Source organism: Ruegeria sp. D4 (assembly GCF_056534475.1).
In genome coordinates this window covers 1-57428 of sequence record NZ_JBQFPJ010000015.1, presented here as the reverse complement: position 1 = coordinate 57428, position 57428 = coordinate 1, and the positions used below count along the sequence as shown (strand labels likewise).

At 58.2% G+C, this 57428-nt stretch carries 55 protein-coding genes and 1 tRNA gene (1 of these 56 running past the window's edge); 39 read left to right on the top strand and 17 right to left on the bottom strand.

Going from position 1 to position 57428, the window contains the following annotated elements:
* The 3 genes in view from ACR0MI_RS17970 to ACR0MI_RS17960 are tightly spaced (at most 44 nt apart) and all read left to right on the top strand, a layout consistent with a single transcriptional unit that may run on beyond the window.
* Positions 1-701, top strand: partial view of a YcaO-like family protein gene (locus ACR0MI_RS17970; protein WP_480441512.1) — the 3' portion only. Its footprint begins 493 nt before the window's first position; 701 of the gene's 1194 nt are visible here — the last part of the coding sequence; its start codon lies beyond the left edge, outside the window; its stop codon occupies positions 699-701.
* A gap of 44 nt (positions 702-745) precedes the next feature.
* Positions 746-1417 carry a TfuA-like protein gene (locus tag ACR0MI_RS17965; protein WP_170611698.1) on the top strand — a complete coding sequence of 224 codons (672 nt, stop codon included), beginning with the start codon at positions 746-748 and terminating at the stop codon, positions 1415-1417.
* On the top strand, positions 1414-2304 hold the full coding sequence (locus ACR0MI_RS17960) for a DMT family transporter (RefSeq protein WP_170817096.1): 891 nt from the start codon (positions 1414-1416) through the stop codon (positions 2302-2304). Before ACR0MI_RS17965 ends, ACR0MI_RS17960 begins: the two co-directional genes overlap by 4 nt.
* A gap of 207 nt (positions 2305-2511) precedes the next feature.
* On the opposite strand, the gene ACR0MI_RS17955 is transcribed toward ACR0MI_RS17960, so the two are convergent.
* From ACR0MI_RS17955 to ACR0MI_RS17935, 5 genes are all read right to left on the bottom strand, one after another.
* Positions 2512-4956 carry an FAD-dependent oxidoreductase gene (locus ACR0MI_RS17955; protein ID WP_170611702.1) on the bottom strand — a complete coding sequence of 815 codons (2445 nt, stop codon included), beginning with the start codon at positions 4954-4956 and terminating at the stop codon, positions 2512-2514.
* A gap of 8 nt (positions 4957-4964) precedes the next feature.
* Entirely contained in the window at positions 4965-5846 is an 882-nt protein-coding gene (locus ACR0MI_RS17950; RefSeq protein WP_480441515.1) for a phosphotransferase, read from the bottom strand.
* Between the two features lies 1 nt (position 5847).
* Complete coding sequence (locus ACR0MI_RS17945; protein ID WP_170619626.1) at positions 5848-7839, bottom strand: ABC transporter permease subunit; 1992 nt, start codon at positions 7837-7839, stop codon at positions 5848-5850.
* Complete coding sequence (locus tag ACR0MI_RS17940) at positions 7836-8858, bottom strand: betaine/proline/choline family ABC transporter ATP-binding protein (protein WP_170611706.1); 1023 nt, start codon at positions 8856-8858, stop codon at positions 7836-7838. Before ACR0MI_RS17940 ends, ACR0MI_RS17945 begins: the two co-directional genes overlap by 4 nt.
* 78 nt (positions 8859-8936) lie before the next feature.
* Complete coding sequence (locus ACR0MI_RS17935; RefSeq protein ID WP_170611708.1) at positions 8937-9881, bottom strand: ABC transporter substrate-binding protein; 945 nt, start codon at positions 9879-9881, stop codon at positions 8937-8939.
* 181 nt (positions 9882-10062) lie between these two features.
* Here ACR0MI_RS17935 and ACR0MI_RS17930 point away from each other — a divergent pair, with 181 nt between their 5' ends.
* Complete coding sequence (locus ACR0MI_RS17930; protein ID WP_480536255.1) at positions 10063-10872, top strand: DeoR/GlpR family DNA-binding transcription regulator; 810 nt, start codon at positions 10063-10065, stop codon at positions 10870-10872.
* Positions 10873-10893: 21 nt separating this feature from the next.
* Here the strand turns inward: ACR0MI_RS17930 and ACR0MI_RS17925 are convergent, their stop codons facing one another.
* On the bottom strand, positions 10894-11559 hold the full coding sequence (locus tag ACR0MI_RS17925; protein WP_170611710.1) for a GntR family transcriptional regulator: 666 nt from the start codon (positions 11557-11559) through the stop codon (positions 10894-10896).
* A gap of 128 nt (positions 11560-11687) precedes the next feature.
* Here ACR0MI_RS17925 and ACR0MI_RS17920 point away from each other — a divergent pair, with 128 nt between their 5' ends.
* The 5 genes from ACR0MI_RS17920 to ACR0MI_RS17900 all read left to right on the top strand — a co-directional run bounded on the left by ACR0MI_RS17920 (position 11688) and on the right by ACR0MI_RS17900 (position 15887).
* On the top strand, positions 11688-12632 hold the full coding sequence (locus ACR0MI_RS17920) for a class II glutamine amidotransferase domain-containing protein (protein WP_170611712.1): 945 nt from the start codon (positions 11688-11690) through the stop codon (positions 12630-12632).
* Entirely contained in the window at positions 12629-13342 is a 714-nt protein-coding gene (locus tag ACR0MI_RS17915) for a GltB/FmdC/FwdC-like GXGXG domain-containing protein (RefSeq protein WP_170611714.1), read from the top strand. The genes ACR0MI_RS17920 and ACR0MI_RS17915 overlap by 4 nt, the downstream gene beginning before the upstream one ends.
* The gene (locus tag ACR0MI_RS17910; RefSeq protein WP_170817095.1) at positions 13327-14751 is read left to right on the top strand and encodes an FMN-binding glutamate synthase family protein; all 1425 of its coding nucleotides are present in this window, start codon (positions 13327-13329) and stop codon (positions 14749-14751) included. The genes ACR0MI_RS17915 and ACR0MI_RS17910 overlap by 16 nt, the downstream gene beginning before the upstream one ends.
* Positions 14748-15452, top strand: coding sequence for a type 1 glutamine amidotransferase (locus ACR0MI_RS17905; protein WP_170619625.1), 705 nt, complete (start codon positions 14748-14750; stop codon positions 15450-15452). Before ACR0MI_RS17910 ends, ACR0MI_RS17905 begins: the two co-directional genes overlap by 4 nt.
* Positions 15453-15536: 84 nt before the next feature.
* The gene (locus ACR0MI_RS17900; protein ID WP_170611719.1) at positions 15537-15887 is read left to right on the top strand and encodes a hypothetical protein; all 351 of its coding nucleotides are present in this window, start codon (positions 15537-15539) and stop codon (positions 15885-15887) included.
* On the opposite strand, the gene ACR0MI_RS17895 is transcribed toward ACR0MI_RS17900, so the two are convergent.
* Positions 15884-17023 (bottom strand): FAD-dependent oxidoreductase, encoded by a 1140-nt coding sequence (locus ACR0MI_RS17895; RefSeq protein ID WP_170611721.1) that lies wholly within the window; start codon positions 17021-17023, stop codon positions 15884-15886. The two genes, ACR0MI_RS17900 and ACR0MI_RS17895, sit on opposite strands and share 4 nt — an antisense overlap.
* A gap of 92 nt (positions 17024-17115) precedes the next feature.
* Between ACR0MI_RS17895 and ACR0MI_RS17890 the strand changes: the two genes are divergently transcribed.
* The 14 genes from ACR0MI_RS17890 to ACR0MI_RS17825 all read left to right on the top strand — a co-directional run bounded on the left by ACR0MI_RS17890 (position 17116) and on the right by ACR0MI_RS17825 (position 29507).
* Complete coding sequence (locus tag ACR0MI_RS17890; RefSeq protein ID WP_170611723.1) at positions 17116-18408, top strand: glutamine synthetase family protein; 1293 nt, start codon at positions 17116-17118, stop codon at positions 18406-18408.
* Positions 18408-18674 carry a EutN/CcmL family microcompartment protein gene (locus tag ACR0MI_RS17885; RefSeq protein WP_170611725.1) on the top strand — a complete coding sequence of 89 codons (267 nt, stop codon included), beginning with the start codon at positions 18408-18410 and terminating at the stop codon, positions 18672-18674. The genes ACR0MI_RS17890 and ACR0MI_RS17885 overlap by 1 nt, the downstream gene beginning before the upstream one ends.
* 41 nt (positions 18675-18715) lie before the next feature.
* The gene (locus ACR0MI_RS17880) at positions 18716-19024 is read left to right on the top strand and encodes a BMC domain-containing protein (protein WP_117869464.1); all 309 of its coding nucleotides are present in this window, start codon (positions 18716-18718) and stop codon (positions 19022-19024) included.
* A gap of 23 nt (positions 19025-19047) precedes the next feature.
* Positions 19048-20232 carry a hypothetical protein gene (locus ACR0MI_RS17875; RefSeq protein ID WP_170611727.1) on the top strand — a complete coding sequence of 395 codons (1185 nt, stop codon included), beginning with the start codon at positions 19048-19050 and terminating at the stop codon, positions 20230-20232.
* Positions 20232-21611: an aldehyde dehydrogenase family protein gene (locus tag ACR0MI_RS17870; RefSeq protein WP_170611729.1), complete on the top strand. Its 1380-nt coding sequence runs from the start codon at positions 20232-20234 to the stop codon at positions 21609-21611. The genes ACR0MI_RS17875 and ACR0MI_RS17870 overlap by 1 nt, the downstream gene beginning before the upstream one ends.
* Positions 21608-22231 carry a BMC domain-containing protein gene (locus tag ACR0MI_RS17865; protein WP_170611731.1) on the top strand — a complete coding sequence of 208 codons (624 nt, stop codon included), beginning with the start codon at positions 21608-21610 and terminating at the stop codon, positions 22229-22231. Before ACR0MI_RS17870 ends, ACR0MI_RS17865 begins: the two co-directional genes overlap by 4 nt.
* The gene (locus ACR0MI_RS17860) at positions 22231-23412 is read left to right on the top strand and encodes a malate dehydrogenase (protein ID WP_170611733.1); all 1182 of its coding nucleotides are present in this window, start codon (positions 22231-22233) and stop codon (positions 23410-23412) included. Before ACR0MI_RS17865 ends, ACR0MI_RS17860 begins: the two co-directional genes overlap by 1 nt.
* Positions 23409-23819: a Rid family hydrolase gene (locus ACR0MI_RS17855; protein WP_170611735.1), complete on the top strand. Its 411-nt coding sequence runs from the start codon at positions 23409-23411 to the stop codon at positions 23817-23819. Before ACR0MI_RS17860 ends, ACR0MI_RS17855 begins: the two co-directional genes overlap by 4 nt.
* A 96-nt stretch (positions 23820-23915) precedes the next feature.
* Positions 23916-25196, top strand: a complete 1281-nt coding sequence (locus ACR0MI_RS17850) for an ABC transporter substrate-binding protein (RefSeq protein ID WP_170611737.1) — start codon at positions 23916-23918, stop codon at positions 25194-25196.
* Positions 25197-25261: 65 nt separating this feature from the next.
* On the top strand, positions 25262-26113 hold the full coding sequence (locus ACR0MI_RS17845) for a branched-chain amino acid ABC transporter permease (protein ID WP_170611739.1): 852 nt from the start codon (positions 25262-25264) through the stop codon (positions 26111-26113).
* A 2-nt stretch (positions 26114-26115) separates the two neighbouring features.
* Complete coding sequence (locus ACR0MI_RS17840) at positions 26116-27063, top strand: branched-chain amino acid ABC transporter permease (RefSeq protein ID WP_170611741.1); 948 nt, start codon at positions 26116-26118, stop codon at positions 27061-27063.
* Positions 27060-27791, top strand: a complete 732-nt coding sequence (locus ACR0MI_RS17835) for an ATP-binding cassette domain-containing protein (RefSeq protein WP_170611743.1) — start codon at positions 27060-27062, stop codon at positions 27789-27791. Before ACR0MI_RS17840 ends, ACR0MI_RS17835 begins: the two co-directional genes overlap by 4 nt.
* Positions 27791-28498 carry an ABC transporter ATP-binding protein gene (locus ACR0MI_RS17830; protein ID WP_170611745.1) on the top strand — a complete coding sequence of 236 codons (708 nt, stop codon included), beginning with the start codon at positions 27791-27793 and terminating at the stop codon, positions 28496-28498. The genes ACR0MI_RS17835 and ACR0MI_RS17830 overlap by 1 nt, the downstream gene beginning before the upstream one ends.
* A 175-nt stretch (positions 28499-28673) precedes the next feature.
* Positions 28674-29507 carry a hypothetical protein gene (locus ACR0MI_RS17825; protein ID WP_170611747.1) on the top strand — a complete coding sequence of 278 codons (834 nt, stop codon included), beginning with the start codon at positions 28674-28676 and terminating at the stop codon, positions 29505-29507.
* Between the two features lie 41 nt (positions 29508-29548).
* On the opposite strand, the gene ACR0MI_RS17820 is transcribed toward ACR0MI_RS17825, so the two are convergent.
* Positions 29549-31405 carry an SLC13 family permease gene (locus ACR0MI_RS17820; protein WP_170611855.1) on the bottom strand — a complete coding sequence of 619 codons (1857 nt, stop codon included), beginning with the start codon at positions 31403-31405 and terminating at the stop codon, positions 29549-29551.
* Between the two features lie 269 nt (positions 31406-31674).
* On the bottom strand, positions 31675-32547 hold the full coding sequence (locus ACR0MI_RS17815) for a LysR family transcriptional regulator (RefSeq protein WP_170611749.1): 873 nt from the start codon (positions 32545-32547) through the stop codon (positions 31675-31677).
* Between the two features lie 202 nt (positions 32548-32749).
* On the opposite strand from ACR0MI_RS17815, the gene ACR0MI_RS17810 reads away from it, so the two are divergent.
* The 4 genes from ACR0MI_RS17810 to ACR0MI_RS17795 all read left to right on the top strand — a co-directional run bounded on the left by ACR0MI_RS17810 (position 32750) and on the right by ACR0MI_RS17795 (position 36245).
* Entirely contained in the window at positions 32750-33766 is a 1017-nt protein-coding gene (locus tag ACR0MI_RS17810) for a TRAP transporter substrate-binding protein (protein ID WP_170611752.1), read from the top strand.
* A 62-nt stretch (positions 33767-33828) separates the two neighbouring features.
* Entirely contained in the window at positions 33829-34392 is a 564-nt protein-coding gene (locus ACR0MI_RS17805) for a TRAP transporter small permease (protein WP_170817093.1), read from the top strand.
* Positions 34392-35732, top strand: coding sequence for a TRAP transporter large permease (locus ACR0MI_RS17800; protein WP_170611756.1), 1341 nt, complete (start codon positions 34392-34394; stop codon positions 35730-35732). The genes ACR0MI_RS17805 and ACR0MI_RS17800 overlap by 1 nt, the downstream gene beginning before the upstream one ends.
* A gap of 24 nt (positions 35733-35756) precedes the next feature.
* Positions 35757-36245, top strand: coding sequence for a universal stress protein (locus tag ACR0MI_RS17795; protein WP_170611758.1), 489 nt, complete (start codon positions 35757-35759; stop codon positions 36243-36245).
* Between the two features lie 113 nt (positions 36246-36358).
* Here ACR0MI_RS17795 and ACR0MI_RS17790 read toward each other — a convergent pair whose 3' ends face one another.
* Positions 36359-37873, bottom strand: coding sequence for a malonate--CoA ligase (locus ACR0MI_RS17790; RefSeq protein WP_480855065.1), 1515 nt, complete (start codon positions 37871-37873; stop codon positions 36359-36361).
* Positions 37874-38162: 289 nt separating this feature from the next.
* On the opposite strand from ACR0MI_RS17790, the gene ACR0MI_RS17785 reads away from it, so the two are divergent.
* The 8 genes from ACR0MI_RS17785 to ACR0MI_RS17750 all read left to right on the top strand — a co-directional run bounded on the left by ACR0MI_RS17785 (position 38163) and on the right by ACR0MI_RS17750 (position 46147).
* Positions 38163-38420, top strand: coding sequence for a metal-sensing transcriptional repressor (locus tag ACR0MI_RS17785; RefSeq protein ID WP_170611769.1), 258 nt, complete (start codon positions 38163-38165; stop codon positions 38418-38420).
* A 4-nt stretch (positions 38421-38424) separates the two neighbouring features.
* A complete protein-coding gene (locus ACR0MI_RS17780) occupies positions 38425-39762 on the top strand; it encodes an MFS transporter (RefSeq protein ID WP_170817091.1) in 1338 nt (445 codons plus the stop codon).
* A 137-nt stretch (positions 39763-39899) separates the two neighbouring features.
* The gene (locus tag ACR0MI_RS17775) at positions 39900-40952 is read left to right on the top strand and encodes a dipeptidase (protein ID WP_480855062.1); all 1053 of its coding nucleotides are present in this window, start codon (positions 39900-39902) and stop codon (positions 40950-40952) included.
* Positions 40953-40982: 30 nt separating this feature from the next.
* Entirely contained in the window at positions 40983-42578 is a 1596-nt protein-coding gene (locus ACR0MI_RS17770) for an ABC transporter substrate-binding protein (RefSeq protein WP_170611775.1), read from the top strand.
* Positions 42578-43633 (top strand): ABC transporter permease, encoded by a 1056-nt coding sequence (locus ACR0MI_RS17765; RefSeq protein WP_170611777.1) that lies wholly within the window; start codon positions 42578-42580, stop codon positions 43631-43633. Before ACR0MI_RS17770 ends, ACR0MI_RS17765 begins: the two co-directional genes overlap by 1 nt.
* The gene (locus tag ACR0MI_RS17760) at positions 43630-44544 is read left to right on the top strand and encodes an ABC transporter permease (protein ID WP_170611779.1); all 915 of its coding nucleotides are present in this window, start codon (positions 43630-43632) and stop codon (positions 44542-44544) included. Before ACR0MI_RS17765 ends, ACR0MI_RS17760 begins: the two co-directional genes overlap by 4 nt.
* Positions 44541-45407, top strand: coding sequence for an ABC transporter ATP-binding protein (locus ACR0MI_RS17755; protein WP_170611781.1), 867 nt, complete (start codon positions 44541-44543; stop codon positions 45405-45407). The genes ACR0MI_RS17760 and ACR0MI_RS17755 overlap by 4 nt, the downstream gene beginning before the upstream one ends.
* Entirely contained in the window at positions 45404-46147 is a 744-nt protein-coding gene (locus tag ACR0MI_RS17750) for an ABC transporter ATP-binding protein (protein WP_170611783.1), read from the top strand. The genes ACR0MI_RS17755 and ACR0MI_RS17750 overlap by 4 nt, the downstream gene beginning before the upstream one ends.
* A 36-nt stretch (positions 46148-46183) precedes the next feature.
* On the opposite strand, the gene ACR0MI_RS17745 is transcribed toward ACR0MI_RS17750, so the two are convergent.
* From ACR0MI_RS17745 to ACR0MI_RS17715, 7 genes are all read right to left on the bottom strand, one after another.
* Complete coding sequence (locus tag ACR0MI_RS17745; protein ID WP_170611785.1) at positions 46184-46942, bottom strand: methyltransferase domain-containing protein; 759 nt, start codon at positions 46940-46942, stop codon at positions 46184-46186.
* Positions 46939-47559, bottom strand: coding sequence for a pimeloyl-ACP methyl esterase BioG family protein (locus ACR0MI_RS17740; RefSeq protein ID WP_170611787.1), 621 nt, complete (start codon positions 47557-47559; stop codon positions 46939-46941). Before ACR0MI_RS17740 ends, ACR0MI_RS17745 begins: the two co-directional genes overlap by 4 nt.
* Positions 47559-48842 (bottom strand): adenosylmethionine--8-amino-7-oxononanoate transaminase, encoded by a 1284-nt coding sequence (gene bioA, locus ACR0MI_RS17735; protein ID WP_170817088.1) that lies wholly within the window; start codon positions 48840-48842, stop codon positions 47559-47561. Before bioA ends, ACR0MI_RS17740 begins: the two co-directional genes overlap by 1 nt.
* Positions 48839-49459 (bottom strand): dethiobiotin synthase, encoded by a 621-nt coding sequence (gene bioD, locus ACR0MI_RS17730; protein WP_170611791.1) that lies wholly within the window; start codon positions 49457-49459, stop codon positions 48839-48841. Before bioD ends, bioA begins: the two co-directional genes overlap by 4 nt.
* Positions 49456-50589 carry an 8-amino-7-oxononanoate synthase gene (locus ACR0MI_RS17725; protein ID WP_170611793.1) on the bottom strand — a complete coding sequence of 378 codons (1134 nt, stop codon included), beginning with the start codon at positions 50587-50589 and terminating at the stop codon, positions 49456-49458. The genes bioD and ACR0MI_RS17725 overlap by 4 nt, the downstream gene beginning before the upstream one ends.
* Entirely contained in the window at positions 50586-51566 is a 981-nt protein-coding gene (gene bioB, locus ACR0MI_RS17720; RefSeq protein WP_170611795.1) for a biotin synthase BioB, read from the bottom strand. Before bioB ends, ACR0MI_RS17725 begins: the two co-directional genes overlap by 4 nt.
* A gap of 188 nt (positions 51567-51754) precedes the next feature.
* Complete coding sequence (locus ACR0MI_RS17715; protein ID WP_170611797.1) at positions 51755-53281, bottom strand: ABC-F family ATP-binding cassette domain-containing protein; 1527 nt, start codon at positions 53279-53281, stop codon at positions 51755-51757.
* A 332-nt stretch (positions 53282-53613) separates the two neighbouring features.
* Here ACR0MI_RS17715 and nadA point away from each other — a divergent pair, with 332 nt between their 5' ends.
* The 4 genes from nadA to ACR0MI_RS17695 all read left to right on the top strand — a co-directional run bounded on the left by nadA (position 53614) and on the right by ACR0MI_RS17695 (position 57344).
* Complete coding sequence (gene nadA, locus ACR0MI_RS17710; RefSeq protein ID WP_170611799.1) at positions 53614-54666, top strand: quinolinate synthase NadA; 1053 nt, start codon at positions 53614-53616, stop codon at positions 54664-54666.
* Positions 54667-54674: 8 nt separating this feature from the next.
* Positions 54675-56240 carry an L-aspartate oxidase gene (locus ACR0MI_RS17705; protein ID WP_170611801.1) on the top strand — a complete coding sequence of 522 codons (1566 nt, stop codon included), beginning with the start codon at positions 54675-54677 and terminating at the stop codon, positions 56238-56240.
* Entirely contained in the window at positions 56237-57085 is an 849-nt protein-coding gene (gene nadC, locus ACR0MI_RS17700) for a carboxylating nicotinate-nucleotide diphosphorylase (RefSeq protein ID WP_170611803.1), read from the top strand. The genes ACR0MI_RS17705 and nadC overlap by 4 nt, the downstream gene beginning before the upstream one ends.
* 183 nt (positions 57086-57268) lie before the next feature.
* Positions 57269-57344 (top strand) — tRNA-Thr (locus ACR0MI_RS17695).
* The last annotated feature ends 84 nt before the right edge of the window (positions 57345-57428 follow it).

Below are 57428 nucleotides of genomic sequence, written 5' to 3'. Positions count from 1 at the left end.
CCAACGGCTTGGCGTCAGGAAACACCTTTGCCGAAGCCGCCTGCCACGCCTTGTGCGAAGTCATTGAACGCGACGCCATAGCGCTATGGTCGCAATTGCCCTGGACAGATCGTGACGCGCGACGCATCGACCAAGATACGATTTGCGACGGCTCACTTCTTGCGATTCTGAAAAAATTCCAAGACGCGGATATTGATGTGGCGATCTGGGACGTCACTTCGGACATTGGTGTGCCTGCATATCTGGTCTGGACATGCGAGAAAGGAAACCTGCCGGTTTTGCTGCCGCGGCCCTCGGTCGGTGCGGGGTGTCACCCTTGCCGCGAAATCGCATTGTCCCGCGCGCTGACAGAAGCCGCACAGGAACGGCTGACGCTGATCACCGGTTCCCGCGATGACCTTTCAAAAGAGTTCTATCGCGAAATGGAATTTCACGTGACAATCGCAAGGCCTGGAAAGCTTGAGTTCGGGTCAAGAAAATCGCAGGACACAGCAACCCCGGATGGTGATCTGGATCAGATATTAGCGGGCTTGCAGAATGCTGGACTTCACGACGCATACATCATCGACATAACCGCGGACTATGTGGCCAAATATATTTCGGTGGTCCGTGTGCTTGTTCCGGGACTGGAAGGTCCAAGCGACGACCCGCGCTATGCTAAGGGGGTGCGGGCGCAAAGACAGCTGGAACCGGCCCAATGACCATATTTGTGTTTTGCGGCCCCACGATCCGGAAAAGTGAAGCATTGAGTATTCTTGACGCTGAATACCTGCCACCTGCTGCACAGGGGGATGTCATGGCCGTGATAGCGCGCAACCCCCATGCCATCGGTATCATTGACGGGTACTTTCAGCTGACACCTTCGGTCTTGCACAAGGAAATACTTTGGGCGCTTGACCAAGGCGTTCACGTTTTCGGCAGCGCCAGCATGGGAGCGCTAAGAGCCGCCGAGCTTTGCGATTTCGGCATGAAGGGGATCGGGCGCGTTTTCGAGGATTACCGCGCCGGCCGGATTACACGGGACGACGAAGTCGCCCTGAACCACGGGCCCGCCGAACTGGGGTATCCCGCATTGTCTGAACCATTGGTGAACATCAAGGCCACGCTGGCGGCTGCGTTGGAAAACGGGGTTATTTCACAAGAAACCGCAGCAGCTTTTGAAGCGCATATGAGCCGGACATATTTCTCACACCGTTCCTATTGCAACATGATCGTATACGGTCGTCAAAAAGGGTTTGATCTAAAGGAACTCGCCCGTTTTGAAGACTGGCTGGACCATGGGAAAGTCGATGTAAAGAAAGCTGATGCGGTCGAAATGCTAACCTTCATGAAGGACTTCCTGAAGCAGAATCCGGGCAGGTTTTCGTCGCAGTTTTATCTGGAACGCACTTCGGTTTTCGACCGGGTCGGCCAATGAGCGCCATGCTTCGTCAGTTTCAAGGGAGCGCGCGCGGGATAATCTTGTTTGCGCTGGGCGTGTTTTTCATGTCCGCGCTGGATGCGGTCGCAAAAATGCTGGCCCAGACATATTCTGAGCTTCAGGTCATATTCTTCGAAAGCGTGTTCGGGCTGCTGTTTTTCTTCGGGATCATCGCCCCGTCGACCTGGCGTTCGATGGTATCGCCACGGTGGCCGCTGATGATTGGCCGAGGCTTGCTGACCTTGGGAACGATGTATTTTTTCATTGCAGGTCTGAAGGTACTGCCTCTGGCTGAGGTGACGATCATCTTCATGGTTTCCCCGATCATTTCAATGTGTCTGTCTTCCCTGTTCTTTCGGGAACACGCGAGCGTCCTGCAGGTCTTAGCGGTGGTTGCCGGAGCTTTGAGTGCATGTCTCATTATTCGCCCGCCGGGCGTCGGCATGAACATGGCCGCTTTGCTGCCGCTGGCCGCGGCTTTTTGCAGTGCTTTCGGTCTTGCGGCGGCGCGCGCCCTGTCCCGCCGCGACACGCCAGAAGCAATCACGGGCTATGAATATCTGACGATTTTTCTGGTCGCTGTCCTTCTGGTTCCGGCTGGGGACCACCTGCCCGAGACGCCGGATTTGTGGCTTGTTGTTCTACTCGGGCTGTTCGGCGCCTTATGCGTGTATTGTCGAACGAAAGCGTGCTCGGTTTCGCCGCTCAGCTTGATGGCACCGGTAGAGTACTCCGGGATGATCTGGGCCATCATCTTTGGCTATGCGATCTGGAACAACCTGCCGGATTTCTGGGGATGGGTCGGGGCAGGGCTGATCGCAATTGGCGGCTTGCTGCCAGCGCTTCCAATTGGTCAGTCCGCCAGGAAGGAGAACCGACTCTGATGCAAAACTTGTCGCCTGTCTTTCCGGTTCGGACGGGTATCGGTTTTTCGGTTTTGGTCGCTCAGCAACCTCGAAAGTTCAGTATGAAGTTCCGGCGTCGCGGCGGAAGTTACTCCGCCGTCTGAAGCCAGTATCGGCGCTTGGCCGTTCCCTTCTGTTGTTACGTTACCGGTACCACAAGGTCTTAACCTTCCGGTATCGTCGCTTTTATGCTTTGACACGTTCCATTTTCGGATCGTACAGCGGCTGCAAAGTGACTTCGCAGGGAACGCGTTGGGTAGCGACCTCCAGCTCGTACCTGCCGGATGTTACAAATCCCGGGTCGACCCCCTCGGGGTTGCGGACATAGCCGTAACCGATGGATTTGCCCACGGTGAAGCCATGGCCACCCGAGGTCAGCCAGCCGACGCGCTTGCCGTCGCGATAGATCGTCTCGCGGCCCAGCAGAATAACATCCGGGTCGACGGTGAAACAGGCCAGCATCTTTTTGACGCCTTCGGCCCTTTGTTTTTCCGACGCAGACCGGCCTTTGAAGTCGACGTTCTTGCGCAGCTTCACCGCCCAGCCCAGCCCGCTTTCGAATGGCGTGTGGTCAGGGCCGATTTCCGCACCCCAGGCGCGATACCCTTTTTCGAGCCGCAGCGATTCAATCGCCCGATAGCCTGCGTTCACCAGACCGTGCGGCTGGCCCGCAGCCATCAGGGCGGAATAAACCGTCTGGGCATATTCCACCGGCAGGTGCAGTTCCCAGCCAAGCTCGCCTACATAGGTCACGCGCAGTGCCTTGACCGGGCACCCGGCGATGCCGATTGTGCGGATCGTGCCGAACTTGAAGCGGTCGTTCGAAACGTCATCGCGCGTGACCTTCGCCAGAATATCGCGCGCTTTCGGGCCCATCAGCGACAGCACGGCATTGGATGAGGTGATATCAAAAAGCTGACAGTTGAGACCTTCGGGGATATTGCGGCTGATCCAGTCGAAATCATGGGTGGCAAAGCCGGTGCCGGTGACGATGTAAAACTCATCATGCGCGACGCGGCCCACGGTCAGGTCGCACTCGATCCCGCCCTTGTCGTTCAACATCTGCGTATAGGTCAGCGCGCCCACGGGCTTGTCCACGTCATTGGCGCAGATCCAGTTCATAGCGACCAGCGCATCCGGACCCTTAAGGGCGAATTTGGCGAAAGAGGTCTGGTCGAACAGCACTGCCGCCTCGCGCGCGGCTTTGTGTTCGCGGCCCACGGCACTGAACCAGTTCTGACGGCCGAAGCTGTACTCATCTTTGGCTGTTTCACCCAGCGAGGCATCGGCGTACCAGTTCGGGCGTTCCCAGCCCAGTTTCTCACCAAAGCACGCGCCCTGATCTTTTAGCGTTTCATAGAGCGGAGATTTGCGGCAGGGCCGCCCCGAGTCGTGTTCTTCATGCGGCCAGCCCATCGTGTAGTGCTTGCCGTATGCCTCGACCGTGCGGGTGCGCACCCAGTCGGTGTCGAAATGCGGGCGGCCAAAGCGGCGGATGTCGGCGGACCACAAATCGAAAGGCGGCTCGCCCTTGTGGACCCATTCGGCCAGCGCCATGCCCGCCCCACCACCAGCTGCGATGCCGAAGGCGTTGAAACCCGCACCGACGAAGAAGTTGCGCAACTCTGGCGCTTCACCGATGATGAAATTGCCGTCGGGCGTGAAGCTTTCAGGCCCGTTGGTCAGCGTTTTGACACCCGCATTCTCCAAAGCGGGAACACGGCCAAGGGCCAGCTCCATCAGTTGTTCGAAATGATCGAAGTTGCTGTCGAGCAGCGTGTAGTGGAAGCCCTGCGGGATGCCTTTGGTTGCCCAGGGGATCGGGTTTGGCTCGTACCCTCCCATGACCAGCCCGCCGACCTCTTCCTTGTAGTATGTCAGTCGGTCCGGGTCGCGCAGGGTCGGCAGGTTGGAAGGCACGTCAAAGGGTTCCGTCACCATATATTGATGCTCCATCGGCACCAGGGGCACGTTGACGCCAAAACGTCCCGAAAATGTACGGGTCCACTGACCGGCACAGCAGATCACCTTTTCGCATTCGATCCGGCCATGTTCGGTGATCACCGCGCGGATCTTGCCATCTTCGAATTCGATATCGGTGACCTTGGTGTCCTCGAATATCTTCGCTCCGGCCATGCGTGCGCCCTTGGCCAGCGCCTGAGTGATGTCTGACGGGTTCGCCTGACCATCCGTCGGCAGATACGCCGCGCCGATCACGTCAGAGACGTCCATCAGCGGCCACAGGTCCTGCGCTTCGGAAGGAGTCAAAAGCTGCATGTCCAGACCGAAGGAATGCGCCGTTGTGGCCTGGCGTTTAACCTCGGTCCAACGTTCTTCGTTACAGGCCAGCCGCAGGCCACCGTTCATCTTCCAACCGGTGCCGAGCCCGGTTTCCTCTTCGATCTTGTTGTACAGATCGACCGAGTAGCCCAGCAACTGCGTGATATTGGCGTTCGATCGAAGCTGGCCCACCAATCCCGCCGCGTGAAATGTCGTACCCGAGGTCAGTTTCTTGCGCTCCAGCAGTACCGTATCTGTCCAGCCCAGCTTGGCCAGGTGATACGCGGTCGAGCAGCCGATGATCCCGCCGCCGATGATGACGGCTTTGGCTGTTTTCGGAAGGTCGGTCATGTCTGTCCTCAGGTGTTTTTGAAGTCTGTCAGAGCCGCGCGGAACCGCGCGAGGTTTTCGGCTGTGTAAGCTGCGTAGTCGAAGTCGATATCCGAAGTGATTTCGGACACCATGCTCCACATCGTTTCGCGCAGCAGCGAGGCGCATTTCATGGCCGTGTAGCGATGGCGCAGATCGCCAGTGACGGGGGTTTCAAAATATGTCTCCAGCACCCAGTCTTCCTTTTCGGGCGAAAGGCCGTTGTTCGAAGCCAGCCCGCCCAAGTCAAAGAGCGGCGAGTTAAACCCGGCATAGTCGAAATCGATCAACCAGAGGCGGGCACCGTCGTCCAGAAAGTTGCCGCAGAGCAGATCGTTGTGGCCAAAAACCATGTCATATGGTCCCGCCTCGGCTTCGAGGCCATCACTGATTTCCACCAGATCAGGGAGCAAAGCCGAATGGGTGCTTCCTCGTTCCTTGAGTGTAGCGGCGTAGTCGCGGATGACGTGGAAGACCCAGAACACCAGCGACGGGCCGCGCAGATGCTTGGGGACCTCGATATGGCAGGCTTTCACCAGGTCCAGAACGCGCGGCAGCGTGTCGGGGTGGCGAATGTCCTCTTCGGACAAGGTGCGGCTTTCGACGAACTCCAATACCGTCAGATCGCCCGAGGCGTGAACCACGGCAGGCGAAAGCCCAGCCGCATGGGCCGCCCTGTTGGCCGCCAGTTCATTGAAGCGCATCACCTGATGCAGGGGGATATCGTCTCCGACACGCACCACGTAGGAACCGCTGTCGTCGGTGATCTTGTAGTTTATGTTGGTGATGCCGCCGGTCAGAGGCGTTGCCTCAATATTTCCTTGCCAGATCGGCAGATCGCGGATGCGGGTCATCAGATCGGAATGGCTCATGTTAGCTCTCCAGTCCAAAGCGGATACGGGCCTGCCGGGCACCTGCATTGATCAGCCTGTCCGCAATGATGGCGATGAAGGCAATCGACAGACCAGCCACCAGACCCCGACCGGTGTCGGCCTTGGTCAGTGCGATATAGACCTCTTGCCCCAGATCGCGGGTACCGACGAGCGCGGTGATGACCAGCATCGACAGGGCCAGCATGATCGTCTGGTTGATGCCCAGCAGAATTTCGGGCAGGGCCATCGGCAGGCGGATATGGCGCAGCAGTTGCGTGCGGGTACAGCCAGAAACCAGCCCGGCCTCGATCAGGTCTTCGCTGACCGAACGCACCCCGTGCGCGGCATAGCGCACCGCTGGGGCCAATGCGTAAAGCACGATGGCGATTAGTGCGGTGAAGTCGCCGACCCGAAACAGCATGACCACCGGGATCAGATAGACAAAGCTGGGCAGAGTTTGCAGCGTGTCGATCAGCAGATTGATCACCGTTCCGGCGCGTTTGTTCAGGGCCGCCAGCACGCCCAGAGGCACTCCGATCAGGGTTGCCAGAATGACCGATGCCCCGCAGAGGTAAACCGTCACCATTGCCTTCGACCACAGGCCCGAGACAAGGATCAGCGAGGCCATACCGCCGCACAGCAGCGCCAATCGCCAGCCGCCAGCGTGCCAGCCCAGCAACGTCAGCATGGCAATTGCCCAGGGCCATGGGATGCCCAGCAGAACCGTCTTGATCGGGATCATGAACCAGGTCAGGAAAAAGACCTTGATCGCCTCGAACGTGTCGAAATAGTTGACGTTCAGGTATTCGACAGTGTTGTCCCAGAAGGCACCCGTGGTGATCGTCTGGCTTTCGGGATATTCCAGCAGCAGGGGTGAAAACTGGCCCAGAACCCATGTAACGACCAGCAGGATCAGCACGAGAACTGTCCGCCGATGGCGGGCGACCCACGAGCCCGGCGCCTCATGATGCACCTGCCCCATCCGTTCGGCAAAAGCCTGGCTCAGCCGGTCCACCGCGATGGCCAAAACAACGATGGCGATGCCAGCTTCGAACCCTGCGCCTATGTCCAGACGGCGCAGCGCGGCGAGGACGTCGAACCCCAGCCCTCCGGCCCCGATCATCGAGGCGATGATGACCATGTTCAGCGTCAGCATGATCACCTGATTGACGCCCACCATCAGGCTGTGACTGGCCGAGGGCACCAGAACGCGCCACATCAGTTGCCGCTGTGTCGTGCCTGCCATGCGGCCAAAGTCCTGAATCTCGGGGTCAACGGCTTTCAGTGCCAGCGTCGTGATCCGAACCATCGGAGGCGTGGCGTAGATGATCGTCGCGACCAGAGCCGAGATCGGGCCAAAGCCGAACATGAACAGGATCGGCACCAGATAGGCGAAGATCGGGATTGTCTGCATCAGATCCAGAATGGGCGAGATGATGCGTTCGAAGGTCGGGTTGCGATAGGCGATGATGCCGGTCAGCAACCCTCCGCCCGCGCCGATCGGAACTGCAATCAGAACCGAAGCCAATGTGACCATTGCGCTGTCCCATTGGCCAAAGACCGCAAGGTAGATGAAACAGCTACCAACCAACGCGGCCAGTGCCCAGTCGCGGCAATACTGGCCCAACGCGATCACTGCGGTGATCACCACGATCCAGCTGATGGCGGGCAGAATGACCTGAGCGTCATTGCCCAAACCGCTGACGAACCCATTGGCAAGCAGCGCCAGAACAAAGTTGTAAGGCTGTTCAATCAGCCAGGCGATGGCACGTGTGATATCGGTGAACGAAACCGGCCCGATGGCCGCGTCCTCGATCAGCCAAGTCATGGCAGAGGAAATGTAGGTTTTGAACGGGATCACCCATGCCGAAGGAAATTTCGTCAACCAGCGGGCATCCATCACCTTGCCCAGATCGCGTCCGAACCAACCCAGCAGGATCGTTACCAGAACAAGCGTCAGGATGACAATCTGGCTTCGGTTCAGGCGGATCATGCCGCATCTCCGCCGCCGAACAGCACACGCGCCACGGCCTTGCGATCTATCGCGCCAACAATCTGGCCGTTTTCATCCGAAATCGGGATTGGGGTGTCCGATGCAATGATCCGTTCTGCCACGTCTGACACACGGGTTGATTGCGGTATGGGATCGCCATCGCCACTGGCCCCCGCGATCATGACGCCGCCGACGGTCAGCACTTTTGAGCGGGGAATATGGCGGGTGAATTCGGCCACGTAGTCGGTGGCGGGATGCATCACCAGCTCTTCCGGGGTGGCGATCTGGATCACTTGGCCATCTTTCATGATGGCGATGCGGTCGGCCAGGCGGACGGCTTCTTCGAAATCGTGCGTGATAAAGACGATGGTCTTGTGCAGACGTTCCTGCAAGCGCAGGAATTCGTCCTGCATCTCGCGCCGGATCAACGGATCCAGGGCCGAGAAGGGCTCGTCCAGAAACCACAGGTCGGGTTCCGTCACCAGCGAGCGGGCGATTCCGACGCGCTGTTGCTGTCCGCCAGAAAGTTCGCGCGGGTAGTAATCCTCGCGTCCTTTCAGACCCACCAGTTCCACCACATCGCGCGCCTTGGCCTCTGCCTCGGCTTTTGGTTTAGCCTGAATGGTCAATGGGAACATGACGTTTTGCAGAACGGTCAGATGCGGCAACAGGGCAAAGTGCTGGAATACCATGCCCATCTTGTGGCGGCGGATTTCTATCAGCTCTTTCTCGTTGGCGCGCAGCAGATCGGTGTCATCGAACAGAACTTCTCCGCCCGTTGGTTCGATCAGCCTTGACAGGCAACGCACCAAAGTCGACTTGCCCGATCCGGACAGACCCATGATGACGAAAATCTCTCCCTCGGTGATTTCGATATTGGCGTTGCGCACCGCCCCGATGACGCCTGCGTTGCGAATCTCATCCGCCGATGGGTTCGGGTTTTGCCGCAGCAGCGATTCCGCATTTGGACCGTACAGTTTCCATACATTACGGCAGGACAGTTTTGTCTTGGGGGTCATCTGGTGTGTCCAGTCAGAGAATGGAAAAGGCCGGAACGGGTGGGGAGAGGGAGCTTGCCCGTTCCGGCAAAAGGCAGATTACTTGGAGATCCAGCCGGACCAGCGGTCCTTGTTGGCGCCCATCCAATCCGCAACAACCGTATCGATTTCCACGCCTTCCAGATCGGCCTTTCCGACCATCGCGCTCATTTCATCGTTGTTGATATTGTAGGCCTCGATGATGTCATAAGCCCCGGGCCATTTTTCCTGCAAACCGGACCAGGCCGCTTTCCAGATCGGACCGCGCGGCTTGCCGCAGTCGTAGGCTAGGTTCGGGTTCACACCGACCGACGGATCGCTGTAGCATTCGGCCGAGAAAGGCGGGAACTCCACGAACTCGCCGTCATATTTCGCGGGCGCCCAATGGGGTACGTAAACCCACAGCATGATCGGGTCTTCCCGCTGATAGGCGGATTCCAGTTCTGCAAACAAGGCCGCATCGGTTCCAGCATGGACAACTTCAAACTCAAGCTCCAGCGCCTCGACACGCTCTTCGTCAAATCCGCCCCAGGTTACAGGGCCGCCAACGTAGCGCCCGTTTGGTGAAGTCTCGGCCGTTGCGAATTCTTCGGCACAGTCTTTCAGCGCTTCCCAGTTGGGCAGACCCGGGCAGCGGTCTTTCATGTAGGACGGATACCACCATTCCTCGATCGCCATCAGGCCGGTTTCGCCGACATTGACGACATTGCCGGTGGCGGTCGCCTCGTCCAGAGCCTCGCGTCCGGTGGTTTCCCAGATTTCCATCGCCAGATGCAGGTCGCCCGTCTTCAGGCCTGCGAATTGTGCGATGTAGTCCGCCTGAACGTATTCGACGTTGTATCCCGCCTCTTGCAGGATCGAGCCCATGATCTTGGTGTTGATTAGCTGACCGGACCAGTCGTGCAGTGTCAGTTTTATCGGGTCGGTCGACTCTGCGGCCCATGCCGCCGAGGTCACGCCGGCAGCTACCAAGGCAAGTGCACAGAGTCCCAGATTGCGTTTCATCATACCATCTCCCTGTCGTGGTTTTTTCTGGTGAATCGGTGGTATTCTCTCTAGACGACCATATCGTGGGGTTTTGTGTCAATAAAAACCACGTAAAGCCACATAAATACTCAAATCACGCCGCTCAAACCGTTGATTTTTCGTGTAGCGTTGCTTTCTGTGGGTGTTGTGATATGCCTGAATGCCACCTCAAGATCGATATCCAATGCCCGAGAACATGAACCTAAAGACGACCAATCAACGCGAAGAAGAGATCCTGCGAGAGCTGTTTCAAGCCGGCGGATCGTGCCGGGTAAGCTTTCTGGCCAATCAACTGGGCGTCACGTTGGAAACCATCAGACGCAATGTTCGCAATCTGGAAGAGCGCAGTATCGTGCGAAAGGTCCATGGCGGTGTTCATCTGGTCGAAGACATCCTGGAACCAACGCTGGAAAGCCGTCTGGACAAAAAGGTCGACGCCAAGGAAAAACTGGCCAAGGCCGTTGCGAAGATCATCAGCGATGGGGATTCCGTGTTTCTTGATATCGGATCGACCACAGCCTATGTCGCAAGGGCTCTCAGGGATCATAAGGGTCTGTTTATCGTCACCAATTCCGTTTTCGTCGCCAATGAACTGGCCTCAAGAAACAACAACAGGGTTTTCATGGCCGGTGGCGAGTTGCGCCCCCACGATGGCGGCGCGTTTGGTGTGGAGGCTCAGGACCTGATCAAGCGGCTGAACGTCAGGTTTGCGGTACTGTCGGCAGGTGCGGTCAACGCGGATCTGGGCTTTATGCTGCACGATCTGCAAGAGGCCAACCTGGCCCGTATTGCGATTGACCGGGCACAAGTTCGCGTGGTGGTGGCAGATGGAGAGAAACTGGGCAAACGCGCACCGGTCACTTTGGAAGCATCAGGCAAAATCGATCTGTTCTTCACAGACACCCAGCCGTCACAGGAGATTCGTTCAATGCTCGCGCTGAACGAAATTGATCTTGTCGTTCCCGATTAAGCTTGTGCCCGTGACGCAGCCCTATTTGGCTTCCTTCAGGCCCTCGATCTGCAGATCGAAGCCGGCCTGAATATGCGCGGTGAATGTCTCGAGCGCTTCGGTTGCATCGCCCGTTGCGATGGCATCGACAAGCGTCAGATGGTCCCCCAGCGATTTCGAAATATCCACGTTTTCAATCGCGGAAAACAGGTGAAAGGCCATTGCCTTGCCCCAGATCATGTCGAACATATCCAGCAGGAATTTGTTGCCCGCTTCAATCATGAAGGCACGGTGAATCCGCCGGTTTGCAATGAAGTAGTCCCGGGTCGAGCCGTTGATCAAATCCTCTTCGCGGCGAATCAATTCTCGTAGCCGGTCCAGTACTTCGGGTTCCGCGTGAACCGCCAGAATGCGCGCTGCTTGCCCTTCGATGGCTGCACGCGCCTGATACAACTGCCTGACTTCGGCCTGATCCATGCGCGCCAGACGGAAGCCGCCGCTGGCGGCAACTTCCAATACCCCTTCGGTTTCCAGCCGCATTAATGCTTCACGGACCGGTGTACGGCTGATATTCAGTTCGGTCGCCAGCTTTTCTTGCACCAGCCGGTCTTCTGCTGAAATCTCGCGGCTCATGATGGCCTCGACCAGCTGATCGTAAACCTCGTCAGCCAGTCTTCTGCGTTGAGTTTTAATTTCTTTCAGAGCCACTCGGAGCCTCTCTTTCCGCATTTTGTGAATTCTGTATTCAAAAAAGCAACCGGTGCCAAGGCGATTGGGCTTGCTATTGTTCGTGTACTGTATACAGTATACAGACGCGAATGAACAGGGAGCTCTTCATGTGTGGAATCGCTGGAAGGATTCTGGCCGCGCCCGGTAAGGTCGGGGCGGACCTGGTAGACCTGATGGACGCGCAGGAACATCGCGGCGCGGACAGCACCGGGTTTGCAATCTATGGACCGCCACGGGAAGCCGGATACGTTCTGCGGGGCATGGGGTTCAAAAAATCCCGGCAAAGTTCGGATCTGGATGCGTTTGAGGCGGTATTGAAAGAACACGGCTCGGGGTTCCTATCCGACCCAAAAATTCTGACGGATGAAAATCAGCACTATTGCTTTCGGATGGAAATCTCGGACCCTGCGGATTTGCAGGCTTGGGTCCTTGATGCGGATGAATTGACCGACCGTATCGAAATTCAGTCCTGCGGACGCAGCCTCGAGATCATCAAGGATATCGGCGGAGCAGAGGCCGTGTCCGAGAAACACGGTGTGCGCGACATGGTCGGGACCCATGGTCTGGGGCATGCGCGGCTGGCCACCGAAAGTTCGGTTCTGCCGAACGCTTCGCACCCGTTCTGGGCACGGCCTTTCTCGGATGTGGCGATTGTCCACAACGGGCAGATCACGGACTATTTCACGTGGCGCGACAGGCTGACCCGGATGGGCTATCGCTTTCTGACCGAAAATGACAGCGAACTGATTGCGGTCTGGGTCAGTGACCAGATGAAGGCAGGCCTGACGATGGAGCAGGCGCTGAAGAAGTCGATCACCTCGATCGACGGGGTTTTCACATATATGATCGCAACGCCGAACGGGATTGGCTTTGCCAAGGATCGCTTCGCCATGAAGCCGCTGGTCGTCGTCAACCGCAACGGCGATCTTGCCGCCGCGACCGAGGAGCAGGCGGTGCGTCGGGTGATGACCGAGGAATGCGACGTGATCAATTACGACGGCCCGTCGCTGACAGGTATCTGGGGTGTCGGAAACCGGAGCCTGGCGGCATGAGCGAGGTAGCAAGGCAGATGGATGAGATCGTCATCGAAGTCGGGAAACGGCATATTCGCGAAGTGAATCAGGACATCATGGCAGCGTGTGCCACAGGGCGTCCCATCCGGGTGGTCGATACGTTGTCGCGGCATAATCTGGGTGTAGGTTTGCCGGACAATGTGGACATCACGTTCGAAGGGTCCGTTGGCTATTACTGCGGTGGATTGAACACCGGAGCAAACATCACGATCGAACGCAACTGCGGCTGGGCCGTGGGCGAGGGAATGGCCAAGGGCCACATAACCGTTGGCGGCTATGCGGGCATGTCCTGTGGGGCCGCAATGATTGGCGGCACGATCCATGTCAAAGGGGACGCCGGGCCCCGCGTCGGCGTTGCCATGAAGGGCGGAAATATCGTGGTCGAAGGCAAAATCGGGTATCAATCCGGTTTCATGGCGCATTCCGGGCGGATCATTGCCTTGGGCGGAGCGGGCGAGTCCTGTGCCGATGCCCTGTGGCAAGGAGAGGTTTGGGTGGCGGGCGAGGTCGATAGCCTTGGCGTCGATGTCGATGTACTTGAACCGACGGCCGAGGAAGTCGCCGAGGTCGACGCCATTCTTGACCCGCTCGGGCTTGTCGACAGTTCACGGAACTGGAGAAAAATGGTGTCCGGTCAACGTCTTTGGTATTTTGAAAGCAGGGATGCAAGCGCATGGCTCATGATCTGAGTAAACCCTATGATTATCCGTTCGAGGTCGCCTCAGAGGAAGAAATCCGGTTCCGCGACGCAGGCGCGATCGAGGGTCGCCCGGCAGGCGTGCCGTCCTCGTATGATGAAGGCGGATCGACCCGTTGGACACCCGAAGCGATTTCCGAGGTTCACGCGCTGGCGCAGCTGGGGCGCTATCAGGTTCGCGGTTACAACACGTTCAACAAGCGGATGCCGACCTTTGATGATCTGACATTCGTCCCGGCGACCATGACCCGTCTGCCGTTGGAAGGGTATCGTGAGAGCTGCGACACCACGACAGTTCTGGGCGGTGGGCGCGGCCTGGTCGAACGCCCGCTGGAACTCAAGATTCCGATCTACATTGCATCCATGTCGTTCGGCGCGCTGTCGGCGTCAGCCAAGGCATCGCTGGGCTATGGGGCCTCGAAAGTGGGCACCATGACCTGCACGGGCGAAGGCGGCATGCTGGAGGAGGAGCGCGAAGCCTCCCAACGCCTTCTCTACCAGATGTCGCCCGCCCGCTATGGTGTGGATCTGGATCACCTGCGCCGCGCGGATGCGCTGGAAATCGTCGTGGGGCAGGGGGCCAAGCCCGGAACCGGCGGCCTGCTGCTGGGCATGAAGGTCAGCCCGCGGGTCAGCCAGATGCGGACACTGCCCGAAGGGGTGGATCAGCGTTCGACCATCCGCCACCCGGATTTCCTCGGAGCTGACGATTTGGCGGTGAAGATCGAGGAATTGCGGATCGCGACCAATTATCAGGTGCCGATTTTCATCAAAATGGGCGCGACCCGTCCCAGGTTCGACGTGGCGGTTGCGGCCAAGGCAGGCGCCGATGTCGTGGTTGTTGACGGGGCAGAGGGCGGTACCGGGGCATCCCCCGAATTGCTGCTGAATCACACCGGCATTCCGACCATGAGCGCCATTCGCGCCGCACGCGAGGCTCTGGACGATTGTGGTATGACCGGCAAGGTCTCACTTGTGGCAGCCGGGGGTATCCGCTCGGGAGTGGATGCAGCCAAGTGTCTGGCATTGGGTGCCGATGCGGTGATGATTGGCAACGCAGCGATGGTCGCGCTTGGGTGCAACAGCCCCAGGTATCTCGACGACTACACCGCTTTGGGGACATCGCCCGGTGCATGCCATCATTGCCATACAGGCCGGTGTCCGGTCGGCGTCGCAACGCAGGACCCTGAACTTGAGGCGCGCATGAACCCCCATGCCGGTGCGGAACGTATCGCCCGGTACCTGACGGCCATGACGATGGAGATCACGGCGCTGGCCAAGGCTTGCGGCAAGTCCTCGGTCCACAATCTGGAAACCGAAGACCTGCGCGCACTCAGCTTTCAGGCGTCGGCCTTCACCGGGGTCAAGATGGCGGGCATAGACCGGGCTTTCGACTGGTGAGGATCGCCCTGCTTGAGATGACCAGCCACCCGCTGCCGCTGCTGGAGGGTTTGCCGCGAACCGCGCAGCAGATCCGCGAGTGGATCGAACCGCATTTGCCGGAAGCAGAGTTCTTTGTGGCGAATGTCGTGGATGGTGTCGCTCTTCCTGCGTTGTCCGATTTTGAAGGGGTCATAGTCGGAGGTTCCGAGTTCGGCGTTTACGACGACACGGAGTGGATGCAGCCCCTGCGCTTGTTCCTGCAAGACTGTCGGGACCAGAGCAAACCTGTCTTCGGAATTTGCTTCGGCCATCAGATCATGGCCGATGTCTATGGCGGAAAGGCGGAAAAGGCGGTGATCGGCAACATTGTTGGCTGTCGCGCCTTTGACTACGGAGGCGGCAATCCCGACGCTTATGTCTGGCATCAGGATCAGGTGACCAAGGTGCCTCCGACGGCTCGGGTTACGGGTTCGGCTGATCACTGTCCTGTCGGGGCGCTCGATTACGAGTTTCCTGCCCGGTCGGTTCAGTTTCATCCCGAATACACGGCGGAACATTTGCGCGACCTGTTCATTCGGGGTCGCGACATCATTGTGACGCCAGAGGATGCGGATGCCGGCCTGGCAGCGCTCAGGACAGCGAATGTTCCGGGCGATCTGGCCGCGTCGCAGGCTGCAGCCTTGTTTCGGGGAACATATCGGACTCAGCAGCGCGAATAGCCGCCAGCACCATTTGATCCTGATCAATTCTCCCGTGAGCTTGTCATGTATACTGAATACAAGGCAGGGCAAAGGAGGTGTCAGATGTCCGGTTACTCAGATTTCTTTCAGTCCATTGCGCGGATCGTTGGCGCGCCCCGCACGGAACATGTGGATGATCGCGAGTTGTCAGATCTGGGGCTTTCCCGCGCGGATTTGGCGATGCTGCGCTCGGGTGCGCCACAGGCACGCGAGCGCATACTGGCGATGGCTCGGCAGTTCGGGTTGACGGAAGATGACCTGAACGCGCACACCAACCTTGGCCTGGAGCTTGCCGAAAAGTGCGGTCATTGCCTGCAGGCGGAAACATGCCGCGACGCCATTCGGGCCGGAGCCCGGCTGCCGCAGGAAAAATGTCCCAATGCTGGCTTGTACCGCGCCTTGTCCGAAGTTTAGCGGCCGCTTGGGCTTTCTTTTGGGCTGAGTTTTCTGCGTCCGGCGACCCTGAACCGGTCAGCCGTGCCAAAATCTTTCATGCCGACACCTGCAGCGAATTCAGCAAACACAGGAGCATGCTTGAACAGATGCCCTGAGCATCCCCCGGCAAATAACACGTTGTCATGTTCCGGGTGCCAGTCAACGATGAAGTGAGTGTCCGGTGTCAGTATGATCTGGTTGAACTTCGAATCCACGACACGCTCGCCTTCCAGCCCAGGCAAACGGTGGCGAATATAGCTGCGTGTGCGACCCAGTGTCTCCTGACGGATCAGGCGTTCGTCGTTGTCCAGGTCGATCTTGTCGGGGATCACAACAGCCGCCTTCACACCAGACCCCTCGGACGAGGGCAGGCCAAATGACCCCTGACCATGATCGATCCAGCAGGGCATTTGGCTCATATCGAAATCCTCGGACCCATCTGGCGTCGAGGTGTACAGGACATTGACGCCAACCACCGTTGATATCGGCTTGATTGTTTTGGGGAACATGTCCGCCATCCAGGGGCCGGTCGCAATGACGATCAGATCAGCCTCAAGCGGTTTGCCGTCCAGCATCGGGCGCTCAGAGCCGTCCGTGGTGACACGTCCCCGCTGCACGATTCCCCCAGCGCGCCGAAACAGATCCAGTCCGGTCAACACGCAGCGATGGGCCATCAGCATTCCGGCTTCTGGCTCGAACAGTGCATATTCGATATCGGACACCCGAAACTGAGGGAACCGCGATTCGATCTCCTGCTGATCGAACTTGTAGTAAGGCACGCCAACCTTGTCGAAAGTCTGCGCGGTTGCGTCTTCCCAGTCACAATGGCCGCCGGTGGCCAGAATCAGGGCACCACATTCATACATCAGGTTCTGTCCGCTTTCGGCCTGCAGCTCGAGCCAGCGCAGGCGGCTTTCGCGCGCCCATCGGGTATAAAACTCATCCCGTCCCGATATGGCGCGGATCACCCGGTTGTAATCCGTTGAAGATGCACGGGAATGACCGGGTTCCCACCTATCGATCAAAGTCACCGCCTCGCCCATTCGTTGCAGTGTGAGCGCCGTCATGACGCCGACGATGCCGCCCCCGACAACGATGACCGAGCTTTTGGACATGACGTAGATTTTCCTTGTTTCTGGATTGTCTTTGTGAATACTGTATACAGAATACAGCATTTATAAAGTTAAAAAACAGGGAGAGCGCATCAATGAGTTCGGGGTTTGATCTGCCCGAGGGCACGCATACCGTCATTCTTGGCGTCGGCGATCTGAACGGCATCATGCGGGGCAAGCGCATTCCGGCCAGCCATTGGGATCATGTGTGCAACAGCGGCAATGCGCTCTCGATTGCTTTGATGGCAATCGATATGACCTGCGATGTCTGGGACACGCCCTATGTCAATTTCGACAACGGCTATCCCGACATGCATGTTTTCCCGATGACCAAACCGGTTGCTGTTCCGTGGGAGCCGGGCGTGGCGGTCTGCTTTGGCCGCGCCGAAGGTATGGACCACAAGCCGGTGCCCATCGATCCGCGCCAGGCTCTGGTGCGTCAGGTCGAGCGCGCGCGCGACATGGGGTTCGAGGTCAATGTCGGCACCGAACTGGAATTCTATCTGCTGGACCCTGAAACCGGGCAGCCGCGTGACAGCGGAATTCAGGTCTATGGATTAGGTCGGGCGGCAAGAATGGAGCATATCGTTGGGCCCATTCGTCAGCAGATCAATGAATGCGGCATTCCGATCGAACAATCGAACCCGGAATATGCCGCCGGCCAGATCGAAGTGAACATTCGGTATGGCGAAGCGCTGGCTGCTGCAGATCGCGTTGTTCTTTTCAAGTCGCTAATCCGCCAGTTGGGCATCGCCCACGGGTATCTGGCCACCTTCATGCCCAAGCCGTTCTTTGACCAGTCCGGCAACGGCTTTCACACACACTATTCGCTGTGGAAGGACGGAAAGAACGTTTTTGCCGAAAATGGCAAGATCAACGACACAGGTAAGGCTTTCATCGCCGGGCTGCAGAAGCGGATGTGCGAAAGTGCGATTTGCGGTAGTGGAACAGTCAATGGTTACCGTCGCCGCCAGCCGTATACCTTCTGTCCGATCAACGCGAGCTGGGGATACGACAACCGCACTGTCGGTATCCGCATTATCGAAGGATCCGACAGCGCCGTGCGTGTCGAAAAACGCGATGCCGGTGCGGATGCCAATCCCTATCTTCTGCTCGCTGCCGAAATCGCCGCAGGTCTGGATGGGATCGAGCAGGGGCTGACCCCAACCGACCCCACAACCGGCAACGCATACGAGGATGGCATAGGTGATCCCATTCCGACCGATCTGCCAACCGCCATCGAACTGGCACGTGGGTCCGAGTGGCTGCGCGACGCAATGGGCGAGATGCTGTGGGAGTTGGTCTTGCAGCAGGCCGAACGCGAGCTGGAGTTTTTCAACCAACAGGTCACTCAGGTCGAGCTTGACCGCTATCTGAGGACATTCTGATGCACCTCGGCAAGGTTGCGGGAACGGTTACGGCAACGGCAAAGGACGCCAGATTGGTCGGTCTGAAACTGCTGGTGACAGACCTGATCGACAGCGACGGCAATCTGATCGATCCGGCGCGCGTCGCAGCGGATACATGCGGCGCAGGCGTGGGTGACACGGTGCTGATCGCGACAGGCTCAGCCGCACGAATGGCGGCGGGGTTGTCCACCGCTCCGGTGGATCTGGCGATTATCGCGGTGGTCGATCGCGTTTCAACGAGCTGAAACACAACACACAAATCAATAGCCTTCGGAGGATAGGAAAAATGGCGAAACCAGTGGCAGGGCAGATGGCCTTGGGCATGATCGAAACCCGCGGTCTTGTTGGGGCGATCGAAGCAGCGGACGCAATGGTCAAGGCGGCCAGCGTGGCGATTGTCGGCCAGACCAAAGCTGGCGGCGGTCTGGTGACAACCCTTGTGCGCGGCGAAGTCGGCGCCGTCAAAGCCGCAACAGATGCGGGCGCAACTGCAGCCAACAAAGTTGGTGAAGTGGTGTCGGTCCACGTGATCGCGCGCCCGCATGATGAGCTTGAAGCCATTATCGACGGGCTCGGAGCCGGATCTTCGGCCTGAGCCATCGCCGCTAAGGAGACATTATGTCAGCCGGATTTGAGGATTTCACCCGTGCGGTGACGCGGGGCGCCACCCGCGACGCCCCTGCCGCGCGCAGCATTGAGCGTTTTGCAGTGCTGGGCGGCGGACCGGATGCCCGCCTTTTGGCAGCGCTATGTCTGGCTGAAGGGGCCGATGTCAAACTGTTTTCGGCCTATGGAGCCGAGCTTTCGCTGCTGACCCAATCTTCGGGCATTGGTATCCGGGGTGACGGTCCTGTGGGCACCTATCAGGTGAACCGGGACGGGCCATCGGTGCAAACAACAGCGGAACTTGATGCCGCTGTTCGGGACGCACAAGTGATCTTTCTGACCGGACCCGTTCACAAGCAGCGTACCTATGCCATGGTTCTGGCTGATCACCTGAGTGACGGCCAGGTTTTGGTACTGGCCCCCGGGCGGTCTCTAGGCGCTGTCGAAGCCGCCTGGATGCTGCGCATCGGGGGGTGTCGGGCGGATGTGACGCTGGTTGAAATTCTGGGTTTGCCCTACTGGTTCAACGCCGAAGGTGCTGGGCTGACCCTGTCCACAGCCGCACCAATGGCCGCGGCAACGCTGCCACGCGGCCGCAACAACATCCTTGAAGCTCTGAACCGTTTTCTGCCGAACCTTCACCCGGTGGATTCTGTCCTGGCTTCCGGATTTCGTGACCTGTCCGCGGCCGTGGAAATACCTGCCCTGACCCTTGGCGGGCAGGGGATGGGCAACGGCGGCCCCGATATTCCGATTGGGGGCGTTCCGCTGGAGGCAAACCAGACTTTTGCCTCGCTCATCGGCGCCGATCAGATCGCCGTCATCGAAGGATTGGCCGAGGAACGGAGACAGGTCGCGGCTGCATTTGGAGTCCGAAACCTGCCGGAAACGTCGGACTGGATCGCCACCTTTGCCGGGGCTGAAAGGGGGTCGGGTTCCCGGCCTGTGCCGGATCGACAGGCCGCACGCCACCTAATGCGTGACGGTGTGCTTGGCTCGCTTGTCCCGCTGGTGTCTGCTGCAAGGTTGGCCGGTCAGCCCGTTTCTTTGACAGAGAGTCTGATCACCATGACAGACCGTATTCTTGGCGCTGACGTCGCGGCGGCAGGGCGCAGGCTTGAAACCATCGGAATAACCGCAGGCGATGTCGATCAGGCGCGTCGTATCTTTGACACTATTGCCACTGGAGCCTCGTGATGGACGCAGATCTGAAATCCATCGCCGCCGCGCGGCGCGCTGCCGAAACGGCGTTCGAGGCTTACCGGGCCTTTCTCGGGACCGATCCGGCACAAGTAGATGCCATCGTGGACGCCATGGCCCGCGCCGTTGAACCCGAGGCTGAACGGCTGGGGCGGCTGGCGGTCGAGGAAACCGGCTATGGCAATGTCCCGGACAAACGGGTCAAGAACCTTTTCAATGCCTTGTCAGTTGCGGACTATTTGCGGGATGTAACGACGTTGGGCCTGTTGTGGCGGGATGATGCCACAAAAATCGCGGCCTTTGGGGAACCGATGGGCGTGGTGGCCGCCCTTATTCCGGTCACCAACCCGACCTCAACCATCATCTACAAAGTGCTGTCAGCAGTGAAAGCGGGCAACGCGATTGTCTGCGCGCCCCATCCGCGAGGCGTGGGGTGCGGGATCGAAACCGTCCGCATCATGGCGCGGGTGGCCGAACAGATGGGTGCACCCAAGGGACTAATCCAATGCCTGGATGCAGTGACCATTCAGGGCACGGCCGAGTTGATGAAGCACCGCCGTACGTCGGTTGTTATGGCGACAGGTGGCCCGGCTATGGTCAAGGCCGCCTATTCCAGCGGCAAGCCGACATTGGCGGTCGGGGCGGGCAACGTCCCGTGTTATGTGCACAAATCGAAGGCGCGCGATCTGGCGGAAGTGGCCGAGATGATCGTCACATCGAAAAGCTTCGACTACGGCACCGCCTGTGTCAGCGAACAGGCCGTGGTGGCCGACCCGGAAATATCCCGTGACCTGCGGCACGAACTCAAGCTGAAGGGAGCTTATTTCTGCACCCCGGCCGAGGCAGATCGACTGGCGAAAGTGATTTTCAAGGGTGCGCGGGCAATGGACCCCGATAGGGTCGGGCAAAGCCCGCAGGCCCTGGCCGATGCCGCCGGTTTCTCGATTCCGCCGCGCACCCGCTGTCTGGTCTCTGAAGAAACCGAAGTGGGTTGGCAACGCCCGCTATCGGCGGAAAAACTGAACCCGGTGCTGGCTTTCTACGAGGCGAAATCCACCGACCACGGCATCGAACTGGCGCAGTCCATCGCGCGGTTCGAAGGTTGGGGACATTCTTCAGTCATCCATTCGGACGACCCCGAGGTTGTCGCCCGCTTTGCCACCGTACCCACGGGACGCGTGCTGGTGAACACGCCGGGGATCATGGGTGGCATGGGCTATTCCACAGATCTGGAGCCGTCTTTCATGCTGGGCACTGGCACGTGGTCAGGGTCGATCACGTCGGACAACGTGACGGCCCTGCATCTCATCAACATCAAGCGGGTTGCTTATGAAAGCAGACCCTGGCGCGACATTTACGAGGAGTATGGCGCATGAGCGAGATCACGATCCGGGCGCTGATGCAGATCGACAACCTGCAACCGAAATTCGCGGCCTACAACGGCGCGACGGTGCAGGGCTCGGTGCCTTTGTCCGGGGACACAGTGCTGATCGGAGAGTTTGCACCGGGCAACGGGGTGTTTTCGCTGATCGATCGCGCGCTCAAGGCGTCTTCGGTAGAGGCAACAACGCAGATGGTGGAACGAGAGTTCGGGTTTTTTATCCTGCGGTCACCTTCAAATGCCGAGGTGTCTGCGGCCCGCGATGCGATGCTGGCCGAACTTGGGGCTTCGATGTCGGACCGTCTGAAACCCGCAATCAGTTCGACACAGATCATCACAAGCGTTGAACCTTATCAGGCGCAATTGCTGAACAAATGGCGCAAGGGCGCCCTCATCGTTCCCGGACAAACACTGGGGATCGTCGAATGCGCGCCAGCCGCCTACATCTCGATCGCCGCGAACGAGGCGGAGAAGGCAGCCGAGATCGACATCGTCGAAGTGCGCGCCGTGGGCCGGTTTGGCCGCCTGTTCATCTCGGGGTCGGAAAACTCGGTCAAAACCGCCGTCGAAGCGGCAACCCGCGCCATCGAGGCGGTGGACGGGCAGGCAGGCTGATGGCTGCTTCGCGGGTCATAGGCTCGGACGCAGTCGAGGACGCGCGCCGAAGTGGCAGGATCGTGTTCGAAGTTCTGCCCGGCGACATCGTCACGGCGCTGGCCCGGGAAACGGCGGAGCGCATCGGCATCACCCTGGTGGACGGACCGCTGGAGCGGCCACAGGCACCACGTACAGATGGCGCCGTTTCGATGCGCCGCGTGCTCTATCGTCGTTCACCCAAATGGGTTGCGCCTGCGCGGGCACCGCGCAAGGCCCGCAGGCTGGGCAAGCTGGCGCTGATCGGTGCAGGCGGCGTTGGTGGCAATATCGCACATCTGGCAGCGATGGCGGATATCGCGGATGAAATCGCCCTGATCGACATTGCTCCGGGTCTGGCAGCTTCGACAGCGCTGGACCTCAATCACACATCCGGCATCACTGGTGCCCGTGTCCGATGCGTCGGAGGGGAATCTCTGGATCTGGTGGCAGGTGCCGAGGTGGTCGTCGTAACCGCCGGGCGCGCACGCCGCCCGGGCATGACCCGTGCTGACCTGATAGATGTGAACGCGCGTGTGATGCGCCAGTCGGCAGAAGCGATCCGTTCAGCCGCACCAAACGCCATCGTGATTGTCGTAACAAATCCTCTGGATGAAATGACGGTCGAGATGCTGCGGGCCACAGGCTTCGCGCGCGAACAGGTTCTGGGCATGGCGGGAACACTGGACAGCAGCCGGTTCCGCAACGCACTTGCCTTGGCCGCGGGGGTCTCTCCCGCTGATGTCGAGGCCTTTACCCTTGGCAGTCACGGTGACGAAATGGCGCCGATCCCCAGCCGCGCCCGGATCAAGGGGCGGGCGCTTGAGGTCTTTCTGTCACCGGATCAAATTGAAGCATGCGTACAGGACGCGATCACAGGCGGCGGGCAGGTCGTCGCGCTCAAGAAATCCGGTTCGGCGACGATTGCCCCGGCCCATGCCTCGATTGAACTGATCGATCACATCAGGGGCGCTCGGTCCGGTCCGGTTCCGGTGTCTGTGATGTTGCAGGGCGAATATGGAATTGATGGCGTGGTGCTGGGCGTGCCCGCACATCTTGGCGCCAGTGGACTGGTCGAGGTCGAGGAACTGCGCCTGACGGACCAGGAACAGGCAGGGCTGCAAGAAGCAGCTGATGCGATCCGGCTGAGGCTGGGTCTGTGACCCTTCGGTCGTGGAAGTCCGGCGGGCGGTTTGAAGAGGTCGCATCGTATTCCCGCGCCAAGCGGATCGGACCATTTGTCTGGGTCGCCGGGACGACCGCGATTGAACCTACAGGGCGTATTCATGCACCAGGCGATGTGGGTGCGCAAACACGGTATATCCTGTCCCGTACCGAAGACGCGCTTAAGGCTGTCGGGGCAGAGTTGCGCCATGTGGGCCGGGTGCGCGCATACCTGACCGATCTGTCAACAGCGGGCGAATTCGCGCGTGTGCACGGAGAGTTTTTCAAGGGTATCGATCCGGTTCTGACCGCTGTTCAGGCAGGCCTGACCCAACCCGGTCTGATGGTGGAAATCGATGTGGACGCCGTGATCCACGATGAAAGCGGTAAAATCGGCGGATTCTGAACATGAGTTTTCAAGAAAGGATTTGATCGATCCATCTTCTTGTGTACTGTATACAGAATACAAGAACGGCATAATGAGACACAGGGAGCAAAACTGATGATCAAGACAGCGCTACTTAGCGGAACATGCATCGCGCTCATGGCCTCGACGGCCGGAGCAGAAATTAGGGTTGGGTTTATTGGGTCGCTTTCCTCGGACACCGGGCTGTCGACCCTTCGCGGGGCAGAAGTCGCGATTGAGGAGCTTAACGCCAATGGCGGCGTGATGGGCGAGCAGATCATACTGGTCTCTGCCGATACCGGGCAGGATCCGACCGAAGGCGTACGCGCTTATGAATACCTGGCCGAGACCGAAGAGGTTGATTTCATCATATCGGGCTCGATCGACGATGTGTCGCTCGGCTGGCTGCCCCGGATGCAGGAATACCGCATTCCGACGCTGGACACTTGGACATCCTATATCGGCATCATCGACATGGTGGTCGAAGACCCCGAAGGCATGGCGCCCTATTTCATGAACATCGCCTCGGACGAGGCGTTGGCCACGCTTTACATCAATTTCGGCGCGGATGTCCTGAAGGAAAAGATGGGCTGGGATTCCGTTGTCATTCTGGCCGAGGACACCGCCTTTGGCGAAGCGATCACCGGACTTGTGACCGAAGCGCTTGCACCGGTCGCTGGGATCGAGGTCAAGGATATCATTACGTATGACGTGGCCACTGTCGATTTCGCGCCGATCTTCAGCCGTGCGCAGGATACAGGGGCCGACTTCATCTATCAGGTTTCGTCCGTTAACTCTCAGGTTGTGTCGTCGCAATATGTGAAATTGCAAGTGCCGATGGCGATGACGGGCGTCAACGTATCCGCGCTTGGAATGGAGTATTGGGAAGACACGGGCGGCGCCGGCGGCGGCATTTCGACCCTGTCCCCGATCCCTTCGGTCGGGTTCAGGCTGGATCCGGCAAGCCAGGCTTTTGTCGACACCTATCAGGCCAAGTATGACAGCCGCCCGCTGCTGCCGCATTTCAACGGTTTCAACGCCTATCACGGTCTTAAGCAGGCCATGGCTGCTGCCGAAGAGGCTGGCGGTTTCGACAATGTCGAAGGCTGGGCCGATGCGATGAAGAAGCAGGATCTGGTTCTGGAGATGGATGGTCAGCTGTGGTTGCGCTATGCCTTCTGGGGCGATGATGAGGTCGAACCCGTGACCGGCCGCACCTATCCGCACAACATCCGCTTTGATCTGTCCGAGCCGTTTGATGACGCCGCACCGTCCATGGTTGTCGTGCAGTGGTACGAGGACGGAACCGCCGCTGTTGTGTATCCAGAGAAATACGCGACGGGCGAGTTTACCCTGCCCAGCTGGGTCAAAAACTGATCCGGTCGTTCACATAGCTTGAACCGGGCGCGCGACAGCGTGCGCCCGCAGCCAGGGATACCTCAATGTTGCAGATACTGATCCAGGGGCTTTTGCTCAGTGGTCTCTATGCGCTTATCGCAATGGGTTTCACGCTGATCTTCAGCATAGGGCGTGTTCTGAATCTGGCGTATGGCGCCTATCTGATGGTCGGTGGGTACATCTACTTCTGGGTATCGCAAACGCTGGGGATGCCCAAGCTCATGGGCGTTGTCGTGGCCGCCGCACTGGGCGTTCTGATGGGTATTCTGAAGTACCGCCTGATCGTGAAGACGCTCAAAGGTGATCATGTGGCGGTCGAAATATCGACGCTGATCCTTGCGGTCGTGATACAGGCCGGGATCGTTTTGGTCTTTGGCGACAGCAGTAAGATCCTGCTGCCCATCGTGCCCGGAGTGATCAACGTTGCCGGAGCGTCCGTTACCTACAACATCCTGATTGCCACGCTCATCAGTTGGGCCATTCTTCTGGGCCTATACGCGTTCGTGCGGCTTACCCATACCGGGCGGGCAATGCAGGCGGTTTCGATGGACGCCAAGGGGGCTGCTATCTCGGGGATCGACCCGGACCGGATCAACCTGATCACCTGGGGCATCTCGGGGGCATTGGGGGCACTTGGCGGTGTGTTCTTCGCCAGTTACACGCAGCTTTCGCCATCCATGTGGGTTGCCCCGCTGATCATTTCGGTGGCCGTTGTCATCGTGGGCGGAATTGGGTCGATCATCGGGACCTTGGTTGTCGCACACATCGTCGGCTTTCTTGAAGTCATCGTGGTGGCGACCCTTGCGCCCGAGTTGCGCGGTGTCTTCACCATGCTGCTGATCATTGGTGTTCTGGTGACCCGCCCGCAGGGCCTGTTTGGCCGTGAGGAGTTATAAAGATGGGGCTGCGCTGGTTTCACTTTGCCCTCTGGGGTGGTCTGATTGCGGGTATGTTCCTGTTGCCTCAGGTCGTTTCCAACGGAACACTGCGTACGATGATCTTTGCCAACTACTTGGCGATCTTCGCGATCAGTTGGGACGTGTTGTCCGGGCGGACAGGATATGTGAGCTTTGGCCACCCTTTCCTGATCGGCATCGGAGCATACACGACTGCCATTCTTACCAAACGGTTTGATGTTCCGGTTGAAATCTCGATCCCGGTCGCGGTGCTGGTCACCATGGCCGCCGGACTGCTGGTGCTGCTGCCTGCGCTGCGTATTCGCGGCAGCTATTTCGCACTGGTTACACTGGCCTTCATGGAGTTGCTGTATCAGCTGGTGCAGGTGATCCGTCCGGATCTGACTGGCGGCACACGCGGGATGTCGGGTATCCAGACCCTGACGCGGGGCGCAGCAAACGGATACTACCTGTCGACCGCCCTGATGCTGAGCGTCGCCGTCAGCATGTGGCTGCTGATGAAAACCCGGCTGGGAACAGCGCTGGCAGCGATCGGCATGAACGAGGAAAGCGTGCGCGGCTCCGGGCTCAGCACCACCCGGCTGAAAGCGTTTGCCTTTTTGACCAGCGCGTTCATCGCAGGGCTGGGCGGGGCTTTCTATGTGCACTATCTGGGATCACTGGCCCCGCGTGCGCTGTTTGACATCAACTTCCTGTTTACCATCATCGTTGCCGCACTGCTGGGCGGTACATCGACCATCATTGGGCCGATGATCGGCGCATTCTTCATGACCTTCCTGCTGGAATACCTGCGGCCGGTCCTGCCGGGGGCCGAGCGGTATTTTGTCTACGGCGCCATCGCGCTGATCCTCTACATGTACCAACCCAAAGGGCTGGTGGAACTGGTGCGGCGCGGATTCACCCGGCTGCGGAAAGGGGGTGTGGCGTGACTGTGGCACTGGACGTTTCCCATCTGATCAAACGCTTTGGCGGGCTGGTGGCCACGAATGGTCTGTCCTTTTCCCTCAAAGAAGGGGAATCGCTGGGTCTGATCGGTCCGAACGGGGCGGGCAAGACCACCGTGTTCAGCCAGATCATGGGCGAACTGCGACAGAACAGCGGCACGATCGAACTTTTCGGGCAGGAGATATCGGCCCTGCCCACGTCCCGGCGCATTCGGGCGGGCGTCAGCCGCACGTATCAAATCCCGCGGCCCTTCGGCGACATGAACGTGGCCGAGAATATCCGCGTGGGCCTGATGCCTGACAACATCTGGCGCATGATCACCAAATCCCCTGACACGGATCGGGAACGGGAACTGGCCTTGAGCGTCGGCTTCACCGAGGCTGACCTGCAACGGACACCATCCGAACTGGCCATGGGCGATCTGCGCAAGCTGGAAATGGCGCGCACCATGGCCACCGCGCCGCGTGTGATGCTGCTGGACGAGGTGTTTGCCGGTTTGACGGTGGGGGAAATCGCGCAGATCTCGGACCTCATCCAGTCGATGCGCAAGGACGGCATGACTTTTCTGATCGTCAGCCACGATCTGCCCGCGCTTGAACCCCTGATCGACCGTGCCATTGCAATTGAGCGGGGAACGATGATCGCCGAAGGCACATTCACCGAAGTGATGAATGACAAGGCCGTGCAGGCCTCGTATCTGGGGGGGGGCTGATGTCCTATCTGGAAATCGAAAACCTGTCCGCATTCTACGGCAAGGCGCAGGCGCTGACAGACATCTCGATCACGGTCCAGCCGGGCGAGATCGTTGCTGTCGTCGGTCCGAACGGTGCGGGTAAGTCCACCCTGCTGGACAGCATAATGGGGATGGTCAGAACGGAAGGCGATATCCGGCTGCGCGGCCACAGTCTTGCAGGCCGATCACCGGCCGAAATCGTGCGCCACGGCGTCGGCTACGCGCCCGAACGGTTCAACCTGTTTCCCTACATGTCGGTGCGCGACAACCTGATGGTGGGCGCCTATACTGCCCGCGAGGATATAGAAAGCAATCTGGACATGGTCCACAAGCTGTTCCCACGGCTGGCCGAGCGGGAAGGGCAGGAAACCTCGACCCAGTCCGGCGGCGAACGGCAGATGGTGTCCTTCGGACGGGCCCTGATGACCAGCCCCGAGTTGCTGTTGGTCGATGAGCCAACAATCGGTCTGGCCCCGAAAATCTGCCTTGAGATCGCCGAGGTCGTGCGTCAGTTAAACAAGGAATACGGCCTGACCGTGGTCATCACCGAACAAAACGCCAACTTCGCCCTGTCGCTGGCCAGCCAAATTTACGTGCTCGAGTCCGGCCGCATGCAAACGTCCGGCACTGCGGACGAACTGCGGAACGACAAAAGGCTGCTCGAAGCGTATTTCGGCGGGCACTGAATCCGATCGGTTCAGTTTTGCGTGCCGTCTCGGCGACAATTCCTCAGAACTACCACACACGACCTGGGTTTTGGTGTTGTCTGCTGCACGGGTTCTGTACCAAATGGGGCGGGTACCGGCGCTCGGGCGTCTAGAACACCCGAGTAGGCGCGGTACAGAAGGATGGGACCAATACATGTCGGAAGAGTTCACGGCTGCAGAAAAGCGCAGGCTTGAAAAACGAGTTCGTGCTGAACGGGTCATGGGCGATAACGGCCATCTGTTCGACCATCCGGTACCCGCTGAACTTCTCACGCCGTATTCCAATGGTGACAATACCGAGCTTGAGCAGATCCGCGTACAAAGGAAATATATCAATCGTGCCAACAACATCCGAAGGTGCTGGAACAGGTTTCAGCTTTACCTTCCCGAGTTGATGTACCCCGAAGAACCGCAGGACATATTCGAGATGTCGACGGCGCATGGCGGTATGCTCGAGGTTGCCCGGCACTTTGGCCATACCGTTTTGGGAAGTGACTTTCCCAATATGCTCAACAACAAACAAACTGAACTGGCATCCACGCATCGTCGCCTGAACGACGAGACGTTTGTCTGCGAAACCGACAATCACGGCATTCAGATCCCCAAAGACCACAAGGTACACGACTGGCCCTATCGCCCGATTATCGAAGCAATCGATATTCCAATGACGCTGTTTGACGCCGGGCGCACGCCCTATCCATTGGCGGACAAATCAAAGGATGTGCTGATTTGCATGCAGTCGATCGAACATTATTGCCACCCTCAGGACTGGATGCTGATACTGGACGAGTTCTGCCGCATCACCCGAAAGACGATCCTGATCATGCTCAACCCCGTGATCGGTCATTTCGCCAATGATCCGTTTTACACAGAGTGCTTCGAGAAAGCCCGACACGATCTGCATATGTATCGTCGAAATGGGTTCCGGACCACATCGTGTCATATCCAGTGGTCGCAGGTGCTTGTGTTCAAAATCACGGCCGTCTGAGAAAAAAGACCTGCAAGGCTGTCACTGACATGCCTGTAAAATCAATACAGGACGTTGAGCATGAACAGAGACACGAACAGGAACAGGACTGTCATGACCCCGCCGGATCGCACGAAATCCATGACCTTGTAGCCTGCTGGACCCATGATCAGGGCATTCACCTGATGGGTCGGAATGATGAAGCTGTTCGAGGTCGATATGGCAACGGTCAGCGCAAAGACCCCCGGATTGCCCCCTGCGGCAACCGCGATTGAAACCGCAAGGGGCACAAGCAAGACGGTTGCCCCGACATTCGACATTACCAGCGAAAAAGCTGTGGCCAGTATTGCCACCCCAGCCTGAAGCGCCCAAATGGGCCAGCCGTCCAGAATGGTCATGATCTGCTGCGCAATCCATGCGGCCGTCCCGGTATTCTGCACGGCCTGACCAAGTGGAATGAGACAGGCAAGAAGGAAAACGGTGTTCCACCCAACTGCGCGATATGCCTCGTCCACACTCAACACGCGGGTCAGCATCATGCCGGCCGCTCCGGTCAGCAGGCATAGTGACAGCCGGACGTCGGTGAACAGGATCAGCGACAAGGAAATGGCAAAAAAGGCAAGCGCCCAACCGACCTTTTGCGGCCGCAATTCGTCTTGCGGAAAGTCCGTGGTCACAACGACAAAATCCGGATCGCGCTTGATCCGCATCAGGTTGTCCCATCGGGTATGGGCGACCAGCATGTCACCGGCGTGAAATGCTTCAAGGCCGATCTGGGTTGATGCGTGATCATCCGTCTCGACATGGCTGAGCGTTTCTTCCCCGCGATGGATCGCCAGCAATGACATGCCATAGGTCTTGCGGAACAAAAGCTCGCGCGGGCATTTGCCGATCAGCTTGCTGTCCGGGGTCACGACAACTTCTGCGATCCCGGCATTGGTGGGTGCAAACTCTTCGACGAAGATATCCAGTTCGGGCAAAACGGTCAGACCGAACTTCTGCGCGAACTCCTCGACCACCCAGCGACGCCCGATGATGGCCAGCCGGCAAGGTGCGGCAATCTCGGCGGTCAATACCTGCACCATCGAGGTTTTCCCGCGATAGAATGTCGAGATGATGTAAAGGTGGTTCTCGTGGTTGATATCGGCCAATATCTGCCCCACCAGGGGGCTGTCCTCGGGGACGATGACCTCAAAAACGTCTGCTTTGAGGCCGTAGACCCTTTGCAGATATTCTTGCGTGCCTTGCCCGGTCCCTGTTGCATCAGACGCGCCTTCAGTCGGCAGTACCCAGCGCCCGAGCAAAAGAAAATATGCGATACCCGTCAGGATCAGGGCCATGCCGATTGGAGTGACTGAAAAAAGTCCAAACGGTTCAATTTTCTGCCCTTCGGGCAACCCGTCATTGGCCGTCAGAATGAGGTCATTCAGCAAGATCAGTGGGGAAGAACCGACCATAGTCATGGTGCCGCCCAGAATGGCGCAAAAACCCATCGGCATCAGCAGTCGCGAAAGCGGAATGCCGGACCTTGAGGAAATTCGGCTGACAACCGGTAAAAACAAGGCCGCCGCGCCGACATTCTGCATGAAAGACGAGATCACTCCGACAGTGCCTGACACGATCGGCAAAACCCGGTTCTCGGCTGTGCCGCCGTATTTCAGGATGACGGCGGCCACTTTGTTCATGATGCCGGTCTTGTCCAATCCGGCACCGACAATCATGACCGCGATGATTGAAATAACGGCGTTGGACGCGAACCCGTCGAACAGTCGAGAGACATTTGCCAGGTTCTCCAGCCCGGGCGCATAACTGAGAAGGCCGACGATGACCAAAACCAGTATGGCGGAAAGGTCAATTCTTACGATTTCGGAAACAAACAGGAAAACGGTGAAGGCCAACAGGGCGCAAACCACACCCATCTCGAACGTAAAGGTTACTTGTTCCACAAAGTTCACCGGGAAATTGTATTTTGGTCTTTTGGGAACACTTAACTTATTGCGCCAGCCTTGTCATGAAGTTTCGCCAACTATGGCGGAAACGAAATAAAATTATGCCAGGAGCCCGAGCTTTGAACAAGTTGACACACTGCTTGCTCCAACCAATCGGGCACCGTGCTCTCAATGGTGAAGAATCCGATCCCGCTAACTTTGGGTGGTCGAATAAAGTAACCGGACCGGCATTTCATAGCCTACCTGTCATGAGCGTCTTTCAGGCACTCAAGAAACACGTTCAACCTGCGCCCTTGCGAAGCGCTTTTGCGCACGATTGCGGCCATGCTTGAAATATATTCCGCAGCTTCGCAACGGACTTCCCGGACTTGACCAGCTTCCACGAACGGCTGTGCCTGATGGGTCGGCAAGAAGCCCAGATAGCAACCGGAAAGGATGAGAAGTGCCAACGCTTCTTCGCTTTGGACAAAGGCAGACTTTCTCAGTTTCAGTTTTTGATGGATCGACATGTTGGGTGAGTTAAAGCTCAGGCCCGCGTAGGTGTACTTTCGAAGCTCACTTAACTTGAACTCGGTTTCTGCGCGCTGAAACAGCTCGTGATTCTGGCCGCAAAACAGGCGCATGTCTTCGGTATACAGGGGCGAATAGTTCAACATCGGCGATTGGCGGTGCAAGGGGACGATGCCCAGATTGAATCGACCGTTAATGACACCTTCTTCGATCACGTTGGGCGGTTCGACCGAAATATCGAGCGTGACGCCCGGCGCCCGGTTTCGGAATAGTCGAATTGCCTCGGACATTTCGGCATCCGGGTTGGATGAAGACCGGTCAAAGATTGCAATCTTCAACTTTCCCGCCATTTCGGCGCGAACCTCACCGATAATGTTCTGAAATCTGTCGATTGAGGCAAACAGGCTGTCTGCGGACTTCAGGACATGTTGGCCGTCGGAGGTCAGCGAGAACCCGGCGGGCCCGCGATGGCATAGTTTCAGGTTCAGGCGGGTTTCGAGATCCGAGATGTGTTTGCTGATAGTTGAGCGCCCGATGTTGAGCTCAAACTCGGCGGCGGTGAACCCTCCGCAGGCAACCACGGTACGAAAAATCTGCAGCAAGCGAATGTCCACATCCGAGATGCGCGTAATGGCGAGTTTCTTTGGAATTGAAAGGTTTCCTTTTGTCGAACTTTACGTAGATTACTTTGTATTACCTCAACCGTTTTTGCAACTTATAACTCGCCCACCGGTGACTCCAGTTTGCGCCATACTCACAGGCGTAGGAATGCGATGCCATCGTCACAAATAAGGTGGAGGACTTATGAAACTCATCAAATCATTCTCATCTGTCGCGTTGGCTGCCACGTTTGCCGCCGCGACCTTTGCCGCGCCGGCCATGGCGAAGAACTTCAAGATTGCCGTGGGCGACAGCGGCGGTTCCAGCCAGGAGGCAACCGGCCTTGCCTTCAAGGAAAAACTCGAGGAACTGTCGGGTGGCAATCACACCGCAACTCTGTTTCTGAACGGCCAGCTCGGGTCCGAACAGGACACCGTGAACGAAGCAGCAATCGGCACGCTGGACATGTCGCTGCTGGCGATCAACAACGTCACGCCGTTCTCGCCGACCGTAGGTGTGTTCACGCTGCCCTACGTCATCCTCAGCCTGGAGGACGCCGAAACCCTGACCCAGGGCCCCATTGGCCAGGAACTGACCGAAAACACGATCAATGACGCCGGTGTGCGCATCATTGCCTGGACCTATACAGGTTTCCGCGTTCTGACGAACTCCAAGAAGCCGGTGAAATCGGTTGCGGATCTGGAAGGTCTGGTTATCCGCGTTCCCAAGAACGAGATCATGATCGACACCTATAAGGCGTGGGGCATCAGCCCGACACCGATGGCCTGGTCGGAAACTTTTGCCGGTCTGCAAACCAAGGTTGTTGATGGTCAGGACAACCCCTACACCACGATCAACGCGATGAAGTTCTACGAAGTTCAGGACTATGTGACTGAAATCCGTTACATCTTCTCGATCGAGCCTCTGATCATTTCCGAGCAGGTATTCCAGGGTCTGTCCGCCGAAGATCAGGCCGCCGTACTGGAAGCCGGGCAGTATGCAACCCAGGCCTCGGCCCAATTCCTGCGCGACAAGGAAGCCGAGATCAAAGCACTGCTGGTTGAAAAGGGTATGGAAATCCATGTTCCCGAAAACGACGAGGCAGAGTTCATCGAACTGGCAACCACAGCGGTCTGGCCGAAGTTCTATGAAAGCATCGGTGGTGTTGAAAAGCTGAACGCCGTTCTGGCCGCCATCGGCCGCGACCCCGTTTCGGAATGAAAATAGTATAAAACAAAGGAAAGCGCCTGACTGGCGCTTTCCATTCTGAGGGAGAGGGACCGATGAAAAACTTCTGGGGAATAGTCGACAACATAGAAAGCTACATCTGTCGGTTTCTTCTGGCAGTCTTTGTATGTCTTTTGTTTTTGCAGGTGGTCGTAAGGACAGTATTCAACTTTTCTTTCTCGTGGGTTGAAGAGCTGTCCGTCTACATGTTCGTTTGGTTCGTGTTTTTCGGCGCCAGCTATGCGGCCAAGATGGGTGCGCATAACCGCGTCACGTTTCAGTTCAAGTTTCTGCCCCCTCGCGCGATCAAATATATCGAGGCTTTCGCGGATCTGTTCTGGATCTGCTTCAATGTCTACTTCGTCTACCTGGCGATCGACTTCATCTTCAACCGCATGAACCGGTTCCAGTCCTCCCAGACCCTGGGGTTCCACCTAAGCTGGGTCTACATCGTTTTGCCGATCACCTTCACCCTGATGACCATTCGTATCCTTCAGGTGAACTACAAGAAAATCATTCTGGACGAAGATCTGCGTGATCCTGACGCGATCAATCTGGAAGAAGTCCGCGCAGACCTGGGCGCTGACGTGGACCACACTGACATTGGGGAGGCAAAATAATGGGCAGTGAAATCGTATATATCCTGTTCGGCGGCTTCCTGTTGCTGTTGTTCATCGGCGCGCCGATAACGGTCGCGCTTGGCGTTTCGACGATGATCACCTTTCTCGTCCTGGACGAGAATCCGATCAAATTTGTCCAGATTGCGTTCACGTCCGTGGGTTCATTCCCGCTCATGGCCCTGCCGGCGTTTATTCTGGCGGGCGCATTAATGGAAGCCTCGGGCCTGTCACGGCGACTGATCAATGTTGCCGAAAGCTTTGCTGGTCCCTTCACCGGCGGTATGTCGGCGGCAACAGTTTTTGCCTGCCTGTTCTTCGGCGCGATTTCGGGTTCAGGCCCGGCGACAACTGCCGCCGTCGGCATGCTGATGATCCCGGCCATGATAGATCGGGGATACGGACGCAACTATGCTTCGGCGATCACTGCATCGTCCGGAGGGCTGGGGATTGTCATTCCGCCGTCCATCCCGCTGATCATCTTCGGCATTGCCGCGCTCGGCATGCCAGCCCCGCCAGAAGCTGTTGCCGAACATGGCACCTTCCAGACCGTGTCCATCCCGAAACTGTTCATCGCCGGTTTCATGCCCGCCTTCGTGATCGCCGGCAGCCTTTTGCTGATGAACTACATCCTGGCCAAAAAGAGCGGCTACAAGGGTACGACCGAGGGCTGGTCCATGCGTCATATCTGGTGCGAAATGTATCGCGGCTTCTGGGCCCTGATGGCCCCGGTGGTGATCCTGGGCGGCATCTATTCGGGCTTTTTCACCCCGACCGAGGCGGCGATCGTCGCGATCTTCTACACACTGGTTGTGGGCGCATTCATCTACCGCGAACTCAGCTGGGAAAAGCTATTCACCTCGCTTGAAACCACCACATGGCTGACGGGGCGCGTGTTGCTGATCATGTTCACAGCAACGGTGTTTGGCCGGCTTCTGGTCGAAAACCAGATCCCTGCACTGATCGCCGAAGGCATGCTTTCCGTCACAAGCAACATCTATGTGATCTGGACGCTGGTCATCCTGTTCCTGCTGTTCGTTGGCATGTTCATGGAAACGCTGGCAACCATTCTTATCCTGGTTCCGGTGATGCTGCCTGTGGCCTACAGCGTCGGCATCGACCCAATCCACTTTGGTGTCGTGATGGTGTGTACGCTGGGGATCGGTTTCCAAACCCCGCCATTGGGCGAAAACCTTTTCATCGCATCCGGTATATCCAATATATCAATCGAGAAGATTTCCGTTGCAGCGCTGCCCTTTGCCTTCATCAATACGGTCGCCATCTTCATCATAGCGTTCTTTCCCGAAATCTCGCTATGGCTGCCGCGGGCGCTTGGGTATTGAGTGCGGACAGAAAGGAACTGAACCATGTTACCTCAGATCAAAGACATCCTGTTCGCAACGGATTTGTCCGAAAACGCCAACAATGCGTTGCGCCATGCCCTGAGCATGGCGCGCGCCCATGGGGCGAAAGTCCATGTTTTGCACGTGACCGAGCCTCTGACACAGGACGCCATCGTGACGATGCGAATGTTCATTCAGGATGATGCATCGCGCAAAAAAGCGATCCGGGACCGCCACGCTTCGGTGAAGGAACTGCTGAAAGAGAACCAGCAGAAGTTCGTGAAAACCCTGACCGAAGAAGGAAAGGAGGCTTACGCGTCTGTCGCCTCGGTGGAGCTGGTTGACGGGCATCCCGCCGAGTCCATCCTGCAGCGCGCGCGCGAGCTGGATTGCGGCCTGATTGTCATGGGCACGCACGAGCAGGGCACCGGACACACCTTCATCGGGACGGTCGTCAAACGGGTGCTGAGACGCTCGACAATTCCAACGATGGTGGTGCCCAACATCACCTGATAGGGGTGTTCAGACTCATCTTGAAGACCTCAGAATCTTCTTTTCACAGCGGTTGGGTTGAGGTTCTTCCGATGGTACGCGAAGGCCCCTAGGGCTCTTGCGGGGTGATCGTGTCACAAGCCCGCGAACAGGTCTTTGAATTGCGCGCGTAGCGCGTTCTTCTGAACTTTGCCCATCGTATTGCGCGGCAACTCATCCAGTTGGATCAGTTTTCGTGGGTGTTTGTAGCGGGCCAGACCGCTGCTGATCGCGGCCTGTATCGCTTCCAGATCGGGGTGCGCGTCCGGTTCCGCAACAATCACACCGACCACGGTTTCACCGAAATCCGGGTGCGGCACGCCGATGACTGCGCTTTCCAGAACACCCGGCTGGTCGTCCAGCGCCAGTTCAACCTCTTTTGGATAGACGTTGTAGCCTCCCGAAATGATCAGATCCTTGTTGCGCCCGACAATGTGGACATAACCGTCTTCGTCTATCCGCCCCAGATCGCCGGTGATGAAGAAACCATCCTCTCGCAACTCGGCGGCAGTTTTTTCCGGCATCTGCCAGTATCCGCAAAACACGTTGGGGCCGCGCACCTCGATCACGCCGATCTCGCCCAGGGGCAACGGACTGCCTTCTGCGTCGCATACCTTAAGCTCGACCCCCGGAAGTGGGAATCCCACCGTCCCGGCCCGCCGTTCACCGTCATAAGGGTTGGACGTGTTCATGCTGGTTTCAGTCATGCCATAGCGTTCGAGAATGCGATGGCCCGTGCGGTTCTCGAACTGAACATGTGTATCGGCAAGCAGCGGGGCCGAGCCTGAGATGAACAGGCGCATATGTGCGGTCAATTCCTTGGTGAAACGCGCGTCATTCAGCAGTCGCGTGTAGAAAGTCGGAACACCCATCATCGCCGTGGTCGTCGGCATCAGTGTGATGATGTTGTCCAGATCGAACTTGGGCAGGAACACCATACGGCTGCCAGCGATCAGAGAGACATTGGTCGCCACGAACAACCCGTGAGCGTGAAAGATCGGCAGCGCGTGCATCAACACATCGTCAGACGAGAACCGCCATTCCTTTGCCAGCGTCCGGGCATTGGACAGCAGGTTGTTCTGCGTCAGCATGGCCCCCTTGGACCGGCCAGTTGTGCCGGAGGTGTAAAGAAAGACCGCCAGGTCGTCTCCTGTACGATCCACAGTTGCAAAGCTGTTCGGCATGGCGGCGGCCTGTTCCATCAATGTGCCACCGCCATCGGCATTGAGGGTTAAAACGCTGGCCCCCATCGGAGTACTGACAGACTTCAGTTGGTCCTCGTTCTGTTCGTCACATACGACCAGAGATGCGCCGCTGTTTTCGATGAAATAGGTCAGTTCCTCGACCGTGTAGGCCGTATTGAGTGGCAAAAACACCAACCCGGCCTGAACACAGGCTGCGTAAAGGGCAAGCGCCTCGGGCGTTTTTTCGACCTGCACCGCGACCCGATCACCGGGTTGCAACCCCATCCGCGCAGTGACATTCGCGATCTGCGCTGCTGTATTCAGAAAGTGGCGATAAGAGATCACCCTGCAATCCGCGAGATGCAGGAACGGTGTGTCTTTGTCCGCATGAATTCCGAACAGGCTGTCATAGAGTGGGTTTGCCAAGAAACTGACCTTTGTATTCGCGATGCAAGAGACCTATCGGCTGAGAATTTCTAGCTCAACGAAAATAGTGGAGCAGCGCGGGATTTTGGGCCGCGTTTCAGGTGGGCTCACGTGTCATCAGGGACAGAACCATAAGAAGCCGTAAGGCAGGCATTCAACAGTGGAAATGAAGTTGTTCGACGGCCCGCAACTGTTCCGACGGTGGCCATTTGTCGAAGTATCGGGACACGTTCGACAAGAAAGACAGATCGATTGACGATATCCCCCGGGGGAGGATAAGGTTCGCCACATGACACACATCCACTCAACCCATCCGGCAATCATTGCACGACTGAAAAGGGCCGAAGGGCATCTGTCCAAAGTGGTTTCGATGCTGGAGCTGCAGCAACCTTGTTCCGACATCGCCCAACAATTGCACGCGGTCGAGAAAGCGATCACAAACGCCAAACGGGCTTTGATCCATGATCATATCGATCATTGTCTGACGGGTGGCGACGATCCGGAAGGAGCCGTGGAAGAGTTGAAAACAATCAGCAAGTACCTGTAATCCGATGCTTTCAGTTCTTAGAAATCGCACCTATCGCCATCTTTTCTTCGCCCAGATCGTGGCGCTTTCGGGCACAGGTCTGGCCACTGTTGCACTTGGCTTGCTTGCATTCCAGCTGGCAGGGGATTCGGCGGCGCTGGTGTTGGGAACCGCACTGACCATCAAAATGGTGGCCTATGTCACGATCGCTCCGATTGCGGCGGCATTTGCCGAGCGCGTCGATCGGAGACGAATGCTGGTGGTCCTCGACCTGATCCGGGCCGCGGTTGCCATGACCCTTCCATTTGTATCAGAGGTCTGGCAGGTCTACGTTCTGATCGTTGTCCTGCAATCGGCATCGGCCGGGTTCACACCCGCCTTTCAGGCCACGATCCCCGACGTTCTTCCTGATGAACGAGACTATACCAAGGCGCTGTCGCTGTCCCGTCTTGCGTTTGACATGGAAAGCCTGCTGAGCCCGATGCTCGCCGCGGCGCTGCTGACCGTGATGAGCTTTGACAACCTGTTCTGGGGCACCGGAATCGGGTTTGTCGCTTCGGCGCTTCTGGTTGTCTCGGTGCTTCTGCCGTCGCCAAAGCCGGCAAAGCCGCGCGGCATTTACGATCGGACAACGCACGGGATGCGGCTATATCTCAGAACGCCGCGCCTGCGCGGCTTGCTGGCGCTGAACTGGGTCGCCTCGGCCACCGGCGCGATGGTCATCGTCAACACTGTTGTCATCGTGCGTGGGGATCTGGGCCTGTCGGAAAGCGCTGTCGCGGTTGTCTTGGCGGCGTTCGGGGCAGGTTCCATGCTGACCGCATTGACCCTTCCGCGCCTGCTGAACAGCGTGCCCGACCGAAAGGTGATGCTGTCAGGGGCGGTGCTAAGCAATCTGACCCTGTTCACGTTGGCGCTGACATCATTGGCAACGCCGCTGTCCCAAACCGCTCTGATGGTCGGCTGGCTTCTGGTTGGTGCGGGATATTCCGCAATACTGACACCGACAGGGCGGCTGCTTACAAGGTCAGCACATCCTGAAGACCGCCCGGCAATCTTTGCAGCCCAATTCACATTGTCCCACGCCTGCTGGTTGGTCTTTTACCCTGCGTCGGGCTGGCTGATCACCGTGTTCGGCACCGTTGTCGCCATGATCTCACTGTCTGCTCTGGCTTTGTTCGGTCTTCTGGCGGCCGTGCGACTATGGCCGGCCGATGACGGCCGACCTGTCCGTCACGACCACCCGGATTTGCCGCAGGATCACCCACATCTACAGGGCGATGAGCCTCATCAGCACGTGATCATTATTGATGATCTGCATCCGAGGGCTGATGGGCAGACCAGGGCAAAAAGCGCCCTATAGCCTGTTGGCGTCCCCAGAAGGCATTCATTTTATTGCAATCCCTCCGAAAGGCATTTCCGGAGTTTTGGATTTTTTTGTTGCAAATTGATACTAACCAGCGGAACCATGCACAGAACACGTAGTCCAGGGTTTTCGAGATGCCGCCATTCGCCATTGACGGGCACAATGACGTTTTAAGCAAAATTGCCGGTTCGAATGCCTCGGATCCTCTTGCGCTGTTTTGTTCCGGAAACGGGGACTGGCATCTTGATCGTCCAAGAATGAAGGCCGGCGGATTGCTGGGCGGTTTCTTCGCCATTTGGGGGCCATCCGAAAACGATACGATCGACTATGATGGCCTGATGGCCGGAGCGACCTATGACGTGCCGTTGCCGCCGGAATTGCCACAAGATGCGGCGATGAGACGATCGGTTGCACTGGCAAGCAGTCTTGTTCAGCTTGAGCTACGCGGGGCGCTGCGCATTTGCAAGAACGCGGCGGAGTTGCGCCTAACCTGCGAGTCCGGCGAAATCGGCGCAATCATGCATATGGAAGGGGCCGAGTCGATTGATCCGGACCTGAAAGCGCTCGACCTGTTCTATGCCGCGGGCCTCAGGTCGCTTGGCCCGGTCTGGAGCCGTAACAACATCTTTTGCGACGGCGTTCCGTTTCGCTTTCCCGGATCACCCGATACCGGCGGTGGACTGACCGAAGCGGGAAGGTCGCTGGTCGCACGGTGCAACACGCTTGGTGTTCTTGTGGACCTGTCGCATATCACCGAAGCGGGTTTTTGGGATGTCGCCGAAACGTCGGATGCGCCGCTGGTGGCCACACATTCCTGTGCCCATGCCATTTGCGCAAATTCCAGGAACCTGACCGACGCGCAACTGCGCGCAATCGGCGAAAAGGGCGGTGTCGTGGGGATAAATTACGCGGCCCAGTTCCTGCGCGCAGACGGTCGTCGCGACCCGGATGTGCCGTTGGATCAGGTTCTGGCCCATATCGATCATATGATCAACGTCATGGGCGAAGACAGTGTGGCCCTGGGCTCGGACTATGACGGGGCGACGGTGCCCAATGCCCTCGACGGAGCAGAAAAGCTGCCTGCATTGCTGAATGCGATGGAGGTCCATGGATACACACAAGATCGGATCACGAAGATAGCCAACGGAAACTGGCTGCGCGTGCTGACCGACACCTGGGGCGGGTAGACCCGAGCATAATCAACAGGGAGTTAGACTATGAAGTTATTTTCCAAACTTGTCGGCACCGCAGCTTTTGCGGCGACACTGGCTGTGGGTGCACCGGCCGCGTTTGCCGAAACGCCGCCCAACATGCTGGTCATGGCGATGCGTATCGATGACATCACGACAGCCGATCCGGCACAGTCGTTTGAATTCACCGGCATGGAGATGACGCGCAACATTTATGGCAAGCTGGTCAATTACGATCCGCTTGATCTGGACGCCGGGTATCAGCCGGATCTTGCGACCAAATGGGACGTGTCCGAGGACGGAAAGACGATCACCTTCACGATGCGCGAGGGCGTCAAGTTCCACTCCGGCAACCCGGTGACGGCGGAAGATGCGGCGTACTCGCTGCGCCGTGTCATCAAGCTGAACAAGACACCGGCCTTCATCCTCACTCAGTTCGGTTTCACCCCTGAAAACGTTGATCAGATGATCCGCGTGGAAGATGGCAAGCTGCTGATTACCACGGACAAGAAATACGCGACATCCTTTGTGCTGAACTGCCTGACAGCCGGTGTCGGCGCCATCGTCGATATGAAGACCGTCGAAGCCAACGCCGTGGATGGCGACATGGGCAACACCTGGCTGGCGACAAACTCGGCGGGTTCCGGTCCCTACATGCTGACAGGCTGGAAACCGAATGAGAGCTATTCGCTTCAGTCCAACCCTGATTACTATGGCGGTGCCCCTGCCATGGAACGCGTCATCACCCGCCATGTGCAGGAAAGCGCGTCGCAGCGGCTGTTGCTGGAGGCAGGCGATATCGACATCGCACGCAACCTGAACCCTGAAGACATGGCCGCGGTCGAGTCGAACGCCGACCTGGACATGTACGCGGCCCTGAGCGGTCAGATCATGTATTTCTCGCTGAGCCAGAAACACCCCGAACTGTCGAACCCAAAGGTCATGGAGGCCATAAAGTACCTGATCGATTATGAAGCGATGGCCGATAGTTTCCTCAAGGGTGACTGGGCGGTTCACCAGAACTTCCTGCCGGCAACCTACATGGGATCGGTCGACGACAATCCGTTCAGCTATGATCCGGAAAAAGCCAAGGCATTGCTGGCCGAGGCCGGTGTTTCGGGGTTTGAGTTCGAAGTCGGTGTGCGCGAGGCGCAGGAACGTATCGAGATCGCACAGTCCATCCAAAACACGCTGGCCGAGGCCGGGATCACCATGAAGATCACTGTTGGGACCGCCAAGCAGGTGCTGACCCGGTATCGCGCCCGTGAACTGGACGCCTATCTTGGCGCTTGGGGGCCGGATTACCCCGATCCGCAGACCAATGCCGGAACCTTTGCCTGGAATCCTGACAATTCGGACGAAGCAAAGGCCACCGGGATTCTTGCTTGGCGCAATTCCTGGAACCCCGGAGAACTGACGGCAATGACCGATGCGGCCAAGATTGAACCCGACACGGCAAAACGGGCCGAGATGTACGAGGAAATCCAGGCCATATTCCGCCAGACTTCGCCCTTTGCAATCATGTTCCAAAGGACTGAGAGATCCGGGATCGGCGGCAACGTCACCAACTGGAACCTTGGCGGTGCGGTGTCCGAAGCCGGTTACTTTGTCGTAACCAAGTAATGAGCGACATGACAAATTCCGAGAGGCGCGGGCTCGCGCCTCTCATTCACGTCTTAAAAACAACCGTTCTGACGATCGGATCGATTCTGGTGACGATGCTGGGATTGTTATTTGTGACCTTCATCATCGGAAGGGTGATGCCGGTCGACCCGGTGATAGCGATAGTGGGTGAACGCGCCACGCAGGAAGTTTATCAGGAAACCTATGAAATGCTCGGGCTGGATAAGCCTCTGCTTGTCCAGTTCTGGTATTACCTTTCCGATGTCGCCCGGCTGGATTTTGGAATTTCCTACCTCAACGCGCGCCCAGTGATTGAAGATATCAAGCGGGTTTTTCCCGCAACACTGGAATTGGCCACCCTGGGTGTTCTGGCGGGTATTCTGGTCGGCGTGCCGCTAGGCATTGTCGCGGCCGTCAACCGGGGTAGCTGGATCGATCAGATTGCCCGCATCATCGCGTTGGTGGGATACTCAATGCCGATCTTCTGGCTGGGCCTGATGGGATTGATGATATTCTACGGCAAGTTGCGATGGGTCGGTGGCCCGGGGCGCCTGGATATCTTCTACGAGGACATCGTGCCGACGCGTACGGGTATGATCCTTGTCGACAGCCTGATTGCCGGCGACATGACGGTCTTCTGGAATGCCGTCAGCCATATTATCCTGCCCGCGCTGCTGCTGGGCTATTATTCGCTGGCCTATATCAGCCGCATGACTCGCAGTTTCATGCTGGAGCAACTCAGCGCAGAATACATCCTGACCGCCCGTGTAAAAGGATTGCCCGAACGTATCGTTATCTGGCGTCACGCCTTCCGCAATATCCGTGTGCAGCTGATCACCGTCATAGCCCTGTCTTATGCCGGTTTGCTGGAAGGGTCCGTGCTGACCGAGATCATCTTCAGTTGGCCCGGTATCGGCAGCTATATCACCACGGCGCTTCTGAGTGCGGACATGAATGCCGTTCTGGGTGGAACCGTGGTTGTCGGTTTCTGCTTCATATTGCTGAACGTCACAAGCGATCTGCTTTACAAAGTTCTGGACCCGAGGGCCAAATGACCACTCAAACGCTACGACAATGGCTTCTCTCGGAAGAACCGGAAAGCAGGGTACAGGCCCGCCTCGCCTCCATATACAACGGATGGCTCACGTTGCGCGGCAATGTCATGGCCATGATCGGTTTGGTCATCATTGTGGCCCTGGTCCTGACCGCCCTGTTCGCGCCACTTCTGGCACCGCATGATCCGTATGTTCAGGACCTTGGCAAACGTCTGCTTCCGCTTGGGACAGAAGGACATCTGCTGGGGACGGACAGCCTCGGGCGCGATATCCTCAGCCGCCTGATTTTCGGTGCGAGAATAACGCTTTACATCGTGGCACTTGTCGCTCTTATAGCGCCGGTTCTAGGGCTTCTGGTTGGCACCGTGGCAGGATATGTCGGCGGAATCGCCGACCTTGTCCTGATGCGGATTACCGATATATTTCTGGCTTTTCCCCGGCTGGTTCTGGCACTGGCCTTTGTGGCCGGTCTGGGCGCGGGGATCGAAAACGCAGTTCTTGCAATATCGCTCACTGCCTGGCCGCCCTATGCACGGTTGGCTCGGGCCGAGACGCTGACGATCAGATCGCAGGACTATATCAGCGCCATTAGGCTGCAAGGGGCCGGTCCGTTCCGGATCATCACGCGCCACATCTGGCCGTTGTGCATCAGTTCACTCATCGTTCGGGTCACGCTGGATATGGCAGGGATCATTCTTGCGGCGGCCGGTCTTGGATTTCTGGGTCTCGGCGCGCAACCGCCCAGCCCGGAATGGGGTGCGATGATTTCTGAGGGGCGCCGTTTCATCCTGGATCACTGGTGGGTCGCCACCATGCCGGGGCTGGCGATATTCATCGTATCGCTCGCCTTCAATCTGCTGGGCGACGGATTGCGTGACATTCTTGACCCCAAACAAGGGGGCCAGGGATGAGCGAACAATTGCTGGATGTGCAGAACCTCTGGGTTCGGTTTCCGTCCCGCAGGGGCGTGTTCGACGCAGTGCGCGGGGTCAGTTTCAGCCTTGGGCGGGAAAGACTGGGGATCGTCGGCGAAAGCGGGTCCGGGAAGTCCATGACTGGGCGGGCAATCCTGCGCCTGGTGCGCAGCCCGGGTCTTGTCGAGGCGGACCATATCAAGCTGCACGACATTGACCTGCTGAGGTTGTCCGAACCCAAGATGCGCGCTGTTCGCGGTAGCAAGATTTCAATGGTCATGCAGGATCCCAAGTTCAGCCTGAACCCCGTAATGACCATCGGTGCGCAGATGATCGAGGCATATCGCCAATCCACTGGCGCCGGCCATTCCACTGCCCGAACGCGCAGTCTGGAAATGCTGGACGCCGTTGCAATCCGAGACCCGGAAAGGGTACTGCGCGCTTATCCGCATGAGATGTCCGGCGGCATGGGGCAAAGGATCATGATCGCCATGATGCTGGCCGCAAATCCCGAGATCCTGATTGCCGACGAACCGACGAGCGCGCTGGATGTTTCGGTCCAGCGTCAGGTGTTGAATATCATGGACGATCTGGTGCGCGAGCGTGGAATGGGGCTGATCTTTATCAGTCACGACCTGAACCTGGTGGCGGAATTCTGCGACCGGGTGCTGATCATGTTTGCGGGGCGCATTGTCGAAGTCTGTGATGCCGACAAGCTGTCTGAGGCCAAACACCCATATACTCAGGGACTTCTGAATGCCTTGCCCCGTCTGGATGAGCCGCATGAAAGGCTTGCGGTTCTGAACAGGGACGAAGCCTGGGCCGATGCGCCTTCGGTCAGCGGACAGGTCAAGCCATGAGCATGATCGACTTACACAATCTGAACGTCTGGTTCGGAACGGGAAGGGATCGGGTGGACGCCGTGCGCAGCGCCTCGCTTTCTGTTGCTCAGGGGCAGAGCCTGGGCCTTGTCGGCGAAAGCGGTTCGGGCAAGTCAACAATATTACGGGCGCTGTCAGGCCTTGTACCCGGCTGGTCCGGTGGCATGCATGTCAACGGTGCAGAACTGGGCCGACATCGCTCGCGCGAGTTCTATCAGACGGTTCAAATGGTCTTTCAGGACCCCTATGCCTCGCTTCACCCCCGCCAGACCGTCGATCAGGTTCTCTCTGAAACCCTGCGTCTGCACGGCATGACCGACATTGACCGCCGGATCGAGGATCTTCTGGCCAATGTGGATCTGGGCCACAGGTTTCGTTTTCGGTATCCGCATCAGCTGTCAGGCGGCCAACGCCAAAGGGTTGCAATTGCACGGGCGCTTGCGGCCGAGCCGGATGTGCTTTTGCTGGACGAGCCGACCAGCGCGCTGGACGTTTCAATTCAGGCCGAGATTCTCAACCTGTTGACGGACATACGCGCCGAGCGATCCCTGACATATCTTATGGTCAGCCATGACCTGGCGGTTGTCGGGCATTTGTGTGACCACATTGCCGTGATGAATGCTGGCCAGATCGTCGAGCATCTGAGCGTCGAGCAACTGCGAAGCAGATCTGCCCATCATGCCTATACCCAGCAATTGATTGCCAATTCCTACATCTAGGCCATCTGTCTTGTTCGGTCCGGGCACAAAGGTGACTTAGACCGGTTTTCGTGCGACGATCCAGACTGAATGATAGGTCAAGGGTACGCCGGCGTCGGTCCCGAACCGGCGGGTGTAATCTGTTGAAAACCGCAACAGATCGGATTTGGTCCAGAACTGTTTGGCCCGCCCGTTGACCCCGGTTTGGCGCAGATGTTTAAGCGCAAGACGCGGTGACGCGAAGTGCAGTTGCTGCACATGCTCGCCCGATGTCACAAGTTCCATTTCAGTTTGGACTGAAGCAACCAGATCCTCGGAACGGCACAAACCCGGTGCCCCTGCAGACGAGCCGATTTGAGCGAGCTCATGATACTGCTTTGGGCCAAAGCCCGAGACTGCAAGCCAACCACCCGGCGCAAGCGCGTCTGCGGCTCTGCGCAAAAGTGCAGCCGGATCCGCCAGCCACTGGATCATTGAGGCAGAGGTGATCAGATCAGGCCGGTCGGGCCAGTCCACCTGCAGCGCGTCGCCGCACAGGAACGTGGCGGCGGCCGTTTGTGCAGTCATCCCGGCTTCGGGCGCCAGATCGTTGAGGATCAGGTCTCCAATGACAAATGCATCGCGCAGCTTCTGTGTCAAAAGTCCGGTACCGCAGCCAAGTTCCAGGACTGAGGAAAAGTTACCCGGCGCGCCGCAATCGCGCAGGTCCGTTACCAGTCGCTCCGCGATCCGCCCCTGAGGACCCGCGGCCTGGTGATAGGTGTCAAAGCTACGGCTGAAGCTGCGCTGAACCCGGTCTGTCAAATGCGCCATCATGTGATCCACTCCGCCCAGCTTTGCCCGGCCCGAAACGGAACATGTGGCCTCGAGACGGGGCGCACAGCCTTACCTTGTTGCGCCCATGCGGCCTTCTGGGCGCCGGTCGGGATGATCCGGTCCTTTTCGGGTATCCAGACGCGATCAAAGACACGTTCCGGGGCTGGACCCCGATCAATGATGCAATGCAGCTCAGCCTGCGCGGCCTCGATGTTCAGGGCAGGAGCGGGGCCTTGCAAACCGGCGCGACGGCAAAATTTCGAAAAACTGTCTGCCGTAAGGCCATCGGCTGTCGCGCGTATCATTTGGGGCGCTATTCCGGTTTCCGCATCCGCTGGCGACAGCGTTCCACTGACGGCGACAAGACGCGCGGGTGAAAAGCCAGTCATTGCCATCCAATGCGCGGCGGACGCGACACCGAAAGAAAAAGCAATCAGATCAACGCGGTCATATTGCGCGAGTTCGGGCAGGGCATCATCCAAGTGACGGTAGTCATCCACCAGCAGGACATCGTCCTGTCCCGTCAGTTCTGCAAACGGGGCCGCACCCAGCGCCCAGCCACCAAAAACAAGGATTAGTGACGACTGTTCCGACCGGGATAACCATTGACGTTTCATTACGATTCCCTGGCCAACGCCACCATCGCAGCGGTGACTTTGCTCAACTCGTCCGGTGAGATGATGTAGGGTGGCATGCAATAGATATTCCGCGCAAACGGGCGCAGCCAAACACCGGTTTCCGGCGCCTTCCTGTGCGCGACAGAGGGATCAACCAAATTCTCCATCTCGATGACGCCGATCGCACCCAGAACCCGGACATCCGCCACTCCGGGCAAATTCCGCGCGGGGGCAAGTTCATGTGCCATCTGCTGTGCGATTGCGTGCACCTCGGCGCGCCAGTCGCGCCGGGACAGTTGGTCAAGGCTGGCGGCACCGGCGGCACAGGCCAGCGGATTGGCCATATAGGTGGGGCCGTGCATCAGCACACTGGCTTCGCTTTCACCGATCCCACGAGCCACAGGTTCAGTGGCGACCGTGGCCGCCAGAGTGATATGACCACCTGTCAGCGCTTTACCAAGACAAAGAATGTCCGGCACGACGTCAGCCAGATGCATCGCAAACAATTCGCCGGTGCGGCCGAAGCCCGTGGCGATTTCGTCGAAAATCAACAAAACCCCGTATGCATCGCACAGCGCCCGCGCGCGCTTTAGCCAGATCGGGTGATAAAAATACATGCCGCCCGCGCCCTGAACCACCGGTTCCAGGATCAGTGCGGCAATTCGATTGCCTTTGGTTTCCAGCAACTCCTCAAGCGCGCCAAGGCCATTGAGGACCGTGTCGTCAGACCAGTCCTGATCCAAAGTGATCTGTGGGCGGGGCAAAAAATGCTGTATCGACAATGCGCCCCGAAACAGCCCGTGCATACCGTTGACGGGGTCGCAAACGCTCATCGCCTTCCAGGTGTCGCCATGGTAACCGCCGCGCATGGTGGCGAATTCCGTGCGCTCGGAACGACCCACGGCCATCTGATATTGCACAGCCATTTTCAGGGCGACTTCGATCGCGACCGAACCGCTGTCGCTGAAAAAAATGCGGTCCAGACCATCCGGCAACAGGCTGATCAGCCTGCGGCCCAGTTCCACGGCGGGTTCATGGGTCAGGCCGCCAAACATGACATGCGGCATTCGCGCCAGCTGATCCTGCATTGCGCTGATAATGGCAGGGTGCCGATGTCCGTGAACTGCGCACCACCATGACGACATGGCATCGATCATCTGTGTGCCGTCTTCCCGAGAAAGCCAGACGCCCTCGGCCCCGGTGATGAGGTGCATCGGGCCGGGGTTCAACACATTGGTGTAGGGATGCCAAAGATGGCGTGCGTCGAATTCCAGTGGGGTCACAGAACGCTCCGGATAGCGTTGACATCGATGGCTTCAAACGCCGCTGACAGCGTGTCGTGTGACAGATCGTCGATTAGCGGCAGCCGGCCCAGATGGCGGACGTTACACATTTCGACGATAGTTTGTTCTACTTCGGGTTCTGCATCGCCGATAAAGGCCACGCCAACCACGGTGCAGCCCGCGTTGCGCAGCGCCATCAGGGACAGGGTCGTATGGTTTATCGTTCCAAGCGCGGTACGCGCGACAAGCACCACCGGCGCCTGCCAGTGGGTGAACAGGTCCAGAAAGAAATGCCTGCGGTTTAGCGGCACCATGACACCGCCTGCGCCCTCAACAACCAACGGGCCGTCAACCTCCGGCAGCGCAAGCTGCGACAGGTCGATTTCGACACCCATATCCGCGGCGGACAGGTGCGGGGATGCAGGCATGTTCAACCGATAGGCTTCCGGCAGCACTTCAGCCCCCGAGAGAGTTGCAACGATTTCGCTGTCGGTTGCATCCTCCAACCCGGATTGAACTGGTTTCCAATAGCTGGCGCCAAGCGCCGCCGTCAGGCCTGCGGCGAAGACCGTTTTGCCGACGCCGGTGTCGGTTCCTGTCACGATGACAGCGCTCATGCCGCTTTCCTCTGGTAACGGTTCAGTGTTTCGAACAGGGCGCTGATTTCCGCCTTGCTGACATTGCCGGTGATAGAGATACGCAATCTCGAAGTGCCGCGCGGCACGGTCGGCGGTCGAATACCGCGCACATCGAATCCGTTTTCTGCGAGCGTGGCCGCCATTTCCATTGTTCGCCCGTCATCCCCCAGAATGACGGGTATGATCTGGCTGTTCAGAACGTCGTTCGGCACGCCAAAACGCCGTGCTTCTGCGTGGGCATGCCGCAGACGTTCCTGCGCCGCATCAATCAGCGAGCTATCCGCCTTCAGCACGCTGATCATTGCCCGCACCAGCGCTGCGTTAAAGGGGGAGGGGGCGGTTGCAAAGATGAAAGGGCGCGAGCGGTTGATCAGGGCGTCGATCATCACCCTTGATCCGCAAATCAACCCGCCGGCAACACCAAGCCCTTTGCCACAGGTGTGCAGCGTCAGCAGTTCCGCGTTCAAGCCATGCGCCAGCCCTTTGCCCTGCGGGCCGAATACGCCTGTGGCATGGGCTTCGTCCACAACAAGGATCGCGTCATTGGCGCGGGCCAGCTCCGAGAGCTCTGCCAGAGGCGCAAAATCGCCTTCCATGGAATAGATGCTTTCAACGGCAATCCAGATCTGACCGGAGCCTCCGGCCGAATGCCACTCGGCGATGACACGCCGCGCATCGGCGACATCGTTATGTGCGAACTCCAGAGTCGTGGCGCGGCCCATGCGCATGCCTTCATGCGCGCTGGCATGAATCAATGCATCATAGAGAACCAGATCTTCTGCGGCGGGCAGAGTGGAAAAGATCGCCTGATTGGCCTGAAACCCACCGCCCATGAACAAGGCGGATTCGGCCTGGAAGAAGGCGGCGGCTTCCTGTTCCAGCGCTTCATGCTCAGGGTGATTGCCCCGCAACAGGCGCGACCCGCCGGACCCCAGCGGAACTCCGCGATCCAGCGCGTCTTGCGCCGCCACCTTCAGCATTGGAGACTGCGCCAGCCCCAGATAGTCATTGGAGGCGAAATCCAGGCCGCAACGAGGTGCGAGCACCCTATAGCGGTGCCGGTTGTTCAGAACATCCAGCATGGATTTCAGGCGGTCCAATGCCTTCATTCAGCCGCTTCCACGCAGCTCTGCCCAGCCACGGTTTCGACCTGCAAACCGAGTTTGGCAAACAGGATTGCGTCAGTATCTTCCTCGGGGTTTTCAGCGGTCAGCAGGGTTTCGCCCACAAAGATCGAGTTTGCTCCGGCCAGGAAACACATCGCCTGCATCTCATCGCTCATCTCACTGCGGCCAGCGGACAGACGCACGTAGGATTTTGGCATCATGATGCGGGCGGTTGCAATTGCGCGTACAAAGTCGATCGGGTCGATTGGCTTGGCATCGGCCAGCGGTGTGTCTTCCTGTGGCATCAGCATGTTGATCGGCACGGAATCGGGCGCCGGGGACATGTTGGCCAGCGTTACCAGCATATCGACGCGATCCTGAATTTCCTCGCCCATGCCAAGGATGCCACCCGAGCAGACCTTGATTCCGGCTTCCTGAACCCGGTTCATCGTGTCGATCCGGTCCGCGAAAGTGCGGGTTGTGATTACTTCGGAGTAGTACCGTTCGGACGTGTCGATATTGTGGTTGTAATAGTCCAGACCGGCATCCCGCAAACGGACGACCTGGTTGTCGTCCAGCATGCCGAGCGTCATGCATGTTTCCATGCCAAGGTCGCGCACACCCTCTACCATGGCCACAAGCGCGTCCATGTCTCGTTCCTTGGGCTCGCGCCAGGCGGCTCCCATGCAGAACCGAGTCGCGCCGCCATCCTTTGCCTTGCGCGCCTCGTTCAGAACGCGCTGAACCTCAATCAGTTTTGACGCCGACAGCTTCGAGCCGTTTCGAGCGGACTGAGAACAATATGCGCAATCTTCGGCGCAGCCGCCGGTTTTGATCGAGAGCAGCTTGGATGTCTGGATCTTGTTTGGATCAAAGTTTTCGCGGTGAACCGTCTGAGCACGAAACAGCAAATCCATCAAAGGCATGTCGTACAAGGCTTGCGCGGCCTCGCGGGTCCAGGTGGGGGTCGATTGATCCATTTTATCGATACTTTTCCTAGGCGTCTGTCTTTCCGGCTTTTATTATTGATAAACCCAAAAACTACAACTGGAATCTCCCATGTGGGAAGGCATTCAGGCGAAAACCAGCGAATTGAACGCGTTGCGAGCCAACACAGCGCTGCAGTGCAGCGCCGCGCCGCGGAAACGCACGCAAAATAGTATGTTCCTCAGTCGTCCGCGCCACCTTGACTTTGGTCAGACAGGAACGTGTCAGGGCTGTCTACTTCTTCAAGTTTCCGGTTTTTGATCCACCAGAACCGGGTTCCTAAATTCCGCAGAAAACTTCGGTCGTGACTGACCAGCAGGCAGGTTGCGTCATGTTCCGTCAGTTCGGCCTCAAGCGCCTCTTGCCCGTCGATGTCCAGATGATTGGTCGGTTCGTCGAGCAAATAGAAGTTAGGTGCCTTTAGCCGCAGCATCAGCATTGCCAGCCGGGCCTTTTGGCCACCGGACAACGCCCCAATTTTCGTGTCTTGCATCTGGTAGTTAATTCCGACCCCGGCCAGGACCGAACGCGCCCTCTGATCGCCGATGGAAAACTGTGCCACCACAATAGCCAAAGGAGTTTCCGCATCATCCAGTTGGCTCAGATGCTGATCGGAAAAGCCGGGAACAATAGACGCTGCGCATTTGATGCCATCTTCGGCCCCTGCCAGAGCTGCCTGTATCATCTGGATTAAACGTGACTTGCCAGCACCGTTCGCGCCAAGCATCACAACTCTGTCCCCGCGCGCAATCCACTTCCGGCCGGTCTTGAAAAGTAATTGCCCGTTTGGCGAGCGAACAGGCGCATCATCCAAAAAGACAAGCGCCTTGGCATGAGTGCCGCTGTTCGCCAGCCGGATATCGCCTGCAGATTGTTCGTGGTGAACGTGACCGATTGCCTGTTCCAGCTTGTCGGCCCTTAGTAACAGCTGTTTGGTTTTGGTCAGCAACAGATCAGAGCCGGAATTCACACCAACGTTCTTCAGTTTTGCCGCCTGGCGACGAAGCTGCCGGGCTTTGTTCAGTTCATTGGCTTGCTGCCGCCCATCGGCTGCGTCAGATTCTGCAAGGGCTGCACGTGCCGATGAGTATGACGCCGAAAACACGCGGGAATTTTCGGGGCGCAGAAACAAGGTACGATTGGTCGTGGCATCCAGAAACGCCCGGTCATGCGAGGCGATCACAACCGGCACGTCGCACGGCAATGCGCCAAGCCAGTTTTCCAGCAGCGCAATCCGGTTAAGGTCAAGATGGTTGGTCGGCTCGTCCAATAGCAGCAGGTCCGGTCTGGTGATCCAGACCGCGGCCAGCATGGCAGTGCGCTGCCATCCGCCGCTCAGATCGCGCAGCGGCCTGTGATGCAACGCATAGGGGATCTGAAGCTCATCCAGCACGACATCCACGCGCCAGCTTTCATAGTCCGCCTGCTCTGGTGGCAGGCCCGCCAGGACCCAATCGTGCAAGCTGTGCGCCAGCGCACCGGTCGGAATGTCCTGTTTTACGTGTCCGGCTCGCAAGCCGCGAGCGCGGGTAACCTCTCCGGTTGTGGGCTCATGGTCGCCCGACAGGCATGCAAGCAGCGTGGACTTGCCGCGTCCGTTTGCGGCCACCAGACCGATCCGGTCGGTTTTCGATATGGTCAGGTTGAGGTCAGAAAATAAAGTCGCGCCAAGGGTCACGCCCAAGGCATTGATGTTGATGACAGTCATGGAAATCTCGCACCCAGAAGGTATGGCCGCACAGCGGCTTTGAGCAGACCGTCGATGAAAGGTGTCTCGGGTCGGCCCTGTAAACGGATCTACAGGGCGAAACGGGGACCGTGCTGAAGTCGGCGGATGATACGCATGTTCAGCTCGTGCCCTCCTTTTGTTGGTTGTTACCTTTGCGTCAGGCTAGGAAAACTGCGGGCGATTGGCAACCGCCTTGGCCATCCATCGCAGAAAATTTGGGTCAGTTTTGCCGGTTCACGTTGACGGTAGCCATTCTGAAGAAAATCGAATAATCAGAGCTTCACGACGTCATCAGGCAGAAAAACAGTCCCGTGTTCGACCTACCCGCGCAGCGCGCGCATCTTTCCGAAAAATATGACCTCAGCCCATCGCCGGAACTGGCCGCTAGCATGGCAGACATCTACGCGCGCATGTCCCGCGTTGTGTCCCCGGCGGACTGGGCGATCTATGTCCCTTACGTGAAGGCGATCAATGATCTGAAAGCCGAGCGGAATGCGGTCGTCCTGGGCCATAACTATATGACGCCAGAGATTTTTCACGGCATCTCGGACTTTGGGGGTGACAGCCTTCAACTGGCGATCAAGGCGACTGAGGTCGAGGCAGATGTGATCGTGCAATGCGGTGTGCATTTCATGGCGGAAACCTCCAAGATCCTCAGCCCGGAAAAGACGGTACTGATGCCGGATATGGAGGCGGGATGTTCGCTTGCCGAGTCCATTACAGCCGAGGGAATCGCGGAAATGCGCCGCCGCTATCCAGGCGCACCGGTTGTGTCCTATGTGAACACGACCGCCGAGGTCAAAGCCGCATCCGACATCTGCTGCACCTCGTCGAACGCGGCGCAGATCGTGGCCGCGCAGGACAGTGAAACGGTCATCATGACGCCGGACCAGTACCTGGCCCAGAACGTGGCACGCGACGTGCCGCAAAAGAACGTAGTCTGGTGGGAAGGGTCCTGCATCGTTCACGAACAATACAGCGCCAACGATCTGCGCGATTTCCGTGAATGGAATCCCGGTACGCGCCTGATTGCGCATCCTGAATGTCCGCCGGACGTGGTGAAGGAGGCCGACTTCTCCGGATCGACGAGCGGCATCATCAAGTATGTCACCGAAGAAAAGCCCGAGAAAGCACTGCTGATCACGGAATGTTCGATGGCGTCGAACATCGCCGATGAATTGCCCGAAGTCGAATTTGTCGGGCCGTGCAACATGTGCCCGTTCATGAAAAAGATCACGCTGGAAAAGGTGCTTTATGCACTCGACACGATGACCGGTCAGGTCGAGGTTGACACGAGCATTGCCGAAAAGGCGCGGTTGTCCGTGCAGCGAATGATCGACTTGTCCCGCAAGCTGGGTATTTGACCCAGCCGATGCAGGAAATTGTGACTCCAAGGGTTGTCATCATCGGCGCCGGGCTGGCCGCCGTTTACACCGCGTTGAAGCTGGCACCACGACCCGTTGTCATGATTTCGCCCGAGCCGCTGGGGTCAGGGGCCAGTTCCGCATGGGCGCAAGGCGGGGTCGCCGCTGCCATGGCACCGGGTGACAGTCCTGAAGCCCATACCGAAGACACCATCCGTGCCGGGGCCGGGTCTGTTCTGCGTGAGGTTGCCGAATACGTGACCCGCTCTGCCCGCGACCATGTTCTGGATCTGACAGATCTGGGTACTGATTTCGATCGCACGCCGGACGGGGCCTATATTCAATCCCGCGAGGCCGCCCATTCCGCTGCACGCGTGGTGCGGGTGAAAGGGGATCAGGCAGGCGCGGAGATCATGCGCGCTCTGATTGCCGAATTGCGCCGGACCTCGTCGGTTCAGGTGATCGAAGGGGTTCAGGCCATCGGGCTGGAAAGCGACGGCAAACATGTAAGCGGCGTCTACCTGACTGCTGCCGCCGACAACGGCGCCAAACCAGTGCTTCTGCGCGGGGCCGCACACATTCTGGCGACTGGCGGGTCCGCGGGGCTATACGCCCAAACCACCAATCCGGCGCGTATCCGCGGGCAGGGGATCGGCATGGCCGCCCGTGCCGGGGCGCGAATAGCTGATGCTGAGTTCGTCCAGTTTCATCCGACCGCAATGGATGTCGGCGAAGATCCAACGCCGCTGGCCACCGAGGCATTGCGCGGTGAAGGGGCGGTTCTGATTGACAAAGCCGGGAAGTGCTTCATGCAAGGGGTTCATGCAGATGGTGATCTGGCGCCCCGCGATATTGTTGCCCGGGCAGTTTACTCGCAGGCGCAATCCGGACAGCGGCCTGCGCTGGACACAAGGGCGGCCATTGGTGTGGAAATCACAACGCAATTTCCGGCCGTGACCGACGCCTGTATTCGCAATGGGGTGGATCCCGTTTCCCAATCGATCCCTGTCACGCCCGCAGCTCACTACCACATGGGGGGTGTTGAAGTAGAACTTAACGGCCGCAGCACCCTCACAGGGCTTTGGGTTTGTGGCGAAGCCGCATCTACGGGTCTGCACGGAGCCAATCGCCTCGCCTCAAACGGGTTGCTGGAGGCGTTGGTCTTTGCCCGCACCTGCGCGCAAGACATCGCAGTCAATACACCGGCAGAACCATGTCCCAAGGTTGCGATACACTTGTCCACGGGTGATCCGAGGGCAGAGGTCCCGGCGGTTTCAACTCTGCGGCGGGTCATGACGGATTACGTGGGCGTTGTTCGGAACGGTATGGGATTGCACCGGGCGCTGTCCGAAATCGCCAGGCTCGAAAAACAAAACGCGGCGTCGGCCAGTTTTCTGAACATGACTGCAACCGCCACACTGATTACCGCGGCCGCGCTGGCGCGCGAAGAAAGCCGCGGCGCGCATTTTCGGTCCGATTTTCCACAGACAGATCCCGGCCCCGGTAAACGCTCAGCTTTGACACTCGGCGAGGCCGTGACACTGCGCGACCGCATCGCAAAGGTTCCACAATGACAATCCCGACATTGCCTGACATGATCCTGGAGCCCCTTGTCCGGGCTGCATTGATGGAGGATCTCGGCTCCAATGGCGACATCACCACCCTGACCGTTATTCCGGAAGGAACGCAGTACACGGCCCGTCTCAACGCGCGCGAAGACGCTGTTGTTTCCGGAATGCAGGTCGCGGAACTGGCTTTCCGTCTGGTCGACCCATCACTTCAGATTACCTCGCTTGTCGTCGACGGTCAGCGGTGCGCCAAAGGTGAAACGCTGATGGAAATCAGGGGCAGCGCCGCCTCGATCCTGTCCGGAGAGCGCGTCGCGCTGAACTTTGCCGGACGTTTGACTGGCGTGGCGACAAAAACAGCGGCCCTTGTGGCGGAAACCAAAGGTACAAAGGCGCGCATCACCTGCACCCGCAAGACCACGCCCGGGCTGCGTCTGGTCGAAAAACAGGCGGTCCTGCATGGCGGCGGTTTCAATCACCGTTTTTCCCTGTCAGATGCAATCCTGATCAAGGACAACCACATTGCCGCCGCCGGTGGGATCGCCGCCGTTCTGCGGGCTACGAAATCCCGTGCCTCACACATGATGAAGGTCGAGATCGAGGTCGACCGCCTGGATCAACTGACCGAAGTCCTGGATGTCGGTGGCGCGGATGTGGTTCTTCTGGACAATATGTCCGTGGAAACCCTGGCAAAAGCGGTCGCGATGGTCGACGGACGTCTGGTAACCGAGGCGTCGGGCAACGTAACCCGTGAAACGGTTGCAGCAATCGCCGCCACCGGAGTGGACTATATCTCTTCCGGCGCGCTGACCCATTCCTACCGGACAATCGACCTAGGCCTGGATTTCTGAACTGGGCGCATCCCGTCTCACCAAGCTAACAGGCCACACAGGGTCGAGAGCACAGCGGCCACATTGGAGTGAGGAGCGCAAGTTTTTCTCAAAACGCCCCATCTCCGATTGACGTTCGCTTCGAATTGACTAGAAAAGGCCGGCACAGTCGGGCCGGAGGCAGGGCTCGGCGAAGAGAAGCAGGCCGCTGTAGCTCAGCTGGTAGAGCACGTCATTCGTAATGATGGGGTCGGGGGTTCGAGTCCCTTCAGCGGCACCACTTTAACATCCAGTTGCGTCCGATTTTGACTGATAGTAGCTTGTAGTTGCAGGATTTCTACTGTCGGATTGTTCGATGTTGTCC

Bases quoted from the DNA above. Each gene is read 5' to 3' on its own strand.
- ACR0MI_RS17885 (WP_170611725.1), top strand. From the start codon at position 18,408: ATGCACCTCGGCAAGGTTGCGGGAACGGTTACGGCAACGGCAAAGGAC.
- ACR0MI_RS17760 (WP_170611779.1), top strand. From the start codon at position 43,630: ATGACCACTCAAACGCTACGACAATGGCTTCTCTCGGAAGAACCGGAA.
- ACR0MI_RS17780 (WP_170817091.1), top strand. From the start codon at position 38,425: ATGCTTTCAGTTCTTAGAAATCGCACCTATCGCCATCTTTTCTTCGCC.
- ACR0MI_RS17810 (WP_170611752.1), top strand. From the start codon at position 32,750: ATGAAACTCATCAAATCATTCTCATCTGTCGCGTTGGCTGCCACGTTT.
- ACR0MI_RS17830 (WP_170611745.1), top strand. From the start codon at position 27,791: ATGTCCTATCTGGAAATCGAAAACCTGTCCGCATTCTACGGCAAGGCG.
- ACR0MI_RS17840 (WP_170611741.1), top strand. From the start codon at position 26,116: ATGGGGCTGCGCTGGTTTCACTTTGCCCTCTGGGGTGGTCTGATTGCG.
- ACR0MI_RS17705 (WP_170611801.1), top strand. From the start codon at position 54,675: ATGCAGGAAATTGTGACTCCAAGGGTTGTCATCATCGGCGCCGGGCTG.
- ACR0MI_RS17950 (WP_480441515.1), bottom strand. From the start codon at position 5,846: ATGAGCCATTCCGATCTGATGACCCGCATCCGCGATCTGCCGATCTGG.
- ACR0MI_RS17895 (WP_170611721.1), bottom strand. From the start codon at position 17,023: ATGTCCAAAAGCTCGGTCATCGTTGTCGGGGGCGGCATCGTCGGCGTC.
- ACR0MI_RS17920 (WP_170611712.1), top strand. From the start codon at position 11,688: ATGTGTGGAATCGCTGGAAGGATTCTGGCCGCGCCCGGTAAGGTCGGG.
- ACR0MI_RS17775 (WP_480855062.1), top strand. From the start codon at position 39,900: ATGCCGCCATTCGCCATTGACGGGCACAATGACGTTTTAAGCAAAATT.
- ACR0MI_RS17900 (WP_170611719.1), top strand. From the start codon at position 15,537: ATGTCCGGTTACTCAGATTTCTTTCAGTCCATTGCGCGGATCGTTGGC.
- ACR0MI_RS17910 (WP_170817095.1), top strand. From the start codon at position 13,327: ATGGCTCATGATCTGAGTAAACCCTATGATTATCCGTTCGAGGTCGCC.
- ACR0MI_RS17860 (WP_170611733.1), top strand. From the start codon at position 22,231: ATGGCTGCTTCGCGGGTCATAGGCTCGGACGCAGTCGAGGACGCGCGC.
- bioB (WP_170611795.1), bottom strand. From the start codon at position 51,566: ATGGATCAATCGACCCCCACCTGGACCCGCGAGGCCGCGCAAGCCTTG.
- ACR0MI_RS17940 (WP_170611706.1), bottom strand. From the start codon at position 8,858: ATGACCCCCAAGACAAAACTGTCCTGCCGTAATGTATGGAAACTGTAC.
- ACR0MI_RS17740 (WP_170611787.1), bottom strand. From the start codon at position 47,559: ATGAAACGTCAATGGTTATCCCGGTCGGAACAGTCGTCACTAATCCTT.
- ACR0MI_RS17870 (WP_170611729.1), top strand. From the start codon at position 20,232: ATGGACGCAGATCTGAAATCCATCGCCGCCGCGCGGCGCGCTGCCGAA.
- ACR0MI_RS17875 (WP_170611727.1), top strand. From the start codon at position 19,048: ATGTCAGCCGGATTTGAGGATTTCACCCGTGCGGTGACGCGGGGCGCC.
- ACR0MI_RS17935 (WP_170611708.1), bottom strand. From the start codon at position 9,881: ATGAAACGCAATCTGGGACTCTGTGCACTTGCCTTGGTAGCTGCCGGC.
- ACR0MI_RS17880 (WP_117869464.1), top strand. From the start codon at position 18,716: ATGGCGAAACCAGTGGCAGGGCAGATGGCCTTGGGCATGATCGAAACC.
- ACR0MI_RS17865 (WP_170611731.1), top strand. From the start codon at position 21,608: ATGAGCGAGATCACGATCCGGGCGCTGATGCAGATCGACAACCTGCAA.
- ACR0MI_RS17955 (WP_170611702.1), bottom strand. From the start codon at position 4,956: ATGACCGACCTTCCGAAAACAGCCAAAGCCGTCATCATCGGCGGCGGG.
- ACR0MI_RS17825 (WP_170611747.1), top strand. From the start codon at position 28,674: ATGTCGGAAGAGTTCACGGCTGCAGAAAAGCGCAGGCTTGAAAAACGA.
- ACR0MI_RS17805 (WP_170817093.1), top strand. From the start codon at position 33,829: ATGAAAAACTTCTGGGGAATAGTCGACAACATAGAAAGCTACATCTGT.
- bioD (WP_170611791.1), bottom strand. From the start codon at position 49,459: ATGAGCGCTGTCATCGTGACAGGAACCGACACCGGCGTCGGCAAAACG.
- ACR0MI_RS17960 (WP_170817096.1), top strand. From the start codon at position 1,414: ATGAGCGCCATGCTTCGTCAGTTTCAAGGGAGCGCGCGCGGGATAATC.
- nadC (WP_170611803.1), top strand. From the start codon at position 56,237: ATGACAATCCCGACATTGCCTGACATGATCCTGGAGCCCCTTGTCCGG.
- ACR0MI_RS17765 (WP_170611777.1), top strand. From the start codon at position 42,578: ATGAGCGACATGACAAATTCCGAGAGGCGCGGGCTCGCGCCTCTCATT.
- ACR0MI_RS17800 (WP_170611756.1), top strand. From the start codon at position 34,392: ATGGGCAGTGAAATCGTATATATCCTGTTCGGCGGCTTCCTGTTGCTG.
- ACR0MI_RS17820 (WP_170611855.1), bottom strand. From the start codon at position 31,405: ATGGGTGTGGTTTGCGCCCTGTTGGCCTTCACCGTTTTCCTGTTTGTT.
- ACR0MI_RS17745 (WP_170611785.1), bottom strand. From the start codon at position 46,942: ATGATGGCGCATTTGACAGACCGGGTTCAGCGCAGCTTCAGCCGTAGC.
- ACR0MI_RS17715 (WP_170611797.1), bottom strand. From the start codon at position 53,281: ATGACTGTCATCAACATCAATGCCTTGGGCGTGACCCTTGGCGCGACT.
- ACR0MI_RS17725 (WP_170611793.1), bottom strand. From the start codon at position 50,589: ATGAAGGCATTGGACCGCCTGAAATCCATGCTGGATGTTCTGAACAAC.
- ACR0MI_RS17785 (WP_170611769.1), top strand. From the start codon at position 38,163: ATGACACACATCCACTCAACCCATCCGGCAATCATTGCACGACTGAAA.
- ACR0MI_RS17915 (WP_170611714.1), top strand. From the start codon at position 12,629: ATGAGCGAGGTAGCAAGGCAGATGGATGAGATCGTCATCGAAGTCGGG.
- ACR0MI_RS17755 (WP_170611781.1), top strand. From the start codon at position 44,541: ATGAGCGAACAATTGCTGGATGTGCAGAACCTCTGGGTTCGGTTTCCG.
- ACR0MI_RS17945 (WP_170619626.1), bottom strand. From the start codon at position 7,839: ATGATCCGCCTGAACCGAAGCCAGATTGTCATCCTGACGCTTGTTCTG.
- ACR0MI_RS17850 (WP_170611737.1), top strand. From the start codon at position 23,916: ATGATCAAGACAGCGCTACTTAGCGGAACATGCATCGCGCTCATGGCC.
- ACR0MI_RS17770 (WP_170611775.1), top strand. From the start codon at position 40,983: ATGAAGTTATTTTCCAAACTTGTCGGCACCGCAGCTTTTGCGGCGACA.
- ACR0MI_RS17750 (WP_170611783.1), top strand. From the start codon at position 45,404: ATGAGCATGATCGACTTACACAATCTGAACGTCTGGTTCGGAACGGGA.
- ACR0MI_RS17930 (WP_480536255.1), top strand. From the start codon at position 10,063: ATGCCACCTCAAGATCGATATCCAATGCCCGAGAACATGAACCTAAAG.
- ACR0MI_RS17845 (WP_170611739.1), top strand. From the start codon at position 25,262: ATGTTGCAGATACTGATCCAGGGGCTTTTGCTCAGTGGTCTCTATGCG.
- ACR0MI_RS17795 (WP_170611758.1), top strand. From the start codon at position 35,757: ATGTTACCTCAGATCAAAGACATCCTGTTCGCAACGGATTTGTCCGAA.
- ACR0MI_RS17890 (WP_170611723.1), top strand. From the start codon at position 17,116: ATGAGTTCGGGGTTTGATCTGCCCGAGGGCACGCATACCGTCATTCTT.